The sequence below is a fragment of the Verrucomicrobium sp. genome (genome assembly GCA_028283855.1).
In the GTDB taxonomy this organism is placed as follows: domain Bacteria; phylum Verrucomicrobiota; class Verrucomicrobiia; order Methylacidiphilales; family GAS474; genus GAS474.
In genome coordinates this window covers 1-44,558 of record JAPWJX010000008.1, presented here as the reverse complement: position 1 = coordinate 44,558, position 44,558 = coordinate 1, and the positions used below count along the sequence as shown (strand labels likewise).

Sequence of the window (44,558 nt, the reverse complement as noted above, 5' to 3'; positions counted from 1 at the left end):
CCACCCGCGAAAACCTCCTGGAACTCTACATGGACGTGGTGGATCGCTACCCCATCGCCTCCATCGAGGATGGCATGGCCGAGGACGACGACCTGGGATGGTTGGAAATCACGAGTAAGCTAGGCCGCCGTATCCAGTTGGTCGGCGACGATAATTTCGTGACCAACCCGGCGATCTTCCGGGAGGGAATCAAGAAGGGGACCGCCAATGCGATCCTCATCAAGCCGAACCAGATCGGCACCCTGACCGAGACGCTGGAGACGGTCGCCTTGGCGAAGGAGGCGGGCTACGGCGCGGTCATCTCCCACCGCTCCGGGGAGACGGAGGACACCTTTATCGCTGACTTCGCCGTGGCGACCGGGGTGGGCCAGATCAAGACCGGCTCCCTCTGCCGCTCGGAGCGCGTCGCCAAATACAACCGGCTCCTCGCCATCGAACGGGAACTGGGCGACCGCGCCCGCTACGCCGGAGCCTCCACCCTGGGCCGGAGAAAGTAGATGGAGGAACCGGCGCTGGCCTTCCTGCGGGCGCTCCTCATCACGGCGCTGATCGCGTTGACCCTGGCGGCCTTCCCCGGCTTCCGGCCCGAGTGCCAACCGTTCGGGCGGCGTTTTTCCTGGTTCTTCGTGCGTTACGCTTTTCCCTATTATTGCATGATCTTGGGTATCCGCCTGATGGTCGCCGCTCTCCACCACGGAACCCCCTGAACGAACCCCGATGATGCCTATTGCCTGGGCCGGAAGCTGGATCACCTTCCAGGTGACGTTCACCGAGTTTTTTATCGCCGCCACCGTCTTCGCCTCGGTGGCGCAGCAGCAGGGATGGCGCAGCGCTGCGCTGGGGGCGTGCCTGGGTGCGGGCGGGATTGTGCTGCTGGGGGCCGTGCTGGGGGCATCGCTGTCCCGCATTCCCTTTCACGCCCTCGATTGGGTTTCGGCGCTTCTGCTCCTCGGCTTCGGCGCGTATTTGGCCTGGGAGTTCCTGACCGGCCTGCGGAAGCCGGGATCGGATGCACCCCAGACCGAGGCCGACTGTCTGCGGCGGCGGCTCCATCCCTCCGGGGTCGGCGTGGCCGCCTGGGCCGTCTTCGCTGAAGGGGTGGAGGTTTTGGTGGTCTGGTTGGCGGTGGCGCTCAAGCAGGGATATGTTACCGCGACGATGGGAGTGGGCGGCGGACTCGGCTGCGTCCTCTTGCTCGCCCTTTTCCTCGGCAGGACGGGGGTGTTCCGCAAGGTGCCCGCTGTCGTTCTCGACGGGCTGGCGGCGCTCTGCGTGACCGCCTACGGCATCTATTTTCTGACCGAGGCCATCCGGGGTTGAGCCATGTCCCTCTTCCATCATTCTCCGCCGCCCGAACCCGAACGGCACCTGCCGTTCTTCAAGTTGTGGGACGCCTTCGTGCCGGGCGAGTGCCCGGTTTGCCATCTCGTCGCCACGCACCGCGCCCAGATGATCGCCACGCTGTTCGAGGAGAACGTGAACGATGTCGGCACCCGGATGCACCTGCACCGCTCTCTCGGCTTCAGCCCCGGCGTGGCGGAACAGATAGGAGGGAGCCAAGACGCCCTCGGCATCAGCATCATCTATCGTTCCCTGTGCCAGGACGTGGTCGAGCGGTTGGCCCAGGCCCATCCCCATCTCAAACCGGAGGAGCCGTGTCTCGTTCTGGAGGCCGAGCGCCGGGACGAGGAGCGGGTCTGCGACGAGTTCGCCCTCCATTACGTCGCCACCGATTTCCAGGAGCGCCACGCCCAGAGCTTCGGCCTGTGCGCGGGGCACCTGGCGCAGGTTCTCCACCGCATGGCGGAAGGCGAGGCCAAGGAGCGGCTGCGCGAGGTCGAGCGGGAGAAATTCGCGGCCCTGGCCCAACAACTCGACCTCTACCTCGACAAGTCCCGCTACGACAACCGGCAGGAGATGGGCGCGGAGAAGACCGCCTGGGACGCCGCCCAGCGCAAGCTGCGACGCCCCGAGCCGCGCTAGGAGGCGGGTTGCTTCTTGGGCCGGTAGTGGACCACCTTGACCTTTTCCAGGGTGACGAGGGCGCCGTCGATCATCTCGTCGAGCTGCGGCAGGAAGGCGTCGATCTTCTCCTGGCTATCCACGATCTCAATGACGAAGGGAAGGTCCATCGACAGTTGCAGGATTTTCGCCGTATGGACGTGGCTCGACGCGCCGAAGCCCATCGGGCCGCGCAGGACGGTCGCCCCGGCGAGGCCCGTCTCCCGCGCTTTCACGACGATGGCCTCGTAGAGGGGCTTATGGTGCCATTTGTCGGCCTCGCCGACGAAGATGCGAAGCAGGACGAGTCTTGGGGGATTTCCATAGGTTTTATTTCGGTTGAAGGAACAGACCGGCGGTGTGGCCCAGCCAGACCGCGAAGAGGCAGAGGGCGAGCGAGAGGACGCAGTTTAACCCAGCATAGAGCCATTCCCCGTCCTGCGCCAACGTGAGCGTCTGAAGGCTGAACGAGGAGAACGTGGTGTAGCCACCGCAAATGCCGATCATGAAGAACGTGCGGAAGGTGGGGGAGACGATAAAGCCACCCCCCGGTTCGGTCAGCGCGGCGAAGAGGCCGATGACGAACGAGCCGGTGACGTTGATGACCAGGGTGCCGAGGGGGAAGGTCGGAACCTTTTGGGCGATCCAGCCGGAGAGCCAGAAGCGGCCCACGGTTCCCATCGCGCCGCCGAGGGCGACCCACAGATACGTTGTCAATGTCGCCATAAAGCTCCTCCGCGGCCCCTCGTGCGGGGGGCCGTTCGGTAGGAGTCATCAGCACTGAAACCAGTTCAGGCGGTTTTCCCGTGGGGCGGGAGGGCAGACACCATTGCCGGATTCAATAAACAGCAGGTGGAGAGGGAAGACAAGCCGAACTTCGGGTGCGCTGTGGAGTTGTAGCATTCTTAATCTGTCGCCGCTTCTAAAAGTGACATAAGGGGGCCGCGCTTTGGTTGTCAGCACAGTGCTCTTTGAGGCGATGGGTGAATCCAGCCGCGACCCACAGATTCGCGGTCGCCACTGCCTTTTTGCGGCATCATGGAGGTCGGATCAGTCGACGACCGACGTCTCTCCTCTCAGGGAGAATCGGCCCGACGCACAAACGTTACAATTGAGGGCTTGAGAGGAATATGCTTACATGGGAATAAGCGCCTATCGGTATATTCCGATAAGAACACTAACCCCCTCAAGGAACCAATGACCCTCCACACCCTTCCCCGCCGGGCGATCCTCGCCGTCGCGGCCGGTGCGGCGCTGCTGGCGCCCATCCTGTCGAACGCGCAGACCGTCCCTGTCGATCCCAAGCTGAAGCCCTACGCCAAGACCAGCGGCGTGACCGGCAACCTGAACTCGATCGGCTCCGATACCCTGAACGACCTCATGACCCTCTGGGCCGAGGGGTTCAAGGCGCAGTACCCGAACGTCAACATCCAGATCGAGGGCAAGGGTTCCTCGACGGCGCCCCCGGCGCTCATTGAAGGCACCTCCCAGCTTGGGCCGATGAGCCGCTCGATGAAGGCGGAGGAGATCGACCCCTTCGAGAAGAAGTACGGCTACAAGCCGACCGCCTACAAGGTGGCGATCGACTCGCTCGCCGTCTACGTGAACAAGGACAACCCCATCAAGGGGATGACCATGCAGCAGGTCGACAGCGTCTTCTCCAGCACGCTGAAGCGGGGCGGCCCGTCGATCGAGACCTGGGGCAACCTGGGCATGACCGGCTCGTGGGCCTACAAGGCGATCTCGCTCTACGGCCGCAACAGCGCCTCCGGTACCTACGGCTACTTCAAGGAGCACGCGCTCCAGAAGGGCGATTACAAGGCGACCGTCAAGGAGCAGCCCGGCTCGTCGGCGGTGGTCCAGGGCGTCGGCAGCGACCTCGCGGGCATCGGCTACTCCGGCATCGGCTACAAGACCTCCGAGGTCCGCGCCCTGCCGCTGGGCGACTCCCCCGACAAGCTGGTCGAGGCGACCTACGACAACTGCCTCAACGGCAGCTATCCGCTGGCCCGCTTCCTCTACGTCTACGTGAACAAGAAACCCGGCCAGCCCCTCGACAAGCTGACCGCCGAGTTCATCAAGTATGTCCTCTCCAAGGAGGGGCAGGACGTGGTGGTGAAGGCCGGCTTCTTCCCGCTGCCGGACCAGATCGCCGAGGCGACCTGGAACGGCCAGTAATCCCGACATGAATCCAAGGCGGGGGCGTCGCCGTCATAGCGCGCCCCCGCCTTCCTCTTCCCAAGGCATGTACTCGCGACGCCAATACACCTGGTACTGGGGATGGATGCGGCTGGTGATCGGTCTCATGCAGATCGTTCCACTCACGGTCGCCACCGTCTTCATCTACTACCACCACAACACGGTCGCCTGGCTTCTCATCGGCATCGCCACCTCCGCCACCATCGCCAGCCGAATCCTCTACCGCGGCCGCTAAATGTCCTCTCCCCATCTCTCGCCCGACCGCTTCCAGTCGTCGAAATGGACCCTCTTCGTCGATGGGTTCATGACCCGGTTCATCAAGACCGGCGGCCTGGTCGTCATCACCGCCGTGCTGGGGATCTTCGTTTTCATCCTGTCCCAGATCATTCCGCTCTTCCAGGGCGCGAAGGTGGGGCCGCTCCAGACGGTCGACCTTCCCGCCGGCAAGTATCTCATCCTCGGCGTCGACGAGGGCGGGGAGCTGCCCTTCGTCATGCGCGACGATGGGCAGATGTCGTTCATTGACGTCGAGGATCACAACAAGGTCACCCAGGTCGATCCCCTGGCCGAGGTCCTCGCCGCGACGGCGTCGGTTTCCCCTGCGCCGGCTTCCGGCGCCTCCGCTCCCGCCGCCCGTCCCACGATCACGGCGTCGTTCTACAGCCTCCTGCGCCAGGAGGTGATCGTTGGCACCTCCGACGGCCGTTTCGGGATCATCCCGATCAACTACTCGACCGATTGGGCGTCGGGCGACTCGAAGACCGTCCAGGCGGCGAAGGCCGAGGCGTTCGCCCTCCTCGACAAGCCGGGCGTCCCGATCCGGGACATCGGCTTCGGGAACTCGGGCGACACCCTCATCATCGCGGGCGTCCAGGACGTGGGCGACGTGTCGGAACTGCGGGTCGTCCGCATGACCCGTCAAAGCTCTCTGATGGGAGAGGGGGAGTTGAAGGTCGACAAGACCTACGACCTGACGCCGCTCCTGAAGGAGAAGCCCGCCAAGATCCTGGTTTCGACGAACGCCGACAGCCTCCTCGTTCTCGGTTCCCAGGGCGAGGTCGAGTACTTCTTCTACCAGGGCGACCAGTTCGTCCTCCGCCAGCAGTTCCGTCCCTTCAAGGACCTGAAGGACCCGACCGTCGCCTCGCTGAATTTCCTCTTCGGCGACGTGTCGATCGTCGTCACCAGCACCACCGGGGAGAATCGGGTCTACAGCCTGATGCGCCCCAAGGGCGCCGACGTGCGGCAGTTCGTCGAGACGAAGTGGTTCCGCGCCCTGCCGGGGGCGGCGAGCTTCTACAGCGCGAGCATCCGGAACAAGGCGTTCCTCACCGGCAGCGGGTCGACCGCCTCGCTCCGGTACGCCACCACCCAGAACATCCGCTGGGAGGCGAAGCTGCCCTTCCAGGTCGCCGACGCCGCCATCGACGGGAAGTTCAACCGCATCCTCTTCCTCGACGCCGACGCGAAGCTCCACAGCTACAGCCTGGTTGATCCGCATCCCGAGATCAGCTACGAGGCCCTCTTTGGGAAGATCTGGTACGAGGGGTATTCCGAGCCGTCCTACCAGTGGCAGTCGACCGGCGGCTCCGACGAGTTCGAGCCGAAGTTCTCCCTCGTGCCGCTCATCATCGGCACCCTTAAGGGGACGCTCTACGCCATGATCTTCGCGGTGCCGATCGCCCTGTTCGCCGCGATCTACACCTCCCAGTTCCTGCACCCGAAATACAAGGCCTTCGTCAAGCCCACCATGGAGGTGATGGCCTCGCTCCCGTCGGTCGTCCTCGGCTTCTTGGCGGCGCTCTGGCTGGCGCCGATCCTGGAACAGCGCGTCCCCTCGGTGATCGCCGTCCTGCTGGTCGTCCCCCTGGGGATGATCGCCCTGGGATGCGGATGGAACTCGCTGCCGTTCCAGGTTCGCCGGCTGGTAAGGGAAGGGCATGAGTTCGTCCTAGTGTTCCCGGTCCTGCTCCTTCTCCTTTGGGTCGGCTGGAGTCTCGGCCCGGTGATCGAGCGCCACTTCTTCGTCGTCGCCGATCCCGCGACGGGCCAGAAGGTCGCCGACTTCCGCCTCTGGTGGCCCCAGTTCACGGGGGCGAGCTACGAGCAGCGGAACTCGCTGGTCGTCGGCCTCATGATGGGCTTCGCCGTCATCCCCCTGATCTTCACCATCGCCGAGGACTCCCTGACGAACGTTCCCGACACCCTGCGCTCCGGCTCGCTGGCGCTGGGGGCCAGCCGCTGGCAGACGACGATGCGGATCGTCGTCCCGACCGCTTCCCCCGGCATCTTCTCGGCGCTCATGATCGGCCTGGGCCGCGCGGTGGGCGAGACGATGATCGTGGTGATGGCGACCGGCAACACGCCGATCATGGACTTCAACATCTTCTCCGGGATGCGGACCCTCTCCGCCAATATCGCGGTCGAGCTGCCCGAGGCGCCGTTCCACGGGACGCTCTACCGGACGCTCTTCCTCGGGGCGATGCTCCTCTTCCTCATGACCTTCCTGGTGAACACCGGGGCCGAAATCCTGCGCCAGCACCTGCGCGAAAAATACCGGACCGTCTGACCATGCACGCTCCCCAGAAACGTACGCTCAAGCAAACCCTATCCGAGGGGGAACCGATGGTCTGGCTCAGTTCGGTGGGCCTCTCCATCGGCCTCCTCATGATCGCCACGCTCCTGACGATCATCGTGGTCAACGGCCTGGAGGTCTTCTGGCCGAAGCGGGTGGTCCAGGTCCAGATCTCCGACGCGAGCGGCGCCCAACTCGCCCACGCGAAGACGGTGGCTGGGGAGATCACCAAGCAGCAGGAGAAGACCCATGAGGCAAAGCCTGGCGGCGGCCCGGCCCCGACCGAGTGGCAACTCTACGTCGGGAACAAGGATGCCTACGGCCTCAGCTTCCTTTATCTGAACCGGGACGCGATCACCGGGACCGCCTATCCGAAGGATCTCCTCAAGATGGAGCGGGTCGAGTATGGGAACGCTCTGGGTTACCCCCTTCGGCTCCAGACCGCCGATGGGGCAACGATCGAGGCGAACGACCCGGCCTTCCGCTCCCGCCTGGCGGCGCTGAACCGGGAGGCGAACTCCCGGCGCCACCAGATCGCCCACATCGAGCGCGACGAGATCGGGAAGGTCAACGCCCGGATGGGCGGCCTGAAGCTCGACGAGAAGGGGCTGGCCTCCGACTCCCCCCAATTCCAGGCGCTCCAGGCTAAGATGGACAAGCTCCAGGCGAAGTACGAGATCCTCGCCAAGCAGGCGGGCGACCTGCGGCAGCGCCAGGGCCAGGACCGGTTGACCTATCGGCTGCCGACCGGGGCCGAGAAGACGATGCCCCTAGGCCAGTTGGTCAGCTTCTACTACCCGAACCAGCTTGGCCTCCTCGACCGGCTGGGGTGGTTCTTCTACCGGATCTGGCACTTCCTCGTCGACGAGCCCCGGGAGGCGAACACCGAGGGCGGCGTCTTCCCCGCGATCTTCGGCACCTGCGTCATGACCGTCCTCATGAGCGTCGCGGTGATGCCGTTCGGCGTCCTGGCGGCGATCTACCTCCGGGAATACGCCCGGCAGGGCTTCTTCGTCCGCGCGGTCCGGGTCGCGGTCAACAACCTCGCCGGCGTGCCCTCCATCGTCTTCGGCGTCTTCGGCCTGGGATTCTTCGTCTACATGGTCGGGGGCACCATGGACCAGATCTTCTTCAGCAAGTCGCTGCCGACGCCGACGTTCGGGACGGGCGGCGTCCTCTGGGCGGCGCTGACCCTCGCCCTCATGACCGTTCCCGTCGTGATCGTGGCGACCGAGGAGGCCCTCGCCGCCGTCCCGCGCGGAATGCGCGAGGGGTCGCTGGCCTGCGGCGCCTCCAAGTGGCAGACGATCCAGCATATCGTCCTCCCTAGCGCCCTTCCGGGCATTCTGACCGGCCTCATCCTGGCGATGGCGCGCGGGGCGGGCGAGGTGGCCCCGCTGATGATGGTGGGCGTGGTCAAGCTGGCCCCCAGCCTCCCGATCGACGCCACGTTCCCCTACGTCCACCTGGAGCGGAAGTTCATGCACCTGGGCTTCCACATCTACGACCTCGGCTTCCAGTCGCCCGACTCGGAAGCGGCCAAGCCGATGGTCTTCGCCACCACCCTGCTCCTCATCATCCTGGTCGTCGCGCTGAACCTGGGGGCGATCCTCCTCCGGGAGCGCATCCGCCGCAAATATCGCCTGGGCGCCTTCTAAGCCTCCTCCACCCGTGACCTCTCCCACCCTCGTGAAACCCCTCGAAACGTCCCATAGCCGCCCCATCGGGGCCGGCCATCCGGCCGTAGAAAGCCCTGACGCCGTGAGCACGCCGTTCATCTCGATCCGGAACTTCGGCTTCTTCTACAACAAGAAGCAGGCCCTCTTCGACATCAACATGGAGATCGCCAGCCAGAAGATCACTGCCTTCATCGGGCCGTCCGGCTGCGGAAAATCGACCCTCCTGCGGAACTTGAACCGGATGAACGACCTCATCGACGGGGTCCACCACACCGGGGACATCCTCCTCAACGGGAAGAGCATCTATGACCCGCGCCAGGAGGTTATCTCCCTGCGGAAGCGGATCGGGATGGTCTTCCAGAAGTCGAACCCGTTCCCGAAGTCGATCTACGAGAACATCGTCTACAGCCTCCGCATCGCCGACCAGGGGAGGAAGCAGAGCCTCGACGAGGTCGTGGAGCGGAGCCTCCGCTCGGCGGCGCTCTGGGACGAGGTGAAGGACCGGCTCCACGAGAGCGCCCTGGGCCTCTCCGGCGGTCAGATGCAGCGCCTCTGCATCGCCCGGGCGATCGCCAACCAGCCGGAGATTCTTCTCATGGATGAGCCGTGTTCCGCGCTCGACCCCATCGCGACCGCCAAGGTTGAGGACCTGATCCACGAGTTGAAGGAGAAGTTCACCATCGTGATCGTCACCCACAACATGCAGCAGGCGGCCCGCTGTTCCGATTACACCGCCTTCATGTACATGGGGAAGCTGATCGAGATGGACGACACGGAGAAGGTCTTCAAGGAACCGAAGGTCCAGCAGACCGAGGACTACATCTCCGGCCGCTTCGGTTGAGCCGCACCCCGACGAGTTTATGCCCGACAACAGACAGCACATCCTGGCGACGTTCGACGACGCCCTGGCGGCCCTCCGCCGGGACGTCCTCATGATGGCCAGCCTGACCGACCGGAGCCTCCACAACGCCATGCAGGGCCTGTTCAAGGGGGATGCCGGCCTCTGCGGCGTCGCGATCGCCGACGACGACGAGATCGACCAACTGGAGCGGCAGATCGACGCCAAAGGGACCGACATCCTGATCCGCTTCCACCCGTTCGCGTCCGACCTGCGGCAGGTCGTCAGCGCCATGAAGCTGGGGAACAACATCGAGCGCGTCGCCGACGCCGCGGTGAACATCGCCAAGCGGGCACGGAAGCTCTCTTCGATCCCAACCGGAGAGGACCGGACCTTGCTTTCGAAGCTCTTCTCCGACGCCGTCGAGCTCTTCGACGACAGCGTGAAGGCGTACGCCGAGGCCGATGTCGACCTGGCGCGCTCCCTGAAGGCGCGGGACAAGCTCATCGACGAACTCAACGCCAGCTTGGCGGAGCGGTTCACCGACCGCATCTCCAAGGAGACGGACAAGGTCCGGGATTACCTGGACCTGATCTTCATCGCCCGGCACCTGGAGCGGGTCGGCGACCACGCCAAGAACATCGCGGAAGACGCGATCTACGCGGCGGCGGGCGAGGACGTGCGACACCAGGGCGGCAAGCTCTGAGGCGGCACGGGCCGATTCTTTACGCATTCGACGCAGAAGGGCAACCGGATCGTCGGAGAGTGTATATACGCATAAGGGAATACAATAACCCGCGCATATAGAAATCCATGACCGCCCTCGCCCCGATCCCCGCCGCCTCCCATAGTTCGGTCTCCCGCAGTATCGCCGATCTCCCGTTCTTTGACGTGGCGGTTTCCGACAAGACGCCGGGCGACCGGCTCAACGGGGAGTTCAAGAAGAATGCGAAGCTTCCGGGCATCCTGGTCCTGCATGATGGGGAGCTGGTGGGGACGATCTCCCGGTCGAGCTACTACCAGGTCCTGAGCGGACGGATGGGGCAGGAGATCTATGGCGTCCGCCCCGTGGAACGGATGCTGAAGCACATCAACCTGCCGCCGTTCGTGGTCGCGCCCGACGCCTCGGTCGCCGAGGTGGTGCGGAAGGGGCTGGAGCGGCCCCTCCACGTCTCCTACGACCCCGTGGTCTACCGGCATCCCGTCGCCGGCTACCGGATCGTCGACTTCCACGAGCTGATGCAGGCCCAGTCGGAACTCCTCGGGATGGCGATGGTCGAGGTCGAGGAGAAGAACAAGCAGGTCCACGACAGCATCCTCTACGCCGAGCGCATCCAGCGCTCGATGCTCTACAACCCCGACCGCCCCTTGCCGATCCACCTGGAGCACTTCGTTGTCTTCCGGCCTCGGGACATCGTCTCGGGCGACTTCTATTGGATTCGGGAGGCGAACGACCGCATCTACGTGGCGGTCGCCGACTGCACCGGCCACGGCGTCCCCGGCGCCTTCATGTCGCTGATCGGGCACGGCCACCTCAACGACATCGTCTCCCAGCGCGGCTACACCGATCCCGGAATCATCCTGGAGGAGCTGCACAAGGGGGTCCGCGACAGCCTGTGCCAGGAAACCGGGAACGACTCGGCCCACGACGGCATGGAGGTCGGCCTCTGCGTGGTCAATCCCGCCTCCGGGGAACTCCTCTTCGCCGGGGCGAACCGCCCGCTCTACAGTGTCGACGCTGCGGGCCAGTTCCACGAGCACAAGGGGGACCGGAAGCCGATCGGCGGAACCCAGAAGGAGGCCAAGCGCGAGTTCGCCACCCTCTCCCTCCGAATCGAGGACGGGACGACCTACTACCTCTGCTCCGACGGCGTGGGCGACCAGCCGAACCCTGAGGGGAAGAAGCTCGGGTCGCGCCGCGTCCGCGAGGCGCTGTATCAGTTGGCGAGCCGCAGCCTCGGCGAGCAGAAGGCCGCCTTCGAGAAGGTCCTCGACGACCACCAGGCCGGGGCGCCGCAGCGGGACGACATCGCCCTCCTGGGGTTCCATCTCAAGGGAAGTCGAAAATGAGCCGCTTCGCCTTCGGGGCCCAAGCCGAGACCCTCGCGGAGGAGCAGGACGTTCTGATCCAAGGGGAGAGCATGTTCCGCTACTACCAGAAGGTCCGGGACAGCCGGATCGTCTTCGCCTTCAAGGGGGCGATGCTCCAGGAGACGCTCGTCGAGATCGGCGACCTGGTTCGCGGCCCTATCGCCGCCGCCGAGGGGGCGGACGGCGGCGCGATGAGGCGGCTCTTCGCCATCGTCATCGAGATGACCCAGAACGTCCTCAACTACTCCCACGAGCGGGAGTTCCTGCCCCAGCAGGGTCGGGATGTGGGGGTGGGGATGATCGTGGTCCAGCAGACCGACGACCAGTTCATCGTCAGTTCCGGGAACATGATTCGGAACGACCGCGTGCCGGTCATCGAGGAGCGCTGCCGGTACGTCAACACCCTCGGCCCCGACGGGCTGCGAGCCTACTACAGCCAGGAGCGGAAGAAGGACCGCCCGGCCGACTCGAAGGGGGCCGGTCTGGGCTTCATCGACATTGCGAAGAAGTCCCAGAACCCGCTGACGTTCGCCTTCGTTCCCGTCGACGCCGACGCCTCATTTTTCTCCCTGTCCGCCAAGATCAACAAATTCAATCCCAAGGAGGTTCCCGATGGAAGCAGTGTGCATTGATCCGTCCGCCACGACGCCGAAAGTCACGTTTGTCCCCGAGAAGGGGCTTTTCGAGTTGTCGGGGCTGTCCTACCCGGAGAACTCGGTGGCGTTCTTCCTGCCTGTGAAGAAGCGTCTTCTGGAGATGCTGGCGATGTCGGACGGCCCCTTCACCGCGAACTTCCGTCTCGACTACTTCAACACCAGTTCGTCGAAGAGCATCCTGGAACTTCTGGAGATCCTCGATCGGCACCATCAGCACTACAAGAACGTGAAGGTGAACTGGCTCTACGCCGAGGACGACGAGGACATGCGGGACAACGGCCTCGACTACCGCACCGACCTCACCGTTCCGTTCGAGGTCCTGCCGGAGAGCCGCTGAAGAAGGGGGATGCCACGAGCGCCGAAGACGTGGTCCTCAAGATGGAGGGTCAGTTGGAGGAGATCGCCTCCAGCCACGACCATGTCCTGATCGACACATCGATCTTCCGGCACCGTACCGAGATCTTGGAGAGGGACACGGCCTACCTGTCGTTCCTGGAAGGGCTGGTCCGCCGTCACCCGAACATCACCCTCACCGAGGCGGTCCATGGGGAGATCGCGGGCGGGATCGACGACCACATCCTCGGGCGCCGGCTGGAACCGCTCCGGCAGAAAATCTACGACGTGTCCCGCGCGGCGGCCCTCCTTCGCCCCGGAAACTGGCCCGGCTACGAGCCCTACCTCAAAATGGCGCGGCGCCTGCGGGACCAGCGCGCCCTCGGGGTGGGGGACCTCTCCCCGACCGACGCCGAGGTCGTCGGACACCTCGCCTATGTGGGATTGCGGGACAGCGGCTCGGTCGCCCTCTGCACCAGCCACCGCCAGTTGCTCCTCTTCACCCGCCAGCACTTCGAGACGATCTGCCGCCGCTTCGGCCGCCCCGACACCCGCCAGCCCGACCTCCACCTCTATCTCCTGCGGGAACTCCAGCACGAGATCGAGACGTTCGTCTGAGGATTTTCGTTGCTCCATGCCCCCCCGGGCATATTCTGCCCCGCGCAGGAGCCATTTTGCAAAGCCGCCGCCTCACCCAGATCTACGCCTGCCTCACCGACGAGACGCGGCTGCGCATCCTCAGCCTCCTCAACGACGGCCCCCTCTGCGTCAACCATCTCCAGGAGATCATGGGGGTCCCCCAGGTCCAGATCTCCAAGCACCTGGGCTACCTCCGCACCCGGGGCATGGTGGAGGCCAAGCGCCACCGGAACATGATGATCTACCACCTCCCCCTGACCGCCGAGCCCGAGGTGGAGCAAAACCTAGTCTGCCTCCGCGATTGCGTCCGGGCGATCCCCATGTTCATCAAGGACAAGGAGAAGCTCTACCGCTTCCTCGCGAAGAACGGCTGGCTGACCGATATCGCCAACGGCTACGGAATCCGTCCGATCCAAGCTCTGAAAAAGGGAGATCGTCCTAGAGCGACAACCTTTTAATCTTTCGGGGGAAGGAAGATTGAACCCCGTCAGCTAACGCTTTTCACGGCCTGAGCGACCGTTCCGGCTGGGTGCTGGTACCACCCGGGATCGTCGTAGCTAGCCAGGCTTTCACGGACCTTGAGGACAGTGAACATGCCCCCCATCTCGATGGGCCCGAACGGTCCGGTGCCGGTCATCATGGGCAGAGTGTTTTTCGGTCCCTTCATCTGCATTTCGGCCATGTCACCCATGCCATCGCTGCCCATGTCCATGTAGCCGGGAACGAGCTTCTTGATCTTCTTCGTCACGGCATCCTGATCGACCCCCAGCAGATTGGGAATGTCGTGGCTCATCGCGTTCATCGCGTGGTGGGTCTTGTGGCAGTGGAGCGCCCAGTCGCCGGGGTTGTCGGCGACGAATTCCATCGTGCGCGTGGTGCCGGGGGCGACGTCGACGCTGGTCTCCGGCCACCACGCCGACTTCGGGATCTGTCCCCCATCGGTCTCCGTCACCCACCAGCGGTGGCCATGGATGTGGATGGGATGGTTGTCCATGCTCAGGTTGGCGATCCGGACGCGGACTTTCTGGTTCAGCTTCACGATCAGGGGGGCGGTTCCAGGGTAGACGCGGCTGTTGAAGGTGAAGTTGTTGAAATCGGTCATGATGCTGGGATTCGGCGTGAAGGTCCCCGGATTGACCGCCCACTCCATGAGGAAGATCGCGAAGTCCCGGTCCACCTTCGGCCCTCCCTTGGGATGGATGATGAAGAAGCCCATCATCCCCAGCGCCATCTGCACCATCTCGTCCGAATGGGGATGGTACATGTAAGTGCCGTGCTGCCGGAGGGTGAACTCGTAGGCATAGGTCTCGTCCGGCTCGATGTGCTTCTGGGTCAGGCCGCCGACGCCATCCATGCCGTTCGGGGTGAGGATGCCGTGCCAATGGACCGATGTCGATTCGGGCAGCTTGTTCGTGACCAGGATGCGGACCCGATCGCCCTCGACCGCCTCGATGGTCGGGCCGGGCGTCGAGCCATTGTAGCCCCAGCAATTCACCATCATGCCGGGAGCGAACTCCCGCTTCACCGGTTCGGCGACGAGGTGGAATTCCTTCACGCCGTCCTTCATCACCCAGGGTAGGGTCGAGCCGTTGGGGGTGACGACCGGCGTGTAGGAGCCGTCCCCGGCGACGGTCCCAGGCGTGTCGGCGGTGCCGGAGATCGCGGCGAGGGCCGACTGGACGCGCCCGAAGAAGGCGGTTCCGGCAGCGGCGATTCCGGTGCGGGCGAGAAGCTGGCGGCGGGATAGGCTCATGGGGTCTAGGGTTTCATGTTCATCGGCGCCGGGGCGGCGGAGGCGGCGGCGACCGGATCGGTTTGTTTCGCCTCGGCGGCGGCGGGGACAGGCAGGAAGCCGCCGACCGCCTTCTCCAACTCGGCTCGGGCCGTCCAATAGTCGCGCCACGTCTGGATGTAGGCGCGCTCGGCGCCGATTTCCTGCTGCTTGGCAAGCAGGAGGTCGTAGCTGCCTTTCAGCATGAAGTTGTATTGCTCCTGGGACAGCTTGAGGATGCTGACCCGCTGGGGGAGCAAGGTCTGGCGATAGGTGTCGGCGAGCTGCCGGCGGCCCTCCAGGATTTCCCGGTTTTCACGGATCTCGGAGCGGACATCGATGGCCAGCGCGGCCAAACGGTCTTGGGCTTGCCGGAGCTGGGCCTGAAGCGTGGCCACCCGGGCCTGTCCCTGATCGAAGATCGGAAGCTCGACGTCGATCGAGGGGCCGGTGACGCGGGAGCGGTCGGGATTCTTCTCCGTGTCCACGCCGATATCGATTCCGCCGGGAAAGAGGCGGGTTCCTTCGGTGATTCCGAGCGACTTTTGCAGCGCCTCGATCCGCTTCCGGGCGGCGGCGACGTCGAGCCGCTGAACCAAGGCCCGCTTCTCCAGGTCGGCGGCCGACAGGGGATCGGCAGGAATGGCGGGAAGTTGGGGGGAGACGGTCCAGCGGGGCAGTTCCTCGGTCCAACCCAGGAGCCGGTTCAGTTTCTCCCGGTCGCGGACGAGATCGATCCGGGTCTGCGTCACGTCGGCTTGGCTCTCAGTATAGACCGACTTTTGGTTCACCAGGTCGAGGTCGTTAATGTTGCCTGCCTCGTGCTGCTTCTCGGCCAGTTCGGCGGCCGTCTTGTCGATGTCGTTGACCAGTTCCAGCCGGGTCTGGAGTTGCTCGTCGGCCTGGACGGCGTAAAATGCCTCCTTCACCTCGGCGGCGAGGGAAAGAACCTCGTTCCCGACCTCCAATTCGGTCGCCTCCAGTTGGAGCGCGGCCATCTTCTTCCGCAGGGGAAGGATGAACAGTTGCAGGAAGTCGCCTGTCACGGAGAATTCCTGGTCGGCTCCCAGCGGCGAGACGTTCGGGAAGCGGACGATTGCGCTGAAGCTCGGGTTCGTCAGCAGCCCCGCCTGAACGAAGTCAGCCTGGGAGATGCCGATCTCCTCGAAGGTGGCCTGGAGGGAGGGATTGCCCAGCAGGGCAACCTGCACCGCCGCGTCGGCGGTCAGGGGACGGCTGAGGAGATCGCGCACCGCCTGCTCGGCTTGCCGGTCTTCCTGGGTGCCTCGGCTCCATTCGACGCGGTGGCCGGTGCGGTCCCGGATGGTGCCCTGGGCGTTGCCGAACGAGGCCGAAGGATCGACCGAGGCGCAGCCCGCGAGGGCGAGGGCGGGAAGGGAAAGGGCCAGGAGGCGGGGAAAGATCATTGCCATGGATAATAGTCGAGTCCGTAGACGAGGGTTCCGCCCAGATGACCCGCGACCGCCGTCGCGAGAGCCACGAGCCATAGGACGATCCGATAGGCCCAGACGCCGCGGCCCGTCGGCAGAACGCGAAGCTGAAGCAGCCCGGCGAGGCAGGAGCCGACGGCGACGCCGGTGCCCAGCCAGCGATGCCACGTCAGGATCGGCTTGAGATCCGGCTCGATGCTCATGGTGGCGGCGTCGGCCCAGCCGAGACCGGCGGCGATTACCGCCGCGACGGCGCCCAGCCCCAGCGAAAGGCCGGCGGCGAAGGAGAGCTTCTCGGAAGGTCCCCGCCAGGCGACGATCCCTTCGAGGAACGCCGCCAGGAGGAGCAGGGCAATCGGGAAATGGATGACGACGGGATGGAACGCGCCCAGCCACCGGAGGACTTCTCCAGAGGCGTGGGTATGTCCTCCGCCCGAGGAGGCAGTGTCGGCCATGTGGGCCAGGAAGGGCATAGCAAACGACGTTCCGCCGTTACACTCCCTTCATTCCGTCCATGGCGGACGGAGTCGGCGCGGCGGCTCCGCCCTTCTTCGCGGCGGCGTCATCGAGAACCTTCAGCGTCGGAGCGGGGTCCTTCTTGAACTTCCGCAGGCACGAGGGGCAGCAGAAGCGGACCAGCCGGGTGGTCTCCTTCCCGTCGGTCCCTTTCGCCGTGTAGAGGTAGTCGATGGCGGGACCCATGTCGCCGTCCAGCTTCTCGCCGGAGACCGGGCAGGTCGTCAGGGGATAGGTCTTCTTGAGTTCCTCGATCTGCTGCTTCTGCTCCGGCGTATAGGTTTCGGCCTGGACGGAGGGAGTCCAGAGGCTGACCACCAGCGTGGCGAGCAGGCCGAGGGTCGATCCGAGCAGGGTTTTCTTCATCTTCGTAAACATAAGTCTCCAGGGCACCAGGGGGTTCGAGCTGGTGTAGGGGATTAAACGAAAGAAGGTCGCCCACCCCTCACAAAATCTTTCGTGGTTTCGTCATGTGGCGGAGGGCTTCCCCGCCCTCCGCAGGCGAAGGCTGTTCCCCACGACCGAAAGGCTGCTGAGGGCCATCGCGGCACTGGCGATCATGGGACTGAGCAGGAGACCAAAGGCGGGGTAGAGCGCCCCGGCGGCGATCGGCACCCCCAGGCCGTTGTAGAGGAAGGCGAAGAGGAGGTTCTGGCGGATCGCCCGCATCGTCGCCCGGCTCAGGGCAATCGCGGTCGCAATGGCCCGGAGGTCGCCCTTGACCAGGGTGATCCCCGCGCTGTGCATGGCGACATCGGTCCCGGTCCCCATCGCGATGCCGACATCGGCGGCGGCGAGGGCGGGGGCGTCGTTCACTCCGTCGCCGGCCATCGCCACGACGCGGCCCTGGCTCCGCAGGGCGGCGATGCGGTCCTGCTTGTCCTTGGGGCTGACCTGGGCGACCACCTCGTCGATGCCCACCGTCTTCCCCACACGCTCGGCAGCGCCGCGATTGTCGCCGCTGAGCATGACCAGGCGCAGGCCCAGGCGGTGGAGGGAGGCGACGGCGTCAGGCGTCGTCTTCTTGACGGGATCCGTCAGGGCGACGAACCCGGCGAGAGAGTTCCCCGCCCCGATCCAGATGACGGTGTGGCCTTCCTGCTCCAGCCGTTCGGCCTCATCGAGAAAGGGTTGGTCGAGAGTGATCCCCGCCCCCTTCAGCAGCGCCGCCCGCCCCACCAGCATGGGGCGCCCGTCCGCCGCGCCGCGGACGCCCATTCCGGAAATGGCCTCGAATCGCTCGACGGGCTGGAGCGCCAGCGCCCGGTCTCGGGCGGCCCGGACGACCGCCCCGGCGAGGGGATGCTCGCTGGAGGCCTCCAGCGAGGCGGCGGTGGCGAGCACCTGGTCCTCGCTGAAACCAGGGGAGGCCTGGATGGTGGCGACCATGGGCCGCCCCTCCGTCAGCGTCCCGGTCTTATCGATGACCAGGGTATCGACCTTCTCCAGGATCTCCAGGGCCTCGGCATCCTTGATGAGGACGCCCGACAAGGCGCCGCGCCCGACGCCGACCATCACCGCCATGGGAGTGGCCAGCCCCAGAGCGCAGGGGCAAGCGATGATGAGGACGGCGACGGCATTCATCAGGGCGTAGCCGAGGGCGGGCGCCGGGCCGAACCGGAGCCAGACGAAGAAGGTGAGGACGGCGACGGCGATCACAGCGGGGACGAACCACGCCGAGACCGCGTCGGCGAGCCGCTGGATCGGCGCCCGGCTTCGTTGGGCCTGCGCGACCATCTGGACGATCTGGGCGAGCAGGGTCTCCCCGCCGACCTTCTCGGCCCGCATCAGGAAGCTGCCGCTGCCGTTGATCGTCCCGGCGGCGACGGTTCCCTCCGGCCCCTTGGCGACGGGGACCGGCTCGCCGGTCAGCATCGATTCGTCGACCGAGGAGCCTCCCTCGGTGACGCGGCCGTCGACGGGAACCTTTTCCCCCGGCCGGACACGAAGGATGTCGCCCGCCTCGACGGCGTCGAGGGACACCTCTTCTTCGGTGCCGTTGCGAAGGCGCCGGGCGGTCTTCGGGGCCAGGTTCAAGAGCGCCCGAATGGCGGCGCCGGTTCCGGCCCGCGCCTTAAATTCGATGACCTGTCCCAAGAGCACCAGGGTGGTGATCACGGCCGCGGCCTCGAAGTAGAGCGGAGGGGCGCCCCCTGTCGCGAGTGATCGGGGCAGGAGGCCGGGCGCCGCCAAGGCGACGAGGCTGAAGGCGTAGGCCGCCCCGGTCCCCAGGGCGATCAGGGTGAACATGTTGAGGCTACGGTGGAGGATCGAGTGGTACGCCCGGACGAAGAACGGCGCGCCGGCCCAGAGAGCCACCGGGGTGCCGAGCGCCCACTGGAACCATCCCGATACCAGAGGGGGAATCGAGCTGATCCCCGGAAGTATGGCTCCCATCGTCAAGACGAGGAGCGGGACGGTCAGGCCCGCCGCGATCCAGAACCGCCGAGTCATGTTTTGGAGTTCGGCGTTCTCCTCGGGTTCCTCCGGTTCCGACACGACCGATTCCAGGGCCATTCCGCACTTGGGACAACTGCCGGGATGGTCCTGTCGGACCTCGGGATGCATCGGGCAGGTATAGATCGCCTTCCCGGCGGGGCGGTGGGCCGGGTTGCGCTCCAGGGCCATGCCGCATTTCGGGCAGGTGCCGGGAGAGTCGGACTCCACTCCGGGGCACATCGGGCAAAAATAGGCCTTCGTCACCGCGGGAGGGGGCGAACCCGGCGTCTTGGGGTGGCGATGGCAGCAGGCATGCGCCTCATGGGATGAATCGGAAGGGGAGGGATGGCTCATGGTAGTCGCTCAGTGGCAGTTCCTGGATTCCTTCCCGCCGTCTTTCTTTTTGTTCTCCCCGTGGCCGTGCCCGCCCATCATGCCGAGACAGCAAACTAGCATGGGAACGGCAATGAGAAAGGGCGCGATCGCGCTCTTCCCGATGGCGGGGACGAAGGCGATCGCCAGCAGCGGCACGATGCAGCCGAGCATCATCAGGCTATGGCGTTTCATGGGTTTGCTCCTTTCGAGCATCCAATTAAACGGGCTACCAGGATCGACCCCTCACAAATTCGACCTGCAAGGAGACGAATCCCGAGAAGTCCCCGGGAAGCGGCTATGAGGGACGCTTCCGTCCGATGAATCGGCGGGATTTCGTGAGGGATGGTTTCAAAAATCACGTTTAACTGGATGTGAACGCCTCGACCTTCCGAACGGGAAAGAGCGCCAGGAGCATTCTTCTCCCGGCGCTCGGCCTGGGGCTGCCACTGACCTTGTTCGCGGCTCCCCTGGCGATCCGGGGGATCGACAGCGCTCCCTTGAAGGTATCGACCGTCGATCTCCGGCGAGAAGGAAAAGAACTCTGGGTTTCGGGATCCCTGTCGGGCGTCCCCGGCTACTGGGGAACCCCCGATCCCCGCCCGAATTCCCACGTCCATGTCCGCATCCTCGACTCCCGGGGAAAGATTCTGGCTGAGGACATTGACAGGATCGGGACCATTTACCGGCTTTCCGTGCCTCCGACGAAGGGAGGAGCAAGCGCCGTCGAGTACGTCGCCCGGTTTGACGCGCTGCCGCCCGGGGCGGCGGAGGTCGAAGTGATCTCCCATACCGATGGACACACCCACCCCGCCGCGAGATAATCGGCGCCACGCTTATGCAAGACCACGATCTCGACCGCCTCCTCCAGGAATTGGCTGCGCAGCCGAAGCCCGCCCTGCCGTCCGGCTTCCGGGATGGCATTTGGAGGCAGATTCGCCACCGGCAGGCCGCGCCGCCCCGTTCGTTCGGCTCCTGGCTGGACTGGGCGTTGGCCCCGCTGGTGAGGCCCCAGCCGATTTTCGCCGCCCTGGCGTTCTCCCTGATGGTCGGCCTCTTCTTGGGCATCGCGACCGGCTCCGGGATCCGGGTCTCGGGAGCCACCCGGGCGATGGAACTGGATGTCTTCGGCCTTCACGCGCCCGGCCTGCCGACAACGTTGCTGGAGGGGCGATGAATCGCGCCTGGGCATTCGGCATCCTGCTGCTGGCCGTGGCATTGGTGGCGTCGGGGAGCTGTCTTCTCACCGGCCAATACCTGAAGCACCGGCAGGCGGCGCCGGAGTTCAGCCATGCCTGGATTCACCACCAACTGGCCATCACCCCCGACCAGGACCGGAAGCTCGGGCCGATCGAGGCGGCCTTCACCGAGAAGCGCCGGCACTATGCCGAGCTGATCCGCCTCGCCAACCTGGAGCTGGCCCAGGCGGTCGCCGACGATCAGGCCGACTCCCCCCGCGTTCAGGTTGCCGTCGAAAAAATCCACGACGCGATGGGGGGCTTGCAAAATGCTACCCTGGACCATGTCTTCGAGATGAAGGCCGTCCTGACGCCCGAGCAATATGACAAGCTGATCCGCCTCACGTCCGAGGGGCTGCGCCGCCAACCCTGATCGAGGAACGTCATGGGGCAGGATCCAGACCTCCCTCTGGTTCAGGCTGTGCAAGCCGGCACCGAGCGGGCTTTCGACGCGCTGGTCGAGCGATACCAGGAGCGGATTTTTCATTTCGTCTGCCGTTCCGTGGCGAATCGCTCCGACGCCGAGGAGATCGCCCAGGAGGCGTTCGTCCGCGCCTATTTCCACCTTGCCACGTTTCGGCCGGACGCCCTCTTCTCGACCTGGCTCTTCCGCATCGCCGTGAACCTGTGCCGGGATCACCTGCGCCGACAGGGATCGTCCCGGGTGCTCCGGACCGAATCGGTATCGGCGAGCCGATCCAGTCCCGACGAGCCTCGCGACCGGGAGTTTCCCTCCCCCGGACCCGATCCCGCCGCCGCTGCCGTGCAGAGAGAAAACTTGGCGATCGTGGAGCGGGAGATCGCTGGTCTTCCCCCCGACTTGAAGTCCCCCTTGATCCTGACTGCCGTCGAGGGCCTGACGCAGGAGGAGGCAGGACGTCTTCTCGGACTGAGCGCCAAGGCAGTCGAGATGAAGGTCTACCGGGCCCGGAAGGTCTTATCGAAGCGGTTGGACCGTTAGAGGCTATCCGAGGTGGCTGGAAGCCAATTTCTTCCCCTTCGGGCGCATGGCGGAAAGGCCATGCAGAATGCCACACTCCTTCACTTGGCGGCGCGTGCGGCATTTCTTTCTCAAGCCGGTCAACTGTCCCTTTAGCTTCTGTAGCTCCTCGATCCGGGCATCGACGTGGGAGATGTGCTCGTCGAGGAGAAGATTGACCGAGTCGCAATCCGAGGCGGGCTTATCCATCAGGCGGAGAAGGGCGTGGACCTCCTCCTGCGACATATCCAGGGCGCGGCAGTTGCGGACGAAGCGCAGCCGGTCCAGGTGCCGCTGTCCGTAGACGCGGTAGTTGTTACCGGAGCGGTCCGACTTCGGAAGCAGGCCTGCCTTTTCGTAGTAGCGGACGGTTTCGACCGTGCATTGGGCGGCTTCGGCGAGTTCTCCGATCTTCATGGCGTGGGGAGGGCTTGACCCTGAAGTGGCTTCAGGGTGTTCCCTTAAGGTAGTCGGAAACCGAACCTTTGCACCCCCTTTCCATGAAGCCCCATTCCCACGATCACGACCATGACCACGGCGACCACGCCCACGCGGAGCCGGACGCCTGCGGCTGCGGCCACGACCATGCCCACGAGAAGGCGGCGGCCCCCCAGAGCATCGCCCTGAATGCGGAATCCGAGGGCAACCTGGAGACGACCCTACGCGTGGCGGGGATGGACTGCGCCGACGAGGTCGAGGCCCTGGAACAGGTCTTCCGCCCTGTGAAGGGCATCCGAGAGGTCCGGGTGAACCTGATGGGCGGCAAGGTGACCTTGCGCCACGACGAGTCGGTCACCTCGGACGATCTGATCAAGCTCGTCGCCAAGGCGGGCCTGAAGGGAAGCCGGGACGACGCCGAGGCGGGCGACGTGGACAGCCTGAAGCGTTACCACCAGATCGCCGTGGCGGTTTCCGGCCTCTTCACCGGCGTCGGTCTTCTCATCCATTGGACCAAGGTGACGCCCGAGTGGTCGGCGGACATCGCCTTCGGGGTCGCCATCGTCGCGGGCGGTTGGTTCGTCGTCCCCAAGGCGATCCGCGTCCTGGGCCGCCTCTCCCTGGACATGAACGTCCTCATGACCGTCGCCGTCGCGGGGGCGCTGGCGATCCACCAGTGGTCGGAAGGTGCGGCAGTCACCTTCCTCTTCGCCCTCTCCGAGCTTTTGGAGGCGTTCAGCCTTACCCGCGCCCGGAGGGCGGTCCAGTCGTTGATGAAACTGACCCCGGAGGTCGCCCTGCTCAAGAATGGGGACGCCTTCGAGGAGGTGCCCGTCGAGGAGGTGCCGGTGGGGGCGACCATCACCGTCAAGTCGGGTCAGCGCATTCCCCTCGACGGCAAGATCGTCGCCGGGGACTCGTCCGTGGACCAGGCCCCCATTACCGGGGAGTCGATGCCGGTTGCCAAGAAGGCGGGGGACGAGGTCTACGCGGGGACAATCAACGGGTCCGGCTCCCTAGACATCGAGACCACCAAGGCGTACCGCGACACGACCATCGCCAAGATCATCCATCTGGTCGAGGAGGCCCAATCCCAGAAGGCCCCCTCTCAGCGTTTCGTGGACCGGTTCGCCCGCATCTACACCCCTGCCGTCATGGTGGCGGCGCTGCTGGTGATCCTGATTCCCCCGCTCGCCTTCGGCGGGGAGTGGCTGACGTGGTTCTATCGCGGGCTGGTCCTCCTGGTGATTGCCTGCCCGTGCGCCCTGGTCATCTCCACCCCCGTCTCGGTCGTTTCCGGCCTGACGGCGATGGCGCGGCGCGGCGTCCTCATCAAGGGCGGGGCCGTCCTGGAAGCAGTCGGCAAGATCCGCGCCCTGGCGGTCGATAAGACCGGCACGATCACGGAAGGAAAGCCCCGCGTGACCCGGATCGTCCGCTGGAAGGCCGAAGACGACGCGCAGGTCGTTCGGATCGCCGCCGCCATCGACACCCACTCGGAGCATCCCTTGGCCCAGGCGGTCGTCGCCTACGCCACCGAACAAAAGATCGCGTTCCCTCGGGCGGAGCAGTACCAAGCCCAGAGCGGGCGCGGCGCCGAGGCCGTGGTGGAGGGACACCGCTATTTCGTGGGAAACCACCGCTTTACCCATGAGCTGGGCGTCTGCTCTCCCGACCTGGAAGAGAAGCTCGCGGAGATCGAGGGGGAGGCCCAGTCGGTCGTTATCGTCGGCCATCGGCCTCACGACGGTTGCCAGGGGGAAATCTTGGGCATCCTGGCGGTGGGCGACGCCATCCGTGAAAACGCCCGAGAAGCCATCGACATCCTGCACCGGGCAGGCGTCAACCCAGTGGTCATGCTGAGCGGCGACAACCAGCGCACCGCGTCGGCCATTGCCCGGCAGGCGGGCATCGACGAGGCCCACGGCGACCTCCTGCCCGATCAGAAGATCGAATACGTCAAAAAACTCATCGCCGCCCATCAGTTCGTCGGGATGGTGGGCGACGGGGTAAACGATGCCCCCGCCATGGCCGCCGCCACGGTCGGCATCGCGATGGGAGCCGCGGGGACCGACACCGCCATCGAAACCGCCGACATGGCCCTGATGCAGGACGACCTGACCAAGGTGGCCGAGGCGATCCGGTTGGGACGCCGCACCGTCCGAGTCATCCAGTTCAACATCGGCTTCGCCCTCGCTTTGAAAGCGGTCTTCCTCGTCCTGGCCGTCCTGGGCTACACCAGCCTCTGGCTGGCGATCCTGGCCGATACCGGGGCGACGCTGCTGGTCGTGATGAACGCGATGCGGCTCTTGAGGCCGTGACCGAGAGAGCCGACCGAATTGACATTTGATGTCCCCGGCCTAACCGTACCTACCATGCGCCGTCTCTTCGCCCGTTTCGCGCCCGCGCTGGCGCTGCTCATCCTGGCGGCCTTCGCTTGCCAGCTTGAGGTCGGCTACGCCGAGCAGATGGGCTGGGTGACGTGCGGCGAGCATTCCGGCGATTCTCCCGTTCAAGGGGATGACGGGGACGGCCACTGCTGCTGCCACCTCCATCCGGCTCCCGTCCACGTTTCGACGTCGGTTCTTGTCGAGGGCGCCCCTCTGTCCGGCGAGCAATCTTTCCGACTAAGCGATTTGGCGATGCCGGAAGAGCTTTTCCAGGCCATCGACCAGCCGCCCAAGATCGCCTGATTCGCGAGGGAGTTCCTCCCTCGTTCCTCCATCGGTCCCGTTCCTGAAAAGGGCGGGCCTTGCACTTAGCTGCCGCACGCCTTGCGTCGCGGTCTACCAGGAATCAGGCATGAAGAGTCGTTTTGAAAAGAGTTGGAGAAGGGGATGGCTCCTCGCGGTCGCGCTGGCCGCCCTCGCTGTCCCGCTACGGGCCGCGCCGCTGTCGGTCAAGCTGATCGAGTCGAACGCTGGAAAGGTCGCCTCTGCCACCGTGAAGCGGTACGGGGAACAGGTCTACGTCACCGGATTGGTTTATTGGGACGGCAATCCCGCGACCGGCGCCCATGTCCACGTCGAGTGGCACGACCGGAGGGGGAGCATCCTCGCCGCGAAAACGGAAGGGGTGAACGTCACGGGACGCCCGTTCCAGATGAACACCATTCCCTTCACGGTGGGGTTTCCGGCCTCCCGACTCTTGGGCGCGAAGGCGGTGCAGGTCTCCTATTCGAGCAGCCCCCACGTCTTCTGTTCCAAATGAAAGCCATGAAATTGTATTGGATCGCCGGGACCGTCCTGGTCCTGACTTCCTGGACCGCCCGCGCGGAGCCGCCGGGCGCCTGGACCATCGACCAGTTGGCGGCCCGGGGCATGGCGGCCAACGCCGAGCTTCGCTCCTTCGAGGCCGAGGTCGCCGCCGCCAAGGGGAAACGCACCCAGGCCGGACTCTGGAAGAATCCCGAGTTCACGGGAGAATACGGCAGTCGCCGCGTCACCGGCGATGGCGGGAATCTCGCCGAGGGATTCACCCGCAGTGTCACCGTCACGCAAACCTTCGAGTTCCCCGGGAAGGGATCGCTGCGGAAGGCGATTGCCGACAAGGACGTGGAGCTGGCCGACCTGGGGCTGCGGCAGTTTCGCAGTTCCCTGGCCGGGCAAATCCGCAGCTTGGCCTATCAATACCTGGCGGCCTCCGCCGAAGCCGACGCGGCGGAGGAAATCCGGGAACGCTCCGACGGCCTGGTGAAGCTCCTGGGCCAGCGGGCGACGGCGGGGGTGCCGCAGTTGCTGGAATTGCGGGTCATCGAGGCGGGCCTGATCGACCTGCGGAAGTCGGCCCGGGAATTCGCCCAGAGCCGCGACGAGGCCGCCATCGAGCTGAACCGGCTCTTGGGTTTTCCCGCGAGCCAGCCGGTGCGGATCGCGTCGGTCCTCGCATTCCCGGAGGCAAAGGTCGACGCCGACAAGTGGGTCCTGGCCGGGCTGGCGGGCAACCTCCAACTCCGTTCCCGGACTGCTGAACTGGAAAAGGCGGTGCGGACCGTCTCCGCCGCCAAGCTCGACGCCGCTCCGGACTTCTCGGTCGGGCCGTTCTTCAGCCAGGATAAGGCGGGGGACAACGAGGAAAACCTCGGTGTCAGCCTGTCGATGACCCTTCCCCTATGGAACTGGAACCAGGGCAATGTCGCCGCCGCCAAGGCTCGCAGGGATCAAACGGACGCCCTCCTCGCCGACGCCCGGCGCAAGGTGGAGGCCGAAATCCTCCGCCGCATCCGGTCCTACCAGCGAACGCAGGCCCAACTCGACGGAACGACGGAGCGGACCCTTGCCGACCTGCGCGAGGCGTCCGACCTGGCGGATCGGCAATACCGTACCGGCGCCATCGGGGTGCAGTTGTTCTTGGATTCCCAACGGGGATTCCTGGCCGCCCAACAAACTCGGCAGGAGGCAATGGTGCAGGCATGGCGCGACCTGCTCGATCTGGAGCTGCTCACGGGCGGAACGATGGAGGCCAAATGAGAAACGTGATCTGGAAACGTACTTTATCGGCGCTAGCGGCGTTGGCCCTGGCGGCCTGCGGCAAGCCCGCCGGTCTGCAAGAAACCGCGACTACCGAGGACAAGGCCCCCGCCGCCGAGGAAGGCGCCGCCTATGAGGAGGAGAAGGGCCTTTCGCTGAGCGAGGCGTCCCGTCAGAGCTTGGGAGTCGCCTTTGCCACCGCCGAATTGCGCCCCGTCCGGGCGGAAACCACGGTGACTGCCCAAGTCTATCGGGCCGCCTCGGAACCGCTCCGCCACTTCGGAAAGGAGAAGCCGGGCAACGCCTACGCCACTGTCTGGGTCGATCCCGCGTCCGTCCCGGCCAAGGCTGGGCAGCGCATCCGGGTTGGCCTTGCCGAAGCGGAAGGTGAAGCCGGGGGGACGATCTGGCGGATCGCCAACGCCTCCCTTGCCGCCACGGGGAAGGAGGAGTTGCTGCTGGAGATTCCCGACCCGGCAGGCCGCCTCGCCGTGGGGGACTTCCTTCCGGTGCGGATCGAGCCGGGTGAGGCGTCCAAGCCGGTCGTGACCGTCCCCCGGTCGGCGGTGCTTCATGCCGCTGCCGGAACGTCGGCCTACCTCGAACGGGACGGGCGGCTCCTGCGCGTCCCTGTCGTCGTCGGCAACGAGGCCGACGGCTGGATCGAAATCAAGGACGGCCTCGCGGAGGGTGACAAGGTCGCCTCCGCCGGGGTCGATTCCCTTTACCTCATCGAACTGCGGTTCACGAAAGGCGGCGGACACGCCGACTGAAAATTATGATCGATAAGATTCTCGAATTCTCCCTGCGGCAACGCATTTTCGTCGTCCTGGGGACGCTCGGGTTGGTGGCGGTGGGCTGCTGGTCCGCCGCCCATCTTCCCATCGACGCGGTGCCGGACATCACCAACGTCCAGGTGCAGGTCAACACGGCGGTCACGTCCCTCGCCCCCGAGGAAGTGGAAAAGCTCGTGACCTACCCCATCGAGATCGAGATGGGAGGCATCCAGGGCCTGGAGGAAGTGCGGTCTCTCTCCAAGTTCGGTTTGTCCCAGGTCACGCTGATCTTCCAGGAGGGCACCGACCTCTATCGCGCCCGCCAGCTTGTCTCGGAGCGGTTGCAGAACCTGGGGGACCTGCCCCCCGGCGTGTCCCCCAAGCTGGCCCCGATCACCACCGGTCTCGGGGAAATCTACCACTACGCCGTCCGCTACCAGGCCGACGCCAAGGAGACCCCCGCGGCCGCCTACGAGCGGCTGCTCCAACTGAAGCTGGCCCAGGACTATCTGGTGAAGCCCGCGCTCCGCAGCGTTCCCGGCGTCACGGAAGTGAACACCTCGGGCGGCTACGAGAAGCAGATCGTCGTCATGCCCGATCCCCGGAAGCTGGCGAGCGTCGGCATGACGATGAACGAGCTGGCCGCGTTGGTCGCGGAGAACACTCAGAACGCGGGGGGAGGAGTCGTCGAGAAGGGAGGCGAGAGCATCACCGTGCGCTCGGTGGGCCGGGTGCAGTCGGCTGGAGAGATCGCCGACATCCCCCTGAAGTTCCGCGCCGGACCCATGGCCATGACCGTGGGCGACGTGGCCGAGGTCGCCATCGGGTCCGGGGTCCGTACCGGCTCGGCCACCCTCGACGGCGAGGAGGCGGTGCTGGGATCGGCCCTGATGCTGATCGGGGAGAACAGCCGGTTGGTTTCGCAGAGGGTGGACGCGAAGATCCGGGAGGTCGGCGCCAAGCTCCCCCCCGGCATCGAGGTCGCGAAACTCTACGACCGCACCGACCTGGTCAACCGAACCATCTCGACGGTGGAACGGAACCTCTTCGAGGGCGCGGTGCTGGTGGTCGCCGTCCTCATCGGGATGCTGGGCAACTGGCGGGCGGCGCTCATCGTCGCCCTGGCGATCCCGCTGTCGCTGCTCTTCGCCATCACGGGAATGGTCCGGTTCGGCGTCTCGGGGAACCTGATGAGTCTGGGAGCGGTCGATTTCGGTCTGATCGTCGACGGGGCCGTCTTCATGGCCGAGAATATCGTCCGCCTTCTGGCCCATCGGCAGCACCAGTTGGGGCGCCTGCTCACCAAGGAGGAACGCCTGCATATCATTCTCGCCGCCTGCAAGCAGGTCGGAACCCCCACCGTGATCGGAGTGGCGATCATCACTATCGTCTATATCCCTCTCCTGACCCTGACGGGGACCGAGGGAAAGATGTTCGTCCCGATGGCGATGACGGTCATCTTCGCGCTGATCGGCGGCCTGTTGCTGGCGCTGACCCTGGTGCCCGCCTTCGGTTCGTTCTTCCTGACCGGCAAGATTACGGAAAAGGACAATCGCCTCATCGGATGGGCCAAGCGGGCCCATGCCCCGGTACTGGATAAGGCGCTTCGGTGGCGCTGGCCGCTGGTGGGGACGACGCTGGCGATCTTCGTCCTTTCGGTCTGGGTCTTCACCCGGCTGGGCGCGGTGTTCGTTCCCCGGCTGGACGAGGGGTCCATTGCCCTCCAGATGGTGCGGACCACCAGTATCGGGTTGTCCGCTTCGCTCGACATGGAGAAGGCGACGGAGAAGCGCATCCTGGAGAAGTTCCCCGAGGTGACGCACATCTTCTCCCGCGTCGGCACGTCGGAGGTGGCGACCGACCCCATGGGGGTGAACACCGGGGACTCGTACGTCATGCTCAAGCCGGAGGACCAATGGCGGAAGGTAGACGGCCACCGGCTCACCAAGGACGGGCTGATCGAGGCGATCAGCAAGGAGGTGAACCAGAACTTTCCCGGCCAGGCGTATCTCTTCTCGCAGCCCATCGAACTGCGGTTCAACGAACTGCTCTCCGGCAGCCGCGCCGACATCGCGATCAAGGTCTTCGGCGACGACTACGACGTGCTGGAGAAGGTGTCCGGGCAAATCCGGGAGATCGTGGAGAAGATTCCCGGGGCGGAGGACGTGGAGTTCGACGCGGTCGGCAAGGCGCCGGTCTTCGAGGTTTCCATGAACCGGGACGCCATGAAGCGTTACAACGTCCACGCCGACGAGGTGAACAAGCTGATCGGCACCGCCTTCGCCGGGGAGGAGGCGGGCGTCATCGTGGACGGCAACCGCCGCTATCCCATCGTCGTGCGCCTGCCCGAGGCGGAACGCCAGAAGTTCGACGCCGTGGCCCAGATGCCGGTGCGGACCCAGGACGGCGGCCTCGTCGGCCTGGGACAGATCGCCAGGACCGGCATGACCGAGAGCGTCAACACGATCACCAGGGAGGCGTCCCAGCGGCGCATGGCCATCGTGATCAACCTCCGAGGACGGGACGTGGAGAGCTTCGTGAACGAGGCCCGGCGGAAGATCAAGGAGCAGGTCCAGGTGCCCGAGGGCTACTTCGTCGAGTTCGGGGGGGCGTTCCAGAACCTCCAGGCGGCGAAGGCCCGGCTTGCGGTAGTGGTCCCCACGGCCCTGTTGTTGATCTTCCTTATCATCTTTCTGTCGTTCCGCAGCCTGCGCCAGGCTGCGATCATCTACACCGGCATCCCGTTGGCGGCGTCGGGGGGCATCTTCGCCCTCTGGGCCACCGGCCTGCCGTTCTCGGTCTCGGCAGGGGTGGGCTTTATCGCCTTGTCCGGCGTAGCCGTTCTCAACGGCGTGGTGCTGCTCAGCTTCTTCAACCAACTCCGGGAAGAGGGCCGTTCCATTCGCGACGCCGTCCAGGAAGGCTCCCTGACCCGGCTGCGCCCCGTCCTGATGACCTCCTTGGTCGCGGGCCTGGGTTTCGTGCCGATGGCGTTGGCCCACGGCGCCGGGGCCGAGGTTCAGCGTCCCCTGGCGACCGTGGTCATCGGGGGCATCGTGATGGCGACGTTCTTGACCCTGGTTCTGCTTCCCACCCTCTACGCCTGGGTGGAGGAAGCATCGCAACGAATCGTGAGGAGGGAAAAAGAGGCCGTCCCACCGGAGGGATGATTTCCGGCAAGGGTTTCCCTCATCTCCGGTGTTTCTCCCTATGAGAGGCGATTGGAATAACCCCCGCCTCCATATAGGAACTAAAAACATGAAGCAGATTCACAAGTGGACCCTGGCAGTGATGGCCGTCGCGGTCGTCGGATTTTCCCAGATGCAGGCGTCCGCCGCCGACACGAGCAAAGGCCCCCGCATCGGGAGCATTCCGGAAGCCGTGGCCTCGGCGCCCCGGCAGGAAGCGGCCCTCCGCTGCCCCTCTATGGCGCTGGTCTCGGTGGAGCAGACCCACGACCTTGACAGCAAGGGACATGCGACGATCACGCAGCCGGGCTTCGCCTACGCGGGCAAGAACTGCGTGACCCACCTCCAGCGCGACAGCGGCAAGCAGGTCTCGACGGTGTCGAGCTGCCCCAGCATGGCCCTCGCTGACTGCAACGCCCGGTAATCCCTCCCGGAGCCCAAGACAAGCCGCCCGGATCTGAAAAATCCGGGCGGTTTCTTTTTTTAAAAATTTTCGAGGGTTTCGGCCCTCTACGGTGTTTTAGATGCTGAACAGGCACGTTTTCAACCCCCCGTGCCACCCCTGGAGAGACGACATCATGAAAAATTGGATCGCATTGACCACCTGGTTCCTGGCCCTGGGAGCCATCGCTTTCACCCCCCTGACCGCCCAGGCCGCCAACAGCCCCGAAGACCAGAAAACCATCGACCAGTTGGTGAAGACCTACCCCCTAGACACCTGCCCGGTCTCGGGAAGCAAGCTGGGTGAGATGGGGAAGCCCATCGACTATCTCTACAAGACCAAGGTGGACGGGAAGGACAGTGTCCGACTGGTCCGCTTCTGTTGCCCGGCCTGCCCCGCCAAGTTCAACGCCGATCCCCAGAAGTATCTGTCGATCATCGATGCCGCCGCGAAGAATCATTCGCCGGTCGCCGCTGCCAAGCCAGCGGCCACCTCGACATCGGGGTGCTCGATGGGCGCGGGCTGTTCCATGTAGGGAACCGCGCTCGCCCGTCCCCGATGTCCCTGCTAAGAAAAGGGTTTGGCCGTGGCGCGGTGTTCGTCGGAATGGAGACTCAATATGAAACACGACGATAACCTCAACGACCTCCTGAAGGCGTGGCAGCCCCCCGTCGATCTGCCCAAGAACTTCCAATCGGAAGTCTGGGACCGGATCGCGGCAGAGGAGGACAACCGCCAATCCCTCTGGTGGAGGAAGGCCGTCCGCTGGCTGATGGAGGGAGGGGTTCGCCCCCGTGTCGCCGTTCCGGCGGCGGCGGGGCTGCTCCTCGTCGCCGTGGTCGCGGGCCAAATCCAGTCCGAGGTCGCGAGTTCCCGCGAGATGGACCGCCTGGGTACCCGGTATGCCTTCTCCATTGACCCCGTCGCCAAAGCCCAGATGCGCCAAGGTCCATGAGACGGCCCTTGGTCCTTCTCCTTCTGCTCTTGGCCGCCGTCCTGGCGACGTGGGCCGTCAGCTACCGGGCTGGGATGCACGCGACCCATGCCCTGGCCTCGTCCCAAGACGCGGAGCTGGAGTGGCTGCGCCACGAATTCCGACTGGACGACCGGCAGTTCGCCGAGGTCCAGCGTCTGCACGAGGAATACGACCCTGTCTGCGATCGCCTCTGTACTCGGATGATGACGGCGCAGACCAACCTCCGCGTCCAGATCGCCAAGAGCCAATCCGTGACCCCGGAGGTCATCCAGGCCCTCCAAGACGTTTCCTCCTTAAGGCAGGAGTGCCAGGCGGCGATGCTTCAGCAGATCTACCGAGTGGGCCAAGTCATGAGCCCGGACCAGCGGCAACGCTACCTGGAGAAGATGGAGCCGCACGTCCTGCGCCCGGAAATGCGGAATGCGGAAGCGGCGCCTTCCCGCTAAAGCCATGCCGGGGAACGCGAAGAGGCCGACAACGCGGCAATGCGGCGCCTGGAGGCAGGCGACGACCTGGCGTTGAAGGAGATCATGGACCGCTGGCAGCGTCCGCTCGTCCATTACCTCTTCCGGCAACTGGGACGGGAGCACGATGCTGTTTCCCTCGCCCAGGAGGCGTTCGTGAAGGTCTACGAACAGCGCGGGCGGTATCGCCCCACGGGCAAGTTCTCCACCTGGCTCTTCACGATTGCGACCAACCTCTACCGCAACCACGTCCGTTGGCTGGTCCGGCACCCGACCGTTCCTCTCGTCTCCCCGGATGCCGAGGTCGAAGGGGAGGAATCGGGACCGGGGCGCGTGGAGCCGGTTGAGCCCGGGATGAACCCCGCCGAAGCCACCGTCGCCCGCGAAAGGGCGGCGGCAGTCCAAGCGGCGATCTCCTCGCTGCCCGACGATCTGCGGACCGCCGTGCTGCTGTTCGAGTACGAAAACCTCGGCTATGAGGAAATCGCCCGCATCGAGCGGTGCAGCGCCAAGGCCGTGGAGACGAGGCTTTACCGGGCAAGGCAGCTTTTACGGGAACGGCTGACTTCCTTTTTGACGGCGGGCGAGAAGAGCGGTTGAGCAAGGGGATGAAAGCTGCTATAAAACCCCCGATGTCGTGGCGCTCCTCCCTCTCCTCCGGCTGGGCCAAGGGGCTGACGCTTTCCGCCGCGTTCGTCCTCCTGTTGGTCACCCTGACCTCGGGCTACTCCGCCGGGGTGTGTTCCATGGGGAAAGAGTGCCACGGGGATTGCTGTCCCTGCCCGCAGGGCATGTGCGTCGCCGACACAACGCATCACGATGTCGTCGCCGCACCGGGCGCAGTCCCTTCGTTCCGTTCGATTGCCCTGGCTCCTTTCCTCGCGGTGCCCTGGCATCCTTCCGTCGCGGCGGCGGGTTTCCCGGCGCTTCGCTTCGCCGCGCTCCGTTCCGACCCCGGAAGAATCCCGCCAGGGCCTTCCCGTTCCGTACTGAGCGTCTGGCTCATTTGAGCCCTTTTGCTCTCGCTAAGGGAGCGTCCCCCGGCTTTCGACGCCTCAACCGGCGCCGAAATCCCCTGCACGGAGAAGGTCTAGCCTCCTCCCTTCACTTCAACCGCTCGGTACCCCCATGAATCATCCATTTTCGATCCAGCACACTAACCCGGAAACACCCCAGCCCCTCGGGAGGCGCCGCTTCATCGCCGGCATGGCGGGAGCCTTGCTTCTGGCCGGCTGTTCGAAGGCCGCCGTCACGTCGGACTCGAAGGCCTCGAACGTCGATTACTACACCTGCACGATGCACCCGAGCGTCCGGTCGCAAGACCCCAAGGGCAAGTGTCCCATCTGCGGCATGGACCTGGTGCCGGTCATGAAGCAGGGGACCGACGCGGCGGGAACGGCAACCGCGGCGACCGCCGCCGCCACCGCGGTAGCACCGGAAACGAATGCCTTCGACATCCCGCCGGAACGGCTCCAGGCGATCGGGGCCAGCTCCGGGGTCGTCGAGCGACGCGAAATGCAGCGTCCCCTCAACGCTCCTGCCACGGTCGTCATTGCCGAATCGGGCCTGCGGGACATCAACGTGAAGTCGGGCGGCTACATCGTGAAGCTGTACGCCGACTACGTCGGCAAGCCGGTCACCGAAGGGCAGCCCCTGATGACGGTCCTGGTTGAGGGCTGGATCGACGCCCAGCTGGACTACATCAAAGCCTACCGCTCCTACGCCCGGACCTCTGAGGGGGGAATGAACCGCAACAGCCTCCTGGCGTTCGATGCCATCGACCGGATGCGGAAGCGGCTCCGGGTCTGGGACATGTCGGACGCCCAGATCGCCGACTTGGAGAAATTCGCCCTGGAAATGAACGAGACCGATTTGCGGAGCGGAAAGGGCCTGAAGGGAACCTTCGACGTCCTCTCGCCCGTCAGCGGCCACGTCATGGAAAAGACCGCCATCGAGGGGATGCGCTTCGAAGCAGGGCAGTCCCTCCTGAAAGTGGTCGATCTTTCGACCGTCTGGGTGCAGGCCGACTTCCCCGAAGACCAGGCGCGGTACGTGAGCCCCGGCCAGGAGTTCCAGATCCGCTTCCCGTCTCGTCCCGGCCAGTCGTTGACGGCTCAGGTCGATTTCATCAATCCCCATCTCATGGAAGAGACCCGGCGGCAGACCGTTCGCTTCGTCGTGTCCAATCCGGGACATCAGTTGAGTCCCGGCATGTACGCCTCGGTGGAAGGAAACCAGATGATCGGCACCAAGCTGGCGGTCCCCGCCAGCGCGGTCATCCCCACGGGCCGGCGCTACGTCGTCTTCCTCGACCACGGCGGCGGGAAGCTGGAACCCAAGTTCGTCGATCTCGGCGAGAAATACGGCGACTTTTATGAAGTCCTTTCCGGCTTGGCCGAGAACGACCGGGTCATCACCAGCGCCAACTTCCTGATCGACGCGGAGAGCCGGGTCCAGGGCGCTCTGAAGACCTGGGGCGAGAGCCAGACATCCGACGCGGCACAGCATTAGAAAAGGCTGTCATGATCGAGAAAATTACCGACTGGAGCGGCAAGAACCGTTTCCTGGTCATCATCCTGATCTTCCTCGGAGCGGTCTGGGGCGTCACGGCTCTCCGCCAGACCGCCCTCGACGCGATCCCCGACCTCTCCGACGTCCAGGTCATCATCTACACCGATTGGGAGGGCCGCAGCCCCTCGCTGGTCGAGGACCAGATCACCTATCCGATCTCGAGCAAGTTCATCTCGGCGCCGAAGGTCAAGTTCGTGCGCGGCGAGTCGATGTTCGGAAAGTCGTTCGTCTACGTCATCTTCGAGGACGGCACCGACATCTACTGGGCGCGTTCCCGGGTCATCGAATACTTGAACTCGGTGCGCGGTTCGCTGCCGGACGGGGTGAACCCGACCATCGGTCCCGACGCCACCGGCGTCGGCTGGGTCTACGAGTACGCCCTGGTCGATGAAACCGGGCAAAACAACCTGGCGCAGCTCCGCAGCTTCCAGGATTGGACCCTCCGTTACGCGCTCGCCAGCGTGAAGGGGGTATCGGAGGTCGCCACCGTGGGCGGCTTCGTGAAGCAGTATCAGGTCAACCTTGACCCAAACAAGCTTCTCTCCTACCACGTCACCCTCAACGATGTCACCGACGCCGTCCGCAAGAGCAACCAGGACGTAGGCGGCAAGACTCTCGAAGTCTCGACGACCGAGTACTATGTCCGGGGCCGGGGCTACCTCAAATCGACCCAGGACATCGAAAAGATCGCGGTGAAGACTGATGCCGGAGGCACTCCCATCCTGGTCAACCAGCTGGGGACGGTCACCCTGGGACCCGACCTGCGGTACGGCGCCGCCGAGCTGGATGGGAAGGGAGAAACCGTGGGCGGCGTGATCGTGATGCGCTACGGGGAGAATGCCTTGCGGGTGATCGACGGGGTGAAGCAGAAATTGAAGCAGCTGGCGCCGTCGTTCCCTCCGGGCGTCAAGGTCATCCCGGTCTATGACCGCTCCAAGCTGATCCATCGCTCGGTCGACACCCTGCGGGAGAAGCTGATCGAGGAAAGCCTCATCGTCAGCCTGGTCTGCATCGTCTTCCTCTGGCACTTCCGCAGCGCCTTGGTGGCGATCGTCATGCTGCCGTTGGCGATCCTCCTGTCGTTCATTCCGTTCCAGCACCTCCACCTCACCGCGAACATCATGTCGCTGGGCGGCATCGCCATCGCCATCGGCGCGATGGTCGACGCGGCGATCATCATGATCGAGAACGCCCACAAGTTCCTGGAGCGGGCACGGGAGGAGAACCACGGAAAGGAACTGACAAACAGCCAGCGGGTCGAGGCCATCCTCGCCGCCGCCCGGCTGGTGGGGCGGCCCCTCTTCTTCTCGCTGCTGGTCATCACCGTCTCGTTCGTGCCGGTCTTCTCGCTGGAGGAGCAGGCGGGACGTCTCTTCAAGCCGCTGGCCTACACGAAGACGTTCGCCATGTTCTTCGCGGCGCTCCTTTCCATCACGCTGGTCCCGGTCCTGATGGTCTGGTTCATCCGCGGACGGATCACTCCCGAGTCGGAGAACCCGGTGAACCGGTTCCTGATCTGGATCTACCGGCCGTTGGTCGACTGGGTGCTCCGTTTCCCCAAGACGACGATCGCGTTGTCGGTGCTGGCCCTAGCCCTGACGGCTGTCCCGGTCGTGAAGCTGGGCTCCGAGTTCATGCCTCCCCTCAATGAGGGGGATCTCCTCTACATGCCGACGGCCATCCCCGGCATCGCCATCGACGAGGCGGTCAAGGTATTGCAGGGCCAGGACCGCATCCTGAAGAGCTTTCCCGAGGTCGAGACGGTCTTTGGGAAGGCGGGACAAGCCGAAACCTCGACCGATCCCGCGCCCCTCTCGATGTTCGAAACGACGGTTCAGCTCAAGCCAAAGGAGGAGTGGCCCAAGGGAATGACCTGGGACAAGCTCGTCGAGGAGATCAACCAGAAGACGAAGACCCCCGGCATGGCGAATGTCTTCTGGATGCCGATCCAGACCCGGACGCAGATGCTGACGACCGGATTCCGCTCCAATCTGGGGATCAAGGTCTTCGGGAAGGACCTGGATGGGATCAACGGCGTCGCCACCAGCATCGAGAAAGCCCTCAGCGACCTTCCGCAGACCCGCAGCGCCTTTGCCGAAAGAACCACCGGGGGCCGCTACCTCGACATTGCGGCCGACCGGGACGCCATCGCCCGGTACGGGTTAAAGATCGACGACGTGAACACCGTGATCGAGTCGGCGATCGGCGGAAACACGATCTCCCAGACCGTCGAAGGGCGGGAGCGGTATCCGATCAGCGTCCGTTTCGCGCGAGATTTCCGGGACAGCGTCGAGGCGATCAAGCAGATCCCCGTGCCAACCCCGTCCGGTGCCCAAGTTCCTTTGTCGGCGGTCGCCAGCGTCGGCTTTGAAAGCGGCCCCCCGGAGGTGCGAAGCGAGAACGGGCAGCTCGTCGGCTTTGTCTTCGTCGACACGACGGCCAGCGACATCGATGGCTACGTCAAGGCCGCCGAGCAGCGGATCGGCGAGAGGGTGACGTTTCCGCCCGGCACCTACATCGAATGGGCCGGGTCGTTCCAGTCCCTCCAGCAGGCCAAGCAGACGCTGCTCTTCGTCGTCCCGATGACCCTGCTCATCATCTTCGTCCTCATCTACCTGAACACCCGGTCGGCGGTCCAGACGAGCATCGTCATGCTCTCGGTGCCGTTCTCGCTGATCGGGGCCTTCTGGCTGATCTACCTCCTGGGCTACAACCTGAGCGTAGCGGTCTGGGTCGGCCTGATCGCCCTGGCGGGTATCGACGCCGAGACCGGCGTGGTGATGCTCCTCTATCTGGACCAGGCCTATGACGAGCGGAAGACGCGCGGGCAGATGAACTCGATGGCTGACCTCTTCGCGGCCGTCAAGGAAGGGGCGGTCCAGCGCATTCGGCCCAAGATGATGACGGTCTGTGCCATTCTCTTCGGCCTCCTCCCGATCCTGTGGAGCACCGGGACCGGTGCCGACGTGATGAAGCGGATCGCCGTTCCCATGGTCGGCGGCGTCCTCACCTCGGCGATCCTCAACCTTCTTCTCTACCCCGTCATTTACGTTATGTGGAAGGGAAAGGGCTTTTCTTCGGATTATCTTCAGCGACGCTCAAACGAGACCCAAAAAGCGCCCAAAAAACCGGAAAATGGAAAGTTATCCTGAGAGCAGCAAGGTTCGAGTCCTAGGGAAGAGTGTGCTTGACTATGCCTTTGAATAAGCGATCAAACAATGGCTGGCAACCGCTAGAATCGCCTCGCGAAGGGCAGGGGACAAGCGGGGCCACGCGACGGCCAAGACGTGAAGGTTGGCATCGTTCGGAAGAGGGGTGTCTATGCGGGTGTCTGGCGTCGTAAGTGCTTGGAACGACAACGGTTTTGTTGCCGGTTCAAATCCTAGCCCCGCAACCCATTTCCGATAGTCGAAACAGCCGCCGGAGCCAAGGAAAGGCCCGGCGGCTTTTTCGTGCTTGGATGGCATGGTCTGCCCGCGAGAGCGAAGGGCTCGGGAATATCTTCGTCTTGAATCAGGCGGAAGGGCTCGTCATAGGCGCATTTGAGTTGGCCTTTGATTTCATTAGGCGCTTTCCCTGATTTTGATCTTATGAACGTGGCGATTACGCGCCGATCCGTGCTTCGATGCGGCGGCCCAGGCGGATGCCGGGGCGTTCCAGGAAGCGGAAGAGAAGGTGGCAGACGGGATAGGTCACGGCCAGGACCAGCGCAAAAAGCTCCAGAGTCCCCACGCATCCCTTCAGGGCCAGGCCGCTCTTTTCCAAAAGCCGCAGGGTGACCGGATGGATCAGGTAAAGCGCGTATGACCAGTCCGCGAGGGAGCGCGTTAGCCGGTTGGCGCAGGCGTTTTCGATCTTTGCATACACGGAAAGGTGTGGACGTAGCCGGAAAAGCGCCGCCAGCAAGAGGACGAGCCCCATCGCCAGACGGAGATGAAGGAAGGGAAGGGCGACGAGGCAGGCGATTCCTCCCGCATAAAACCAAACGTATTCTTTTCCCGCCGCCTTTCCCTTTATCACGCGCGCAAGGAACATGCCGCCGCCGAAAAGGGCTAGCATGAGGGGAAGGAAGGAGGGCATGTTGAAGTGGCCCCAAGGCTTGCCGGGCAGGTGCGGATAAGCGCCGATCAGGAGGTTCGCCATGCAGGTGAGGAGGGCCATGGCGAAAAAGCCGCCTCCCGACCAGGCGGTGAGGAAGAGGAGCGGAAAGACGAGGTAGAACTGCATCTCCAGTCCCAGGCTCCAGTCCAAAAGGGTGATGCTGTCGCAGTGCGCGGGGGAAAGGCCGAAGAGGAAGGACAGGCGCAGCAGGAGGTCGGCGGCGCTAAAGGGAAATAGGAGCAGGCAGAGCAGGAGCGCCGCGTAATAGAGGGGGACGATGCGGAAGAAGCGCCGGACGTAGAAGCGGCCCACATCCCGTGGCAGAGAGGCCTTTTTGAAATCGTGCAGGAAAGCCATGAGGAACCCGGAGATGACGACGAAGACGTCGACGGCGAAGGGACCCGCGCCTCCGGTGTAAAACCATCCGGTCGCCGCCACGCAGTGCACCGCCACCACGGCCAGCGAGGCGGCTGCGCGCAGGGCGTCGATTGCGGGAAGATGGCTCTTGGAGGGATGGCCGCTTTGCATGGGGCGCTTTGATAAGGAGTAGGTTCAAATCCTAGCCCCGCAACCCATTTCCGATCGTACGAAAAAAGCCCGGCTTAACGCCGGGCTTTTTTGTTTTCCGCGCCTGCGGCTTAGAAGATGCGCAGGCCCACTTCCGCCGGGGCGGCCAGGAGGGACTCGATCTCGTCGTCCAGACGGATGAGGGTCAGGGACATGCCCGCCATTTCCAGGGCCGTGCAGTAGTTGCCCACGTAGTTGCGGACCACGGTGAAGCCCTTCTTCTGGCAGAGCTGTGCCGCGCGCCGGTAAAGGACGTAGAGCTCGCTCAGGGGGGTGCCCCCCAGGCCGTTGATCATGAGGCCCACCTTGTCGCCGGACTTGAAGGGAAGGTCGGAGGAGACCGCCTCGAAGATCTCGTCGACGAACTGGTCGGCGGGCCGCAGCTTTTCCCGGCGCCGTCCGGGCTCGCCGTGGATGCCCACGCCGATCTCCACCTCGTCGTCGGCCAGCTCGAAGATCGGCTTCCCCTTGGCCGGCGGGGTGCAGCCGGTCAGGGCCATGCCCATGCTGCGGACGGAATCGTTGACCTTCTTGCCGATCTCCGTGATCTGCTCCAGGGAACGGCCCTGCTCGGAGGCGGCGCCGCAGGCCTTGATGACAAAGAAGTTCCCCGCCACGCCGCGGCGGCCCACGGTGTAGGTGCTGTTTTCCACGGAGACGTCGTCGTTGACGAAGACGGTCGAGATCTTGATCCCCTCCGCCTCCGCCATTTCCCGGGCCATGTCCCAGCACATGCGGTCGCCCTGGTAGTTGTTGATGAGGTGGAGGACGCCCTTGGGGGAGTTCAGCAGGCGGGTGCAGGCCAGCACGTATTCCATGGGCGGCGCGGCGAAGACGTTGCCCGGGCACGCGCCGTCGAGCATCCCCTTGCCGACGACCATGACGTGGGCGGGCTCGTGCCCGCTGCCGGAGCCCTGGATGACGGAGACGCGCTTGGGATCGGGGGCGTCGGCGCGGTAGATGATGTTGTGCTCGGGAACCCACTTCAGGGTCTTGGGGTTGGCCAGGGCCAGGCCTTCCAGCATCTCGCGGACGAAGTTGGCGGGATCGTTGACGAATTTCTTCATGCCGTGGGAGGCGGAGGCCTGGACGGACGTGGGGGCGTTGGCGGTCATAGTTTTTTTGGGGTTACGGGGTTTATCGGGTTGCGGGTGTGAAGGCTTCGGTGAGGGCTTTGAGGACGGTGCCGACGGCGACGATGCCGGGGTCGAGGGTGCCGCTGCTGCGGTCGCCGGTGAAGGACTGGCGGCCGCGCTTGGCGGTCCAGGGGCGGCTCTTTTCCGCCATGGACTGGGCGGCTTCGGCGGCCCGGGCCAGGAGGCCGGCGGTGTCGGCGTCCGGGTTGGCGGCCTCGGATTCCAGCAGCTGGGCCACGGGCTCCAGGGCGTCGAGGATGGTCTTGTCCCCCAGGGAGGCGCCGCCGCGCGCCATGATGCCCTCGATGGCGCGGCGGAGCATGAGGGCGGCGTCCTCCAGGGAGAGCTCCTTCTTCTCCCGCGCCACGGCGGAGGCGCGGATGAAGGCGGTGCCCCAGATGGGGCCGGAGCAGCCGCCCACGTTGCTGGTGATGAGGACGCCGACGCGCCCCAGGAAGGCGCCCACGGTGGAGCGGTCGAGGTTCGGCCACTCCTTGAGCACCACGCGGAAGCCGGTGGCCAGGGAGGTGCCGAAGTCGCCGTCGCCGCAGAGGCCGTCGAGTTCGGAGAAGTAGCTTTCGTTGGCGATGGCCGTCTCGGCGATGACCTGCACGGCCCGTTCCACGTCGGAGAGGGGGATGGTTTTCATGAATGGATGGGGGTTGGGGTGAAGTGGCGTTCCAGGTCGGCCAGGGAGACGCGGCGGCCGGGGGGATCGCCCAGGTCCGGGTAGACGGCGGCCGCGCCGGTGAAGTCCTCCTCCGCCGTGTAGGCGCTCTGGGTGACGACGCATTTCATGCCCGCGCCCAGGGCGGCCAGGAGGCCGTTGCGGCTGTCCTCCACGACGAGGCAGCGCTGCGGGTCGAGGGAAAGCTCCCGCGCGGCGTATTGGTAGATGGCGGGGTCGGGCTTTTTCTTAGCCACGATGTCCCCGGCGAAGATGCCGGCGAAGCGCGCCTCCCGCTGGGGGCCCAGGAGCCGGCGGACCACCTCCCGCACGGCCCGCTCCGCGGAGGTGGAGCAGACGGCCAGGACGACGCCGGCGGCGTAGGCCTCGTCCACGATGCGGCAGATGCCGGGGCGCACGGGCAGCTCGCCGGAGGAGATGGTCTGCATGAAGAAGTCGGTCTTCAGCGCGTGGAGGCGGCCGATGAAGGCGTCCCGCTCCGCGGGGGGGACGGGCCAGCCCGCCTCGTCGAAGTAGGCGCGCATCCGTTCCTTGCCCCCGCCGATGAGGAGGAGCCGCCCGTAGAGGGCCGTGTCCCACGTCACGGCGAGGCCTTCCGCGGCGAAGGCGCGGTTGAAGGCCACGCGGTGGCCGTCGCGCTCCGTGTCGGCCAGGACGCCGTCGCAGTCGAAAATGAGGGCTTCCATGGGGTCTCCCTGGGTTCAGGCCTTGACCTCCGCCGCGCGCCCGGCGCCGCCGAACTGGCGGATCTTTTCCAGCACCAGCTCCTTCATGGCGGCGTATTGGGCCTCCAGGACCTTGAGCGGCTCGTATTCCTCCGGGTGCCTTTGGTGGTGCTCCACGAAGCTGTCGATGAAGACGTGCTTCAGGTTGGTGGAGATGTTCACCTTGGAGCAGCCCAGGCGGATGGCGCGCTGGATGATGACGTCCGGCAGGCCGGTGCCGCCGTGCAGGGCGAAGGGGAGGGGCGTGCCGGCGTTGATCTGGGTGAGGACGTCCCATTCGATGCTCGGCTCGCTCTTGTACACGCCGTGGGCGGTCCCGATGGCGGGGGCGAAGACGGCCAGGCCGGGGGCCTCCCGGCAGAACTCGAGCGCCTGGGCCGCGTCGGCGTGGCGGCCGTGGTCGGCCACGATGTCCTCCTCCACGCCGCCGATCTCGCCGACCTCCGCCTCCACCCCCACGTCGCGGCGGGCGGCCTTTTCCAGCACCTGCTTGGTGAGGGTGAGGTTCTCGATGAAGGGCTTGTCGGAGGCGTCGATCATTACGTCGGTCCAGCCGGTCTCGATGCACCGCTCCAGCAGCTTCAGGTCCTTGCCGTGGTCCAGGTGGAGGGAGACGGGGACGGAGACCGCCCCGGCCAGCTCGCGGGCCCAGCCGACGATCGCCTCGTGCCCGTAGTATTTCACGGTCTTGGCGGAGGTCTGGACGATGACGGGGGCCTCGGCCTCCGCGGCGGCCTGGATGATGGCCTTCATGGAGGCGTAGTCGACGGGGTTGAAGGCGGCCACGGCCCAGCCGCCTTGCCGGGCGACCGCCAGGACCCGTTTCATGCTCAGGAGGGGCATAGGAAGGGGAAGGTGAGGGGTTGTTTCTTCGATCCGCCGCGACCGGAGGACTCCGGCCCGGCCTGCATGATGAACCCTACTCCTCCCGGGGCGCCGCGGAAACCGCGGGCGTCGGTCAAACTGTTGACAAGAGCGATGACGACTTTTTCGCCCGGGACGGCGCGGCGGACCGCAGCGTCTCCCCTTCCGCCCAGGAGCCCTCCACCATGAAGAGGGAGGGGCGCTCCGGCACGCCGCGCTCGCCCCGATGGAGCATGTCGACGAGGAGGTCGACGGCCATGACGCCGACCTGGAAGGAATTCTTCTTCATCCCGGAGATGCCGGGGGCGTTTTCCTCCATGGAATGGAAGGCGACGCCGAGATCCCGCGGCACGCGGTAGCCGGCCTTGCGCACGGCGTGAAGGACGGCGGGCAGCTTGGTGACAATCACGTCGGGCCGATGCTGCCGGACCCAGCCCAGGAATTCCCCCTCGTCCCATCCCTCCAGCAGGAGGGGCGGAAGCCGGTCCTGGCCCGCCAGGTCCTGCTGCTTGATGAGGTAGGCGGCCAGCCAGTTGTGGTCGACGCGCTCGTCATGCGCGCGCAGGTCGACCAGGCCGATGCGCCCGTAGCGGCGCCGGACCAGTTCCTCGAAGAGGATGCCCATGCTGCGGTATTCGTGATTGGCGGCCAAGTGGAGCCGGGGATGGACGAGGGAGTGGCCGAAGGTGACGGCGGCGAAGTGCTCCCAGGCCAGGTTCAGGCTGGTCCGCTCCTCCTGCGGCGGCAGGAGGATGCCGGGAATGCCGCGCGTCCAGAGGATCTTGCTCATGCGGCGGGGCGTCATGCTGGGGGCGGCCAGCCAGAAAGGCTCCAGCCGGTAGCCGCGCTCCGCGGCGCGGCGGGAGGCGCCCTCGAAGTAATCGACGTTGCAGGGGGAGCCGCGCCAGCCGTCCTCCGTGTGGTAGTTGGTCAGCCAGGCCAGGACGGCCTGCTCCGGCCGGGGGCGCTTTCGCTCCCGGTAGGCGCAGAGGGCGGAAAGGGCGGCGTCCGGCGCGTAGCCCAGGTCCTCGGCGATCTTGCGGATGCGGACCCGCGTCTCGCTGGGAATGCGGGGATGGTCGTGCAGGGCCAGGGAAACCGTGGAGTAATGGCAGCCCGCCGCCTGCGCGATGTCCCGGATGGTGGGACGGCCCGGGTTGGAGAAGGGGGAGGCTTCCATGGGACGACTCACTCTCAATCGGCCGCACGGCGCGGGCCGACGCTCCCTATCCTAATTCATATCGAAATAATTGCAATCCAAGCCAACCTCGCAGGAGGTTATAATTGGATTCAGGCCGCGTCAGCCTGGAAGCCGGTATCGGTCCCTTCCCGGAAAGTGACGTAGGCACGCCGCCAGGGCTGGTCGTCGATCAGTT

The 44,558-nt window shown here is 65.2% G+C and carries 48 protein-coding genes and 1 riboswitch; of the genes, 33 read left to right on the top strand and 15 right to left on the bottom strand.

Going from position 1 to position 44,558, the window contains the following annotated elements; translation table 11 throughout:
• The 4 genes from PW734_11315 to PW734_11300 all read left to right on the top strand — a co-directional run.
• Positions 1-497 (top strand): enolase C-terminal domain-like protein (locus PW734_11315; GenBank protein ID MDE1171777.1); only part of this gene is annotated, 497 nt, incomplete at its 5' end.
• Positions 498-707 (top strand): hypothetical protein, encoded by a 210-nt coding sequence (locus PW734_11310; protein MDE1171776.1) that lies wholly within the window; start codon positions 498-500, stop codon positions 705-707. It begins immediately after the preceding gene.
• 10 nt (positions 708-717) lie between these two features.
• Positions 718-1,320, top strand: coding sequence for a hypothetical protein (locus tag PW734_11305; protein ID MDE1171775.1), 603 nt, complete (start codon positions 718-720; stop codon positions 1,318-1,320).
• Positions 1,321-1,323: 3 nt separating this feature from the next.
• Positions 1,324-1,983 (top strand): hypothetical protein, encoded by a 660-nt coding sequence (locus tag PW734_11300; protein MDE1171774.1) that lies wholly within the window; start codon positions 1,324-1,326, stop codon positions 1,981-1,983.
• Here PW734_11300 and PW734_11295 read toward each other — a convergent pair.
• The gene (locus PW734_11295) at positions 1,980-2,294 is read right to left on the bottom strand and encodes a DUF190 domain-containing protein (GenBank protein MDE1171773.1); all 315 of its coding nucleotides are present in this window, start codon (positions 2,292-2,294) and stop codon (positions 1,980-1,982) included. The two genes, PW734_11300 and PW734_11295, sit on opposite strands and share 4 nt — an antisense overlap.
• 37 nt (positions 2,295-2,331) lie before the next feature.
• The gene (gene crcB / locus PW734_11290) at positions 2,332-2,727 is read right to left on the bottom strand and encodes a fluoride efflux transporter CrcB (GenBank protein ID MDE1171772.1); all 396 of its coding nucleotides are present in this window, start codon (positions 2,725-2,727) and stop codon (positions 2,332-2,334) included.
• Between the two features lie 32 nt (positions 2,728-2,759).
• Positions 2,760-2,844: riboswitch (Fluoride riboswitch) on the bottom strand.
• A gap of 354 nt (positions 2,845-3,198) precedes the next feature.
• On the opposite strand from crcB, the gene PW734_11285 reads away from it, so the two are divergent.
• The 11 genes from PW734_11285 to PW734_11235 all read left to right on the top strand — a co-directional run bounded on the left by PW734_11285 (position 3,199) and on the right by PW734_11235 (position 13,469).
• Positions 3,199-4,179 (top strand): phosphate ABC transporter substrate-binding protein, encoded by a 981-nt coding sequence (locus PW734_11285; GenBank protein ID MDE1171771.1) that lies wholly within the window; start codon positions 3,199-3,201, stop codon positions 4,177-4,179.
• Between the two features lie 67 nt (positions 4,180-4,246).
• Positions 4,247-4,435, top strand: coding sequence for a hypothetical protein (locus PW734_11280; GenBank protein MDE1171770.1), 189 nt, complete (start codon positions 4,247-4,249; stop codon positions 4,433-4,435).
• Positions 4,436-6,769: an ABC transporter permease subunit gene (locus PW734_11275; protein MDE1171769.1), complete on the top strand. Its 2,334-nt coding sequence runs from the start codon at positions 4,436-4,438 to the stop codon at positions 6,767-6,769. It begins immediately after the preceding gene.
• A gap of 56 nt (positions 6,770-6,825) precedes the next feature.
• Positions 6,826-8,433: a phosphate ABC transporter permease PstA gene (gene pstA, locus PW734_11270; protein ID MDE1171768.1), complete on the top strand. Its 1,608-nt coding sequence runs from the start codon at positions 6,826-6,828 to the stop codon at positions 8,431-8,433.
• Positions 8,434-8,536: 103 nt separating this feature from the next.
• The gene (gene pstB, locus PW734_11265; GenBank protein MDE1171767.1) at positions 8,537-9,295 is read left to right on the top strand and encodes a phosphate ABC transporter ATP-binding protein PstB; all 759 of its coding nucleotides are present in this window, start codon (positions 8,537-8,539) and stop codon (positions 9,293-9,295) included.
• Positions 9,296-9,314: 19 nt separating this feature from the next.
• Entirely contained in the window at positions 9,315-9,998 is a 684-nt protein-coding gene (gene phoU / locus PW734_11260) for a phosphate signaling complex protein PhoU (protein ID MDE1171766.1), read from the top strand.
• A gap of 107 nt (positions 9,999-10,105) precedes the next feature.
• A complete protein-coding gene (locus tag PW734_11255) occupies positions 10,106-11,362 on the top strand; it encodes a SpoIIE family protein phosphatase (GenBank protein MDE1171765.1) in 1,257 nt (418 codons plus the stop codon).
• Positions 11,359-12,015, top strand: a complete 657-nt coding sequence (locus tag PW734_11250) for a SiaB family protein kinase (GenBank protein ID MDE1171764.1) — start codon at positions 11,359-11,361, stop codon at positions 12,013-12,015. Before PW734_11255 ends, PW734_11250 begins: the two co-directional genes overlap by 4 nt.
• Positions 11,996-12,376, top strand: coding sequence for a DUF1987 domain-containing protein (locus tag PW734_11245; protein MDE1171763.1), 381 nt, complete (start codon positions 11,996-11,998; stop codon positions 12,374-12,376). The genes PW734_11250 and PW734_11245 overlap by 20 nt, the downstream gene beginning before the upstream one ends.
• A 41-nt stretch (positions 12,377-12,417) precedes the next feature.
• On the top strand, positions 12,418-12,990 hold the full coding sequence (locus tag PW734_11240) for a hypothetical protein (GenBank protein MDE1171762.1): 573 nt from the start codon (positions 12,418-12,420) through the stop codon (positions 12,988-12,990).
• Positions 12,991-13,046: 56 nt separating this feature from the next.
• Positions 13,047-13,469, top strand: a complete 423-nt coding sequence (locus PW734_11235) for a metalloregulator ArsR/SmtB family transcription factor (protein ID MDE1171761.1) — start codon at positions 13,047-13,049, stop codon at positions 13,467-13,469.
• A gap of 29 nt (positions 13,470-13,498) precedes the next feature.
• Here PW734_11235 and PW734_11230 read toward each other — a convergent pair whose 3' ends face one another.
• From PW734_11230 to PW734_11205, 6 genes are all read right to left on the bottom strand, one after another.
• Entirely contained in the window at positions 13,499-14,764 is a 1,266-nt protein-coding gene (locus tag PW734_11230) for a copper oxidase (protein ID MDE1171760.1), read from the bottom strand.
• Between the two features lie 5 nt (positions 14,765-14,769).
• Positions 14,770-16,215, bottom strand: coding sequence for a TolC family protein (locus PW734_11225; GenBank protein ID MDE1171759.1), 1,446 nt, complete (start codon positions 16,213-16,215; stop codon positions 14,770-14,772).
• Positions 16,206-16,706, bottom strand: a complete 501-nt coding sequence (locus PW734_11220) for a hypothetical protein (protein MDE1171758.1) — start codon at positions 16,704-16,706, stop codon at positions 16,206-16,208. Before PW734_11220 ends, PW734_11225 begins: the two co-directional genes overlap by 10 nt.
• A 19-nt stretch (positions 16,707-16,725) precedes the next feature.
• Positions 16,726-17,115, bottom strand: a complete 390-nt coding sequence (locus PW734_11215) for a hypothetical protein (GenBank protein MDE1171757.1) — start codon at positions 17,113-17,115, stop codon at positions 16,726-16,728.
• Between the two features lie 102 nt (positions 17,116-17,217).
• Positions 17,218-19,542, bottom strand: a complete 2,325-nt coding sequence (locus PW734_11210; GenBank protein ID MDE1171756.1) for a copper-translocating P-type ATPase — start codon at positions 19,540-19,542, stop codon at positions 17,218-17,220.
• Between the two features lie 9 nt (positions 19,543-19,551).
• On the bottom strand, positions 19,552-19,755 hold the full coding sequence (locus tag PW734_11205; GenBank protein ID MDE1171755.1) for a hypothetical protein: 204 nt from the start codon (positions 19,753-19,755) through the stop codon (positions 19,552-19,554).
• Positions 19,756-19,934: 179 nt separating this feature from the next.
• On the opposite strand from PW734_11205, the gene PW734_11200 reads away from it, so the two are divergent.
• The 4 genes from PW734_11200 to PW734_11185 are packed head-to-tail and all read left to right on the top strand — an operon-like array spanning position 19,935 to position 21,759.
• Entirely contained in the window at positions 19,935-20,384 is a 450-nt protein-coding gene (locus PW734_11200; protein ID MDE1171754.1) for a hypothetical protein, read from the top strand.
• Between the two features lie 14 nt (positions 20,385-20,398).
• Complete coding sequence (locus PW734_11195) at positions 20,399-20,737, top strand: hypothetical protein (protein ID MDE1171753.1); 339 nt, start codon at positions 20,399-20,401, stop codon at positions 20,735-20,737.
• Positions 20,734-21,171, top strand: a complete 438-nt coding sequence (locus tag PW734_11190) for a periplasmic heavy metal sensor (GenBank protein MDE1171752.1) — start codon at positions 20,734-20,736, stop codon at positions 21,169-21,171. Before PW734_11195 ends, PW734_11190 begins: the two co-directional genes overlap by 4 nt.
• 48 nt (positions 21,172-21,219) lie before the next feature.
• Entirely contained in the window at positions 21,220-21,759 is a 540-nt protein-coding gene (locus tag PW734_11185; GenBank protein MDE1171751.1) for a sigma-70 family RNA polymerase sigma factor, read from the top strand.
• Positions 21,760-21,762: 3 nt separating this feature from the next.
• On the opposite strand, the gene cadR is transcribed toward PW734_11185, so the two are convergent.
• Entirely contained in the window at positions 21,763-22,194 is a 432-nt protein-coding gene (gene cadR, locus PW734_11180) for a Cd(II)/Pb(II)-responsive transcriptional regulator (protein MDE1171750.1), read from the bottom strand.
• Between the two features lie 83 nt (positions 22,195-22,277).
• Here cadR and PW734_11175 point away from each other — a divergent pair, with 83 nt between their 5' ends.
• The 14 genes from PW734_11175 to PW734_11110 all read left to right on the top strand — a co-directional run bounded on the left by PW734_11175 (position 22,278) and on the right by PW734_11110 (position 38,253).
• The gene (locus tag PW734_11175) at positions 22,278-24,536 is read left to right on the top strand and encodes a heavy metal translocating P-type ATPase (GenBank protein MDE1171749.1); all 2,259 of its coding nucleotides are present in this window, start codon (positions 22,278-22,280) and stop codon (positions 24,534-24,536) included.
• 54 nt (positions 24,537-24,590) lie between these two features.
• Positions 24,591-24,908, top strand: coding sequence for a hypothetical protein (locus tag PW734_11170; protein MDE1171748.1), 318 nt, complete (start codon positions 24,591-24,593; stop codon positions 24,906-24,908).
• A gap of 109 nt (positions 24,909-25,017) precedes the next feature.
• Complete coding sequence (locus tag PW734_11165; protein MDE1171747.1) at positions 25,018-25,425, top strand: hypothetical protein; 408 nt, start codon at positions 25,018-25,020, stop codon at positions 25,423-25,425.
• A 5-nt stretch (positions 25,426-25,430) separates the two neighbouring features.
• Positions 25,431-26,684 carry a TolC family protein gene (locus tag PW734_11160; protein MDE1171746.1) on the top strand — a complete coding sequence of 418 codons (1,254 nt, stop codon included), beginning with the start codon at positions 25,431-25,433 and terminating at the stop codon, positions 26,682-26,684.
• Positions 26,685-26,689: 5 nt separating this feature from the next.
• Positions 26,690-27,457 carry a hypothetical protein gene (locus PW734_11155; protein ID MDE1171745.1) on the top strand — a complete coding sequence of 256 codons (768 nt, stop codon included), beginning with the start codon at positions 26,690-26,692 and terminating at the stop codon, positions 27,455-27,457.
• Between the two features lie 5 nt (positions 27,458-27,462).
• Positions 27,463-30,630, top strand: a complete 3,168-nt coding sequence (locus PW734_11150; GenBank protein ID MDE1171744.1) for a CusA/CzcA family heavy metal efflux RND transporter — start codon at positions 27,463-27,465, stop codon at positions 30,628-30,630.
• 40 nt (positions 30,631-30,670) lie between these two features.
• Positions 30,671-31,072 carry a hypothetical protein gene (locus PW734_11145; protein MDE1171743.1) on the top strand — a complete coding sequence of 134 codons (402 nt, stop codon included), beginning with the start codon at positions 30,671-30,673 and terminating at the stop codon, positions 31,070-31,072.
• Between the two features lie 154 nt (positions 31,073-31,226).
• Positions 31,227-31,625 carry a hypothetical protein gene (locus PW734_11140; GenBank protein ID MDE1171742.1) on the top strand — a complete coding sequence of 133 codons (399 nt, stop codon included), beginning with the start codon at positions 31,227-31,229 and terminating at the stop codon, positions 31,623-31,625.
• Between the two features lie 84 nt (positions 31,626-31,709).
• Positions 31,710-32,045 (top strand): hypothetical protein, encoded by a 336-nt coding sequence (locus PW734_11135; protein ID MDE1171741.1) that lies wholly within the window; start codon positions 31,710-31,712, stop codon positions 32,043-32,045.
• Positions 32,042-32,512: a periplasmic heavy metal sensor gene (locus PW734_11130; GenBank protein ID MDE1171740.1), complete on the top strand. Its 471-nt coding sequence runs from the start codon at positions 32,042-32,044 to the stop codon at positions 32,510-32,512. Before PW734_11135 ends, PW734_11130 begins: the two co-directional genes overlap by 4 nt.
• A gap of 39 nt (positions 32,513-32,551) precedes the next feature.
• Entirely contained in the window at positions 32,552-33,130 is a 579-nt protein-coding gene (locus PW734_11125) for a sigma-70 family RNA polymerase sigma factor (protein MDE1171739.1), read from the top strand.
• A gap of 32 nt (positions 33,131-33,162) precedes the next feature.
• Positions 33,163-33,540 carry a hypothetical protein gene (locus PW734_11120; GenBank protein MDE1171738.1) on the top strand — a complete coding sequence of 126 codons (378 nt, stop codon included), beginning with the start codon at positions 33,163-33,165 and terminating at the stop codon, positions 33,538-33,540.
• A gap of 118 nt (positions 33,541-33,658) precedes the next feature.
• Complete coding sequence (locus PW734_11115; protein ID MDE1171737.1) at positions 33,659-35,041, top strand: efflux RND transporter periplasmic adaptor subunit; 1,383 nt, start codon at positions 33,659-33,661, stop codon at positions 35,039-35,041.
• A gap of 11 nt (positions 35,042-35,052) precedes the next feature.
• Positions 35,053-38,253 carry a CusA/CzcA family heavy metal efflux RND transporter gene (locus tag PW734_11110; GenBank protein ID MDE1171736.1) on the top strand — a complete coding sequence of 1,067 codons (3,201 nt, stop codon included), beginning with the start codon at positions 35,053-35,055 and terminating at the stop codon, positions 38,251-38,253.
• 451 nt (positions 38,254-38,704) lie between these two features.
• On the opposite strand, the gene PW734_11105 is transcribed toward PW734_11110, so the two are convergent.
• The 6 genes from PW734_11105 to PW734_11080 form a co-directional block, all read right to left on the bottom strand.
• Positions 38,705-39,730, bottom strand: coding sequence for an acyltransferase (locus PW734_11105; GenBank protein MDE1171735.1), 1,026 nt, complete (start codon positions 39,728-39,730; stop codon positions 38,705-38,707).
• A 110-nt stretch (positions 39,731-39,840) separates the two neighbouring features.
• The gene (gene dhaK / locus PW734_11100; protein MDE1171734.1) at positions 39,841-40,884 is read right to left on the bottom strand and encodes a dihydroxyacetone kinase subunit DhaK; all 1,044 of its coding nucleotides are present in this window, start codon (positions 40,882-40,884) and stop codon (positions 39,841-39,843) included.
• Positions 40,885-40,906: 22 nt separating this feature from the next.
• On the bottom strand, positions 40,907-41,554 hold the full coding sequence (gene dhaL, locus PW734_11095; protein ID MDE1171733.1) for a dihydroxyacetone kinase subunit DhaL: 648 nt from the start codon (positions 41,552-41,554) through the stop codon (positions 40,907-40,909).
• Entirely contained in the window at positions 41,551-42,279 is a 729-nt protein-coding gene (locus PW734_11090; protein ID MDE1171732.1) for an HAD-IA family hydrolase, read from the bottom strand. The genes dhaL and PW734_11090 overlap by 4 nt, the downstream gene beginning before the upstream one ends.
• Positions 42,280-42,294: 15 nt before the next feature.
• Entirely contained in the window at positions 42,295-43,161 is an 867-nt protein-coding gene (locus PW734_11085) for a class II fructose-bisphosphate aldolase (protein ID MDE1171731.1), read from the bottom strand.
• Between the two features lie 115 nt (positions 43,162-43,276).
• Positions 43,277-44,362: a LacI family DNA-binding transcriptional regulator gene (locus tag PW734_11080; GenBank protein MDE1171730.1), complete on the bottom strand. Its 1,086-nt coding sequence runs from the start codon at positions 44,360-44,362 to the stop codon at positions 43,277-43,279.
• Positions 44,363-44,558 lie beyond the last annotated feature (196 nt).

What these genes read in the sequence shown, in the direction of transcription:
- PW734_11310 (MDE1171776.1), top strand. Translation starts at nt 498, where the DNA reads ATGGAGGAACCGGCGCTGGCCTTCCTGCGGGCGCTCCTCATCACGGCG.
- PW734_11305 (MDE1171775.1), top strand. Translation starts at nt 718, where the DNA reads ATGATGCCTATTGCCTGGGCCGGAAGCTGGATCACCTTCCAGGTGACG.
- PW734_11300 (MDE1171774.1), top strand. Translation starts at nt 1,324, where the DNA reads ATGTCCCTCTTCCATCATTCTCCGCCGCCCGAACCCGAACGGCACCTG.
- crcB (MDE1171772.1), bottom strand. Translation starts at nt 2,727, where the DNA reads ATGGCGACATTGACAACGTATCTGTGGGTCGCCCTCGGCGGCGCGATG.
- PW734_11285 (MDE1171771.1), top strand. Translation starts at nt 3,199, where the DNA reads ATGACCCTCCACACCCTTCCCCGCCGGGCGATCCTCGCCGTCGCGGCC.
- PW734_11280 (MDE1171770.1), top strand. Translation starts at nt 4,247, where the DNA reads ATGTACTCGCGACGCCAATACACCTGGTACTGGGGATGGATGCGGCTG.
- PW734_11275 (MDE1171769.1), top strand. Translation starts at nt 4,436, where the DNA reads ATGTCCTCTCCCCATCTCTCGCCCGACCGCTTCCAGTCGTCGAAATGG.
- pstA (MDE1171768.1), top strand. Translation starts at nt 6,826, where the DNA reads ATGGTCTGGCTCAGTTCGGTGGGCCTCTCCATCGGCCTCCTCATGATC.
- phoU (MDE1171766.1), top strand. Translation starts at nt 9,315, where the DNA reads ATGCCCGACAACAGACAGCACATCCTGGCGACGTTCGACGACGCCCTG.
- PW734_11255 (MDE1171765.1), top strand. Translation starts at nt 10,106, where the DNA reads ATGACCGCCCTCGCCCCGATCCCCGCCGCCTCCCATAGTTCGGTCTCC.
- PW734_11250 (MDE1171764.1), top strand. Translation starts at nt 11,359, where the DNA reads ATGAGCCGCTTCGCCTTCGGGGCCCAAGCCGAGACCCTCGCGGAGGAG.
- PW734_11245 (MDE1171763.1), top strand. Translation starts at nt 11,996, where the DNA reads ATGGAAGCAGTGTGCATTGATCCGTCCGCCACGACGCCGAAAGTCACG.
- PW734_11240 (MDE1171762.1), top strand. Translation starts at nt 12,418, where the DNA reads ATGGAGGGTCAGTTGGAGGAGATCGCCTCCAGCCACGACCATGTCCTG.
- PW734_11230 (MDE1171760.1), bottom strand. Translation starts at nt 14,764, where the DNA reads ATGAGCCTATCCCGCCGCCAGCTTCTCGCCCGCACCGGAATCGCCGCT.
- PW734_11225 (MDE1171759.1), bottom strand. Translation starts at nt 16,215, where the DNA reads ATGGCAATGATCTTTCCCCGCCTCCTGGCCCTTTCCCTTCCCGCCCTC.
- PW734_11220 (MDE1171758.1), bottom strand. Translation starts at nt 16,706, where the DNA reads ATGCCCTTCCTGGCCCACATGGCCGACACTGCCTCCTCGGGCGGAGGA.
- PW734_11215 (MDE1171757.1), bottom strand. Translation starts at nt 17,115, where the DNA reads ATGAAGAAAACCCTGCTCGGATCGACCCTCGGCCTGCTCGCCACGCTG.
- PW734_11210 (MDE1171756.1), bottom strand. Translation starts at nt 19,542, where the DNA reads ATGAGCCATCCCTCCCCTTCCGATTCATCCCATGAGGCGCATGCCTGC.
- PW734_11205 (MDE1171755.1), bottom strand. Translation starts at nt 19,755, where the DNA reads ATGAAACGCCATAGCCTGATGATGCTCGGCTGCATCGTGCCGCTGCTG.
- PW734_11195 (MDE1171753.1), top strand. Translation starts at nt 20,399, where the DNA reads ATGCAAGACCACGATCTCGACCGCCTCCTCCAGGAATTGGCTGCGCAG.
- PW734_11190 (MDE1171752.1), top strand. Translation starts at nt 20,734, where the DNA reads ATGAATCGCGCCTGGGCATTCGGCATCCTGCTGCTGGCCGTGGCATTG.
- cadR (MDE1171750.1), bottom strand. Translation starts at nt 22,194, where the DNA reads ATGAAGATCGGAGAACTCGCCGAAGCCGCCCAATGCACGGTCGAAACC.
- PW734_11175 (MDE1171749.1), top strand. Translation starts at nt 22,278, where the DNA reads ATGAAGCCCCATTCCCACGATCACGACCATGACCACGGCGACCACGCC.
- PW734_11170 (MDE1171748.1), top strand. Translation starts at nt 24,591, where the DNA reads ATGCGCCGTCTCTTCGCCCGTTTCGCGCCCGCGCTGGCGCTGCTCATC.
- PW734_11165 (MDE1171747.1), top strand. Translation starts at nt 25,018, where the DNA reads ATGAAGAGTCGTTTTGAAAAGAGTTGGAGAAGGGGATGGCTCCTCGCG.
- PW734_11160 (MDE1171746.1), top strand. Translation starts at nt 25,431, where the DNA reads ATGAAATTGTATTGGATCGCCGGGACCGTCCTGGTCCTGACTTCCTGG.
- PW734_11150 (MDE1171744.1), top strand. Translation starts at nt 27,463, where the DNA reads ATGATCGATAAGATTCTCGAATTCTCCCTGCGGCAACGCATTTTCGTC.
- PW734_11145 (MDE1171743.1), top strand. Translation starts at nt 30,671, where the DNA reads ATGAGAGGCGATTGGAATAACCCCCGCCTCCATATAGGAACTAAAAAC.
- PW734_11140 (MDE1171742.1), top strand. Translation starts at nt 31,227, where the DNA reads ATGAAAAATTGGATCGCATTGACCACCTGGTTCCTGGCCCTGGGAGCC.
- PW734_11135 (MDE1171741.1), top strand. Translation starts at nt 31,710, where the DNA reads ATGAAACACGACGATAACCTCAACGACCTCCTGAAGGCGTGGCAGCCC.
- PW734_11130 (MDE1171740.1), top strand. Translation starts at nt 32,042, where the DNA reads ATGAGACGGCCCTTGGTCCTTCTCCTTCTGCTCTTGGCCGCCGTCCTG.
- PW734_11125 (MDE1171739.1), top strand. Translation starts at nt 32,552, where the DNA reads ATGCGGCGCCTGGAGGCAGGCGACGACCTGGCGTTGAAGGAGATCATG.
- PW734_11120 (MDE1171738.1), top strand. Translation starts at nt 33,163, where the DNA reads ATGTCGTGGCGCTCCTCCCTCTCCTCCGGCTGGGCCAAGGGGCTGACG.
- PW734_11115 (MDE1171737.1), top strand. Translation starts at nt 33,659, where the DNA reads ATGAATCATCCATTTTCGATCCAGCACACTAACCCGGAAACACCCCAG.
- PW734_11110 (MDE1171736.1), top strand. Translation starts at nt 35,053, where the DNA reads ATGATCGAGAAAATTACCGACTGGAGCGGCAAGAACCGTTTCCTGGTC.
- PW734_11105 (MDE1171735.1), bottom strand. Translation starts at nt 39,730, where the DNA reads ATGCAAAGCGGCCATCCCTCCAAGAGCCATCTTCCCGCAATCGACGCC.
- dhaK (MDE1171734.1), bottom strand. Translation starts at nt 40,884, where the DNA reads ATGACCGCCAACGCCCCCACGTCCGTCCAGGCCTCCGCCTCCCACGGC.
- dhaL (MDE1171733.1), bottom strand. Translation starts at nt 41,554, where the DNA reads ATGAAAACCATCCCCCTCTCCGACGTGGAACGGGCCGTGCAGGTCATC.
- PW734_11090 (MDE1171732.1), bottom strand. Translation starts at nt 42,279, where the DNA reads ATGGAAGCCCTCATTTTCGACTGCGACGGCGTCCTGGCCGACACGGAG.
- PW734_11085 (MDE1171731.1), bottom strand. Translation starts at nt 43,161, where the DNA reads ATGCCCCTCCTGAGCATGAAACGGGTCCTGGCGGTCGCCCGGCAAGGC.
- PW734_11080 (MDE1171730.1), bottom strand. Translation starts at nt 44,362, where the DNA reads ATGGAAGCCTCCCCCTTCTCCAACCCGGGCCGTCCCACCATCCGGGAC.